Source organism: Pseudomonas sp. JAI120 (genome assembly GCF_014207255.1).
Taxonomy (GTDB): domain Bacteria; phylum Pseudomonadota; class Gammaproteobacteria; order Pseudomonadales; family Pseudomonadaceae; genus Aquipseudomonas.
This window is the reverse complement of the sequence record NZ_JACHCZ010000010.1, coordinates 56,128-105,215: the sequence shown is the minus strand read 5'-3', so window position 1 is coordinate 105,215 and position 49,088 is coordinate 56,128. Positions and strand designations below refer to the sequence as shown.

Annotated in this window: 49 protein-coding genes (1 of these 49 running past the window's edge); 24 read left to right on the top strand and 25 right to left on the bottom strand. The window is 60.5% G+C overall.

The genetic code is table 11. The features are described 5' to 3' along the window. Positions 1 to 424: 424 nt before the first annotated feature. Positions 425 to 754 carry a hypothetical protein gene (locus HDC32_RS31350; protein ID WP_131700292.1) on the top strand — a complete coding sequence of 110 codons (330 nt, stop codon included), beginning with the start codon at positions 425 to 427 and terminating at the stop codon, positions 752 to 754. A gap of 24 nt (positions 755 to 778) precedes the next feature. Then, complete coding sequence (locus tag HDC32_RS31345) at positions 779 to 1,150, top strand: PH domain-containing protein (protein WP_032885644.1); 372 nt, start codon at positions 779 to 781, stop codon at positions 1,148 to 1,150. Positions 1,151 to 1,717: 567 nt separating this feature from the next. On the opposite strand, the gene HDC32_RS31340 is transcribed toward HDC32_RS31345, so the two are convergent. From HDC32_RS31340 to HDC32_RS31330, 3 genes are all read right to left on the bottom strand, one after another. Beyond that, the gene (locus tag HDC32_RS31340; RefSeq protein WP_184746650.1) at positions 1,718 to 2,284 is read right to left on the bottom strand and encodes a hypothetical protein; all 567 of its coding nucleotides are present in this window, start codon (positions 2,282 to 2,284) and stop codon (positions 1,718 to 1,720) included. A 124-nt stretch (positions 2,285 to 2,408) separates the two neighbouring features. Continuing rightward, complete coding sequence (locus HDC32_RS31335; RefSeq protein WP_184746648.1) at positions 2,409 to 3,761, bottom strand: sensor histidine kinase; 1,353 nt, start codon at positions 3,759 to 3,761, stop codon at positions 2,409 to 2,411. Then, positions 3,758 to 4,420 carry a response regulator gene (locus HDC32_RS31330; RefSeq protein ID WP_131700289.1) on the bottom strand — a complete coding sequence of 221 codons (663 nt, stop codon included), beginning with the start codon at positions 4,418 to 4,420 and terminating at the stop codon, positions 3,758 to 3,760. Before HDC32_RS31330 ends, HDC32_RS31335 begins: the two co-directional genes overlap by 4 nt. Positions 4,421 to 4,567: 147 nt before the next feature. Between HDC32_RS31330 and HDC32_RS31325 the strand changes: the two genes are divergently transcribed. From HDC32_RS31325 to HDC32_RS31305, 5 genes are read left to right on the top strand one after another with little or no spacing between them, the layout of a single operon-like run. Then, on the top strand, positions 4,568 to 4,834 hold the full coding sequence (locus tag HDC32_RS31325) for a PepSY domain-containing protein (RefSeq protein WP_048722823.1): 267 nt from the start codon (positions 4,568 to 4,570) through the stop codon (positions 4,832 to 4,834). After that, entirely contained in the window at positions 4,834 to 5,379 is a 546-nt protein-coding gene (locus HDC32_RS31320; RefSeq protein WP_131700288.1) for a cytochrome b/b6 domain-containing protein, read from the top strand. The genes HDC32_RS31325 and HDC32_RS31320 overlap by 1 nt, the downstream gene beginning before the upstream one ends. A gap of 22 nt (positions 5,380 to 5,401) precedes the next feature. Next, a complete protein-coding gene (locus HDC32_RS31315) occupies positions 5,402 to 6,670 on the top strand; it encodes an exo-alpha-sialidase (RefSeq protein ID WP_145338491.1) in 1,269 nt (422 codons plus the stop codon). Further along, complete coding sequence (locus tag HDC32_RS31310) at positions 6,670 to 7,269, top strand: hypothetical protein (protein ID WP_131700286.1); 600 nt, start codon at positions 6,670 to 6,672, stop codon at positions 7,267 to 7,269. Before HDC32_RS31315 ends, HDC32_RS31310 begins: the two co-directional genes overlap by 1 nt. Next, a complete protein-coding gene (locus HDC32_RS31305) occupies positions 7,269 to 9,290 on the top strand; it encodes an LTA synthase family protein (protein WP_184746646.1) in 2,022 nt (673 codons plus the stop codon). The genes HDC32_RS31310 and HDC32_RS31305 overlap by 1 nt, the downstream gene beginning before the upstream one ends. On the opposite strand, the gene HDC32_RS31300 is transcribed toward HDC32_RS31305, so the two are convergent. After that, positions 9,291 to 9,665 (bottom strand): c-type cytochrome, encoded by a 375-nt coding sequence (locus tag HDC32_RS31300; protein WP_131700284.1) that lies wholly within the window; start codon positions 9,663 to 9,665, stop codon positions 9,291 to 9,293. It lies immediately after the preceding gene. A 43-nt stretch (positions 9,666 to 9,708) separates the two neighbouring features. Next, complete coding sequence (locus HDC32_RS31295) at positions 9,709 to 10,251, bottom strand: demethoxyubiquinone hydroxylase family protein (protein ID WP_311771995.1); 543 nt, start codon at positions 10,249 to 10,251, stop codon at positions 9,709 to 9,711. Between the two features lie 197 nt (positions 10,252 to 10,448). Between HDC32_RS31295 and HDC32_RS31290 the strand changes: the two genes are divergently transcribed. From HDC32_RS31290 to HDC32_RS31255, 8 genes are all read left to right on the top strand, one after another. Continuing rightward, a complete protein-coding gene (locus HDC32_RS31290) occupies positions 10,449 to 10,829 on the top strand; it encodes a response regulator (protein ID WP_131700283.1) in 381 nt (126 codons plus the stop codon). 196 nt (positions 10,830 to 11,025) lie between these two features. Then, entirely contained in the window at positions 11,026 to 11,640 is a 615-nt protein-coding gene (locus tag HDC32_RS31285; RefSeq protein ID WP_131700282.1) for a biliverdin-producing heme oxygenase, read from the top strand. Next, complete coding sequence (locus HDC32_RS31280; protein ID WP_184746644.1) at positions 11,637 to 13,880, top strand: ATP-binding protein; 2,244 nt, start codon at positions 11,637 to 11,639, stop codon at positions 13,878 to 13,880. The genes HDC32_RS31285 and HDC32_RS31280 overlap by 4 nt, the downstream gene beginning before the upstream one ends. 185 nt (positions 13,881 to 14,065) lie before the next feature. Beyond that, on the top strand, positions 14,066 to 14,266 hold the full coding sequence (locus HDC32_RS31275; protein ID WP_131700280.1) for a hypothetical protein: 201 nt from the start codon (positions 14,066 to 14,068) through the stop codon (positions 14,264 to 14,266). A gap of 120 nt (positions 14,267 to 14,386) precedes the next feature. Next, positions 14,387 to 16,285, top strand: coding sequence for an alkaline phosphatase D family protein (locus HDC32_RS31270; RefSeq protein ID WP_184746642.1), 1,899 nt, complete (start codon positions 14,387 to 14,389; stop codon positions 16,283 to 16,285). 136 nt (positions 16,286 to 16,421) lie between these two features. Beyond that, positions 16,422 to 17,435 carry a diguanylate cyclase domain-containing protein gene (locus HDC32_RS31265; RefSeq protein WP_184746641.1) on the top strand — a complete coding sequence of 338 codons (1,014 nt, stop codon included), beginning with the start codon at positions 16,422 to 16,424 and terminating at the stop codon, positions 17,433 to 17,435. A 149-nt stretch (positions 17,436 to 17,584) separates the two neighbouring features. Then, positions 17,585 to 18,835 carry an aspartate aminotransferase family protein gene (locus tag HDC32_RS31260; RefSeq protein WP_131700277.1) on the top strand — a complete coding sequence of 417 codons (1,251 nt, stop codon included), beginning with the start codon at positions 17,585 to 17,587 and terminating at the stop codon, positions 18,833 to 18,835. 130 nt (positions 18,836 to 18,965) lie between these two features. Next, on the top strand, positions 18,966 to 19,682 hold the full coding sequence (locus tag HDC32_RS31255) for a hypothetical protein (protein ID WP_131700276.1): 717 nt from the start codon (positions 18,966 to 18,968) through the stop codon (positions 19,680 to 19,682). A 48-nt stretch (positions 19,683 to 19,730) separates the two neighbouring features. On the opposite strand, the gene HDC32_RS31250 is transcribed toward HDC32_RS31255, so the two are convergent. The 9 genes from HDC32_RS31250 to hmpA all read right to left on the bottom strand — a co-directional run bounded on the left by HDC32_RS31250 (position 19,731) and on the right by hmpA (position 29,234). Beyond that, positions 19,731 to 20,813 carry a pyridoxal phosphate-dependent aminotransferase gene (locus HDC32_RS31250; RefSeq protein ID WP_184746640.1) on the bottom strand — a complete coding sequence of 361 codons (1,083 nt, stop codon included), beginning with the start codon at positions 20,811 to 20,813 and terminating at the stop codon, positions 19,731 to 19,733. A 155-nt stretch (positions 20,814 to 20,968) separates the two neighbouring features. Beyond that, complete coding sequence (gene queC / locus HDC32_RS31245) at positions 20,969 to 21,667, bottom strand: 7-cyano-7-deazaguanine synthase QueC (RefSeq protein WP_145338499.1); 699 nt, start codon at positions 21,665 to 21,667, stop codon at positions 20,969 to 20,971. Between the two features lie 103 nt (positions 21,668 to 21,770). Further along, a complete protein-coding gene (gene cyoE / locus HDC32_RS31240) occupies positions 21,771 to 22,658 on the bottom strand; it encodes a heme o synthase (RefSeq protein ID WP_027607620.1) in 888 nt (295 codons plus the stop codon). Positions 22,659 to 22,669: 11 nt separating this feature from the next. Beyond that, positions 22,670 to 23,011 (bottom strand): cytochrome o ubiquinol oxidase subunit IV, encoded by a 342-nt coding sequence (gene cyoD, locus HDC32_RS31235; RefSeq protein ID WP_065925996.1) that lies wholly within the window; start codon positions 23,009 to 23,011, stop codon positions 22,670 to 22,672. Continuing rightward, positions 23,011 to 23,637 (bottom strand): cytochrome o ubiquinol oxidase subunit III, encoded by a 627-nt coding sequence (locus HDC32_RS31230; RefSeq protein WP_010206435.1) that lies wholly within the window; start codon positions 23,635 to 23,637, stop codon positions 23,011 to 23,013. The genes cyoD and HDC32_RS31230 overlap by 1 nt, the downstream gene beginning before the upstream one ends. Positions 23,638 to 23,640: 3 nt before the next feature. Beyond that, positions 23,641 to 25,659 carry a cytochrome o ubiquinol oxidase subunit I gene (gene cyoB, locus HDC32_RS31225; RefSeq protein WP_167656676.1) on the bottom strand — a complete coding sequence of 673 codons (2,019 nt, stop codon included), beginning with the start codon at positions 25,657 to 25,659 and terminating at the stop codon, positions 23,641 to 23,643. A 3-nt stretch (positions 25,660 to 25,662) separates the two neighbouring features. Then, on the bottom strand, positions 25,663 to 26,604 hold the full coding sequence (gene cyoA / locus HDC32_RS31220; protein WP_027607622.1) for a ubiquinol oxidase subunit II: 942 nt from the start codon (positions 26,602 to 26,604) through the stop codon (positions 25,663 to 25,665). Positions 26,605 to 27,395: 791 nt separating this feature from the next. Further along, positions 27,396 to 27,902 carry a disulfide bond formation protein B gene (locus HDC32_RS31215; RefSeq protein ID WP_131700270.1) on the bottom strand — a complete coding sequence of 169 codons (507 nt, stop codon included), beginning with the start codon at positions 27,900 to 27,902 and terminating at the stop codon, positions 27,396 to 27,398. Positions 27,903 to 28,052: 150 nt separating this feature from the next. Then, positions 28,053 to 29,234 (bottom strand): NO-inducible flavohemoprotein, encoded by a 1,182-nt coding sequence (gene hmpA, locus HDC32_RS31210; RefSeq protein ID WP_131700269.1) that lies wholly within the window; start codon positions 29,232 to 29,234, stop codon positions 28,053 to 28,055. Positions 29,235 to 29,381: 147 nt separating this feature from the next. On the opposite strand from hmpA, the gene norR reads away from it, so the two are divergent. After that, positions 29,382 to 30,926 carry a nitric oxide reductase transcriptional regulator NorR gene (norR, locus tag HDC32_RS31205; protein WP_184746639.1) on the top strand — a complete coding sequence of 515 codons (1,545 nt, stop codon included), beginning with the start codon at positions 29,382 to 29,384 and terminating at the stop codon, positions 30,924 to 30,926. Positions 30,927 to 30,991: 65 nt separating this feature from the next. On the opposite strand, the gene HDC32_RS31200 is transcribed toward norR, so the two are convergent. Continuing rightward, positions 30,992 to 31,903, bottom strand: a complete 912-nt coding sequence (locus HDC32_RS31200; protein WP_184746638.1) for a DMT family transporter — start codon at positions 31,901 to 31,903, stop codon at positions 30,992 to 30,994. A gap of 136 nt (positions 31,904 to 32,039) precedes the next feature. On the opposite strand from HDC32_RS31200, the gene HDC32_RS31195 reads away from it, so the two are divergent. Beyond that, complete coding sequence (locus tag HDC32_RS31195; protein ID WP_145338503.1) at positions 32,040 to 32,912, top strand: helix-turn-helix domain-containing protein; 873 nt, start codon at positions 32,040 to 32,042, stop codon at positions 32,910 to 32,912. Here the strand turns inward: HDC32_RS31195 and HDC32_RS31190 are convergent. The 8 genes from HDC32_RS31190 to HDC32_RS31155 all read right to left on the bottom strand — a co-directional run bounded on the left by HDC32_RS31190 (position 32,909) and on the right by HDC32_RS31155 (position 43,290). Continuing rightward, positions 32,909 to 35,410 (bottom strand): LuxR C-terminal-related transcriptional regulator, encoded by a 2,502-nt coding sequence (locus HDC32_RS31190; RefSeq protein ID WP_184746637.1) that lies wholly within the window; start codon positions 35,408 to 35,410, stop codon positions 32,909 to 32,911. The genes HDC32_RS31195 and HDC32_RS31190 overlap by 4 nt on opposite strands. 181 nt (positions 35,411 to 35,591) lie before the next feature. Next, positions 35,592 to 36,950, bottom strand: coding sequence for a DUF1329 domain-containing protein (locus HDC32_RS31185; protein ID WP_131700264.1), 1,359 nt, complete (start codon positions 36,948 to 36,950; stop codon positions 35,592 to 35,594). A 26-nt stretch (positions 36,951 to 36,976) separates the two neighbouring features. Beyond that, entirely contained in the window at positions 36,977 to 38,758 is a 1,782-nt protein-coding gene (locus tag HDC32_RS31180) for a DUF1302 domain-containing protein (protein WP_145338504.1), read from the bottom strand. A 482-nt stretch (positions 38,759 to 39,240) separates the two neighbouring features. Further along, complete coding sequence (locus HDC32_RS31175) at positions 39,241 to 40,152, bottom strand: SDR family oxidoreductase (RefSeq protein WP_131700262.1); 912 nt, start codon at positions 40,150 to 40,152, stop codon at positions 39,241 to 39,243. A gap of 237 nt (positions 40,153 to 40,389) precedes the next feature. Next, the gene (locus HDC32_RS31170; RefSeq protein WP_184746636.1) at positions 40,390 to 41,292 is read right to left on the bottom strand and encodes an alpha/beta fold hydrolase; all 903 of its coding nucleotides are present in this window, start codon (positions 41,290 to 41,292) and stop codon (positions 40,390 to 40,392) included. Further along, a complete protein-coding gene (locus tag HDC32_RS31165; RefSeq protein WP_184746634.1) occupies positions 41,292 to 42,074 on the bottom strand; it encodes a class II aldolase/adducin family protein in 783 nt (260 codons plus the stop codon). The genes HDC32_RS31170 and HDC32_RS31165 overlap by 1 nt, the downstream gene beginning before the upstream one ends. Before the next feature lie 153 nt (positions 42,075 to 42,227). Next, positions 42,228 to 42,914 (bottom strand): LrgB family protein, encoded by a 687-nt coding sequence (locus HDC32_RS31160; protein ID WP_131700259.1) that lies wholly within the window; start codon positions 42,912 to 42,914, stop codon positions 42,228 to 42,230. Next, complete coding sequence (locus HDC32_RS31155; RefSeq protein ID WP_131700258.1) at positions 42,904 to 43,290, bottom strand: CidA/LrgA family protein; 387 nt, start codon at positions 43,288 to 43,290, stop codon at positions 42,904 to 42,906. The genes HDC32_RS31160 and HDC32_RS31155 overlap by 11 nt, the downstream gene beginning before the upstream one ends. A 98-nt stretch (positions 43,291 to 43,388) precedes the next feature. On the opposite strand from HDC32_RS31155, the gene HDC32_RS31150 reads away from it, so the two are divergent. Continuing rightward, positions 43,389 to 44,285: a LysR family transcriptional regulator gene (locus HDC32_RS31150; RefSeq protein WP_131700257.1), complete on the top strand. Its 897-nt coding sequence runs from the start codon at positions 43,389 to 43,391 to the stop codon at positions 44,283 to 44,285. Here HDC32_RS31150 and HDC32_RS31145 read toward each other — a convergent pair. Beyond that, entirely contained in the window at positions 44,266 to 44,721 is a 456-nt protein-coding gene (locus HDC32_RS31145; RefSeq protein ID WP_131700256.1) for a flavodoxin, read from the bottom strand. The two genes, HDC32_RS31150 and HDC32_RS31145, sit on opposite strands and share 20 nt — an antisense overlap. 129 nt (positions 44,722 to 44,850) lie before the next feature. On the opposite strand from HDC32_RS31145, the gene HDC32_RS31140 reads away from it, so the two are divergent. Next, positions 44,851 to 45,318 (top strand): PAS domain-containing protein, encoded by a 468-nt coding sequence (locus tag HDC32_RS31140; protein WP_131700255.1) that lies wholly within the window; start codon positions 44,851 to 44,853, stop codon positions 45,316 to 45,318. Between the two features lie 59 nt (positions 45,319 to 45,377). Then, positions 45,378 to 45,983 (top strand): hypothetical protein, encoded by a 606-nt coding sequence (locus tag HDC32_RS31135; protein ID WP_131700254.1) that lies wholly within the window; start codon positions 45,378 to 45,380, stop codon positions 45,981 to 45,983. 2 nt (positions 45,984 to 45,985) lie between these two features. Here HDC32_RS31135 and HDC32_RS31130 read toward each other — a convergent pair whose 3' ends face one another. Beyond that, a complete protein-coding gene (locus HDC32_RS31130) occupies positions 45,986 to 46,945 on the bottom strand; it encodes a MerR family transcriptional regulator (RefSeq protein ID WP_167656681.1) in 960 nt (319 codons plus the stop codon). Positions 46,946 to 47,160: 215 nt separating this feature from the next. On the opposite strand from HDC32_RS31130, the gene HDC32_RS31125 reads away from it, so the two are divergent. The 4 genes in view from HDC32_RS31125 to folX are tightly spaced (at most 57 nt apart) and all read left to right on the top strand, a layout consistent with a single transcriptional unit that may run on beyond the window. Then, on the top strand, positions 47,161 to 47,721 hold the full coding sequence (locus tag HDC32_RS31125) for an antibiotic biosynthesis monooxygenase (protein WP_065939011.1): 561 nt from the start codon (positions 47,161 to 47,163) through the stop codon (positions 47,719 to 47,721). 57 nt (positions 47,722 to 47,778) lie between these two features. Next, on the top strand, positions 47,779 to 48,489 hold the full coding sequence (gene folM, locus HDC32_RS31120; RefSeq protein ID WP_184746631.1) for a dihydromonapterin reductase: 711 nt from the start codon (positions 47,779 to 47,781) through the stop codon (positions 48,487 to 48,489). A gap of 20 nt (positions 48,490 to 48,509) precedes the next feature. Next, positions 48,510 to 49,070 carry a GTP cyclohydrolase I FolE gene (gene folE, locus HDC32_RS31115; protein ID WP_024077360.1) on the top strand — a complete coding sequence of 187 codons (561 nt, stop codon included), beginning with the start codon at positions 48,510 to 48,512 and terminating at the stop codon, positions 49,068 to 49,070. Positions 49,071 to 49,072: 2 nt separating this feature from the next. Then, positions 49,073 to 49,088, top strand: partial view of a dihydroneopterin triphosphate 2'-epimerase gene (gene folX, locus HDC32_RS31110; RefSeq protein WP_003194073.1) — the 5' end (the start) only. 356 nt of this gene lie beyond the right edge of the window; 16 of the gene's 372 nt are visible here — the first part of the coding sequence; it begins with the start codon at positions 49,073 to 49,075; the stop codon falls past the right edge of the window.

Genomic DNA, 49,088 nt, shown 5'->3' with positions numbered 1-49,088 from the left:
TCTACAGCAGCCTCATTTGCTGTCAAGTGATTATTTTCAGAAGCTTTCGAAGATTTCTTCAACAACTTCAACCACTTGCGCTTCCGATCTCTCGTCAGCGGGAGGCGAATAATACAGTATTGAATTGCGTGGTCAACCCCCTTCTGGAAAAACTTTCCTTAACAAAAGCCCCACACACCACGACGCAATAAAGGCCTTCTTATTAAAGGGGGCGTCATTGCTTCTATATAGAAGGTGTACTTGGCCAGCAGCCAAGAACCACGGCCGTGTTGTCAGTGACATCGAACCGTGAAGTCAGGCCGGCCGCATACGGGTTCTCATCAATACTGCAGAACATCCGAAACCCGGTACGCACCAGGTCTTTTTTTTCACGCCCAGAACAGTGATCATCGCCCTCCGCCCCGAACCCTGAGGAACCGACACCATGGAATTGACGCTGGAAGCTGTTGCGCTCTTTGCACTCAAGCTCGTGCATGAGGAGGACGGCGGCAGCCCGGTGTTGAGGGATGACCTGGTGATGGATGGGTATGAACGGGAGGTATTTGGGTTGCTGGTGCGGCAGGGGGATCTGTCGGGAATTCTGCTGAAGATAGATGAGTGTGTGGTGCAGGCGCTGACCACTTTGGGTGGCGCCGATACGGTGCTGGGGCGTGAGTTGCAGTGGTTGTCTAGCGACGTACAGCAAGTCAGCACGCTGGAGGAACTCAACCCACCGCTCGTGGCACTGAAGGACTACCTTAAAGCCATCCAATAACCGACTCACCACAAGGACCGTCACATGATCGACTTCAACAACAAAGGCTTCTTCAAACTCAAACAAAACAACGAATACGCCGAACGCGTCGCAGCCCTGCTGCTGGACGGCGAAGAAGTCGTCGACGCCTACAAAGCCATGCGCGACGGCGTGGTATTCACCACCAAACGCATCATCGCGGTGAACGTGCAAGGCATCACCGGCAGCAAGAAGGACTTCACTTCGCTGCCGTACAAAAACATCGTCGCGTACTCGGTGGAAACGTCCGGGACGTTTGACCTGGATTCGGAACTGGAGATTTACTTTTCGTCGCTGGGAAAAGTGAAATTTGAGTTCACCGGCAAGACCTCGATTGTCGAAATCTCCCGCCTGATCTCCAAGCACCTGCTGACTTGATCGGCGGGCTTGCTTCAGGAGATCACCGATGACGCTGACTGATCGTCATCCACGCTGTTGAACCGAGCCCGATTAATCTGCCACGGCAATGCCGGCTGCGAGCGGACTTTCTAGTGTTTGCCACGATTGAAGAAGTGCGGTTACGCCATCACGAACTGGTTAAAGTAAACCGCCGCTGACTACACACAACCTCGTCAAACAAGTTGAGAAAAACCATACTCAATAGCTGAAGTTTCCCACATCCACCATCGAACAAAGCCAACTCCCCCCCCCTTTGCCCCACCTCGTAGGCTCACTCCCCCCACACAAAGAAGCGAGCCAGGCTGCTTTTAAGAAGAGTCACCATCACAACCCGACTACGTAAACGAAAGAATCCAGTTATCGAAAATCTTGTGGAAGGTAATCAAACCACACCGAAAATTCTGGCGCATTGCGCTCAATAGTTGATCAAGTTCGCAGGCCACCTGGTTGAAGCACGATCAGACGAAGCCCCTGACGGAGAGCGCTGGAAGTATCAAACCTTCAGGCCCTTCCAGGCGCAGCATCCGCATTTGTTCGGCCGTCCACCTAGCCCTCTTTCGCCTCACTCCCCTCCCCCACAATCAGAACCCGATTCGCCGGATCCGTAATATCAAACACCTGCTGCGCACACGAGGAAGGTTTGAACTGGAACTCCACCAGATACACCTTGCCCTTTTCAGGCTGGAAGCTACTTAACAGAGGCCCGCAAATGGCGTAGATGCCAGGGCGTGAGTCGGTGGACGAACTGGCGACGGTCAGCTTCTTGCCAGGATCTGCCTGGATCTCCAACTGCGGGAAGCGCTTGAACCCCGCGCTGGCTACGGTCTGGTTGAGCTTTGCAATCCAGTTGAAGACGCGGCCTTCACCTGTATCCATCACCGTGCCCAGGGTTTCCATGCGTTCATCGGGGTCGCCTTCGCGGCGTATCGAGAACTCGACGGGAGCGGTGCCGCCGTAGGCTTTCATGATGACTTTGGCGTGCTCAGCATCGACGGCCACGGTTTTCTGGCGCAGTTGAATACCATCCTTGAGCAGGCTGGGGGATGAGTCGCGTTGGTTGGATTGGCAGGCGCACAGGGCCAGGGCGAGGGAGAGCAGTGCGATTCGCTTCACGGGAGGATGTCCTTATCAGGGTGACAGATCATGAAAACTGGACCAGTGATTAAACAAAATGTTCCGCAGTGGAGCGACCGCGATGCAGGGGCTCGACAGCTCCCACATTTGAGCCGTGATCGCTTCAGGCCTCGTTAAACACCAACCGCGCGCACAACCCGCCCTGCTCCCGGTTATGCAGCGCCAGCCGGCTGCCGATCTTGCCCACGATCATCTCCACAATTGCCAGCCCCAACCCTGCGCCATTGGCATTGCCACGGCTGTAGAACCGCTCGAACAAACGCCCCATTTCCGCCTCATCAATGCCCGGCCCCTGGTCCTCCACGCTGAGGCAATGGGCACCAATCACTACTTTCACTTCGCTGCCCGGCGGGGAGAAGTTGAGGGCGTTGGTCACCAGGTTTTGCAGGGCGATGGCCAGTGCTACCGGCTCGGTTTCGATCCAGCAGTCTTCATCCCCTTCCAACACCAACTCCACGCCTTTTTCCATGGCCAGCGGTGTCAGTTCGGCGAGTTCTTCGCGCACCAGCTCGGTGAGTTGTACGCGGCTGCGCTTAGGGTTGTTCAACTGCGGCTCGATGCGCGCCATGGTCAGCAGTTGGCTGCCAATGCGGGTGGCGCGGTCGACGCCGTTGACTAGGAAGTCCAACGCTTCGCGCCGCTGGGCCTCGGTGCCGGCACTTTGGGCGTTTTGCGCGTGGATGCGCAGGATTGCCAGAGGGGTGCGAAGTTCGTGGGCAGCGTCAGCGATGAAACGGCGTTCGCGTTCCAACAGGTCATCCACTTGCACCAACAGCCGGTTGAGCGCGGTTTGCATCGGCTCCAAGTCGCTGGGCAGCGGCTTGAGGTGCAGCGGTTGCAGGGTCCCGGCAGTGCGCCCGCGAATCTTGCGGGCCATGGCGCGCAAGGGCTTGAGACCCCAGCCGATCACCAGCCAGATCAATACAGTGAGCAGCGGCACGCCGATCAAGGTGGGCCAGAGGGTGTGGCGCATGATGCGCTGGATCACGTCCTGACGAATATCGTCGCGCTCGCCCACCCAGATCAGCAGGCCCTGTTGCGGGTCGGCAAGGAGAAAGGCGCACCAGTCGTTGCCGTTGTCCAGGATGTCGTGGGAGCCGAGGGTAGCCGGCGGTGCGGCCAACACTGGCGCTTCGGCGGAGCGTACGAGTAATTGGCCGTCGCTGCGCCACACCTGGAAGGTCAACCGCGTTTCATAAGGGTGGGCGACACCGTCCTCGCCGACACGGCTCATCGCTTGATCGAAGGCCTGGTACAGGCGGTCCCAGTCGGCTTCGCCAGGGTCGCGCTGGCGCAATACGCCTTGCAACAGGCGCGCGCTTTGGGCGAGTTGGGCGTCGTAGACTTCCTCGATTTCGTGGTGGCTGTCGCGCAATACCAGCCAGCTGATCAGGGCGTCGCCCAACAGGATCAGCACCAGGACAGGGATGAGGATGCGTGCACGCACGGAGGTCATGGTTTAAGCGCCAGTACATAGCCAACACCGCGCACGGTGCGGATCAGCTCGGTGGATAACTTTTTACGCAGGTTGTGGATCAACACTTCCAAGGTGTTGCTCTCGACCCGGTCCTGCCAGCCATACAACGCGCGGGACAGGCGCTCGCGGGTCACCACTTTGCCGGGGCGTACCATCAGTTGGTGCAGCAGTTGGTATTCCATGGGGGTGACGATGATGTCTTCATCCAAATACCGCACTTGCTGAGTGGCCGGATCGAGGCTGACGCCGGCATGTTCCAGCATCGGTTGCGCGCGGCCCTGACTGCGGCGCAACAAGGCGCGCACGCGGGCCTTGAGTTCTTCCACATCGAAGGGTTTGACCAGGTAGTCGTCGGCACCGGCGTCCAGACCGGCGATGCGCTCGGCGGTGCCGTCGCGGGCAGTGAGGATCAACACCGGCAGGTCGTGCTGCTCGGCGCGCAGTTGCTGCAACAAATCCAGGCCATCGAGGCGCGGCAGGCCGAGGTCGAGCAGCAACAGATCGAAGTTTTCCGTGCGCAGGGCATACAGGGCCGCAACGCCATCCTGCAGCCAATCCAGGGTGTAGCCTTCAACGCCCAATGCCACGCGAATCCCTTGGCCAAGGGCACGATCATCTTCGACAAGGAGTAGGCGCATAGCAAAGTCTCTGTGGGAATCGGCGGCATCATGCCGGGTTCTGGCCGAGGCTATTTCGGCAAAGATGTTACCGCGCGTTGCCAACTAAGGTTGCGCTAAGGTTGATTTTGCATTGTGAAATCTCCCACATCTGCTGAGAGCTTTTCCATGCGCAAAATTCTCCTGCTGTCCCTGATTATCGCCAGCCCCCTGGCCGTTGCCGGTCCGCAATGCACCACCGCCGAACGCTCGCAATGGCAAGACGAAAAAGCCTTCCAGGACAAGCTCAAGGCCGAAGGCTACGAGATCAGCAAGTTCAAGGTCACCGACGGCAACTGCTACGAGATCTACGGTTTCGACAAGGACAAGCGCAAGGTCGAGATCTACCACGATCCGGTGACCGGCAAGGCTGTGAAGACTGAGATCAAAGGCTGATGCCAGGCGAATCCCTGCGCCTGTGGGACCCGTTGGTAAGGCTGTTTCATCTGTCGATCGCCGGGGTCTTTGTCGCCAATTACTTCTTTAACGAAGCGGGCGATGACTGGCATGTCTGGCTGGGCTATTACGCCATGGCCTGGCTGCTGGTACGAACGGTGTGGGGATTCATCGGGCCGCGCAGCGCACGCTGGGCGGACTTCTGGCCGACCCCGAAACGCTTGAAAACCCATCTGCGCTCGCTGCTCAACCGCCGCCCGCAGCATCGCCTGGGCCATTCGCCCATCGGTGCGCTGGTGATGCTGTTGATGTTGCTGGCGTTGCTGACCATCGGCATCAGCGGCTTTTTGATGCAGGAAGTGGATGCCCTGTGGGGCGCCGATTGGCCCCTGCAAATCCATGAGACCGCCGCCAATGTGCTGCTGGGCCTGGTGTGCATCCATGTGCTGGCCGCGGTGTTTGAAAGTATCCAGGTGCGGGACAACCTGCCGCTATCCATGCTCACCGGTCGCAGGAAGCGCCTGCCGGATGAACGTGCGCAGTAATCCTTTTCTCGACAGGTCCTCTATGCGCTCCGCCTTACTGATCTGCAGCCTGCTCGCCGTCTTCGTGGCCGCGTGGCTAAGCCACCCGCCCCATGTGCTGGCCCCCTTTGCCCAAGTGGCGCCGAACACCATGAAGGTGGCGGCGGCACCACAGTACACCAGCCGTTTTGTATCCTCGCAGCTCACTGACTTTGTGCATTCATCCTCTGTTACCGCCCTGCCCGGTGGCGACCTGATCGCAGTGTGGTTTGCCGGTTCCCGTGAAGGCGCCGCCGATGTGCAGGTGCGCACCGCACGCTTCGATGCACGCAGCGGCGAATGGGGCACCGAGCAGGTGCTGGCCACGCGGGAAAGCACCCGCGACGGCACCCAGCGCTATATCCGCAAACTCGGCAACCCGGTGATCGCCCTGGGGCCGGATAAACGCCTGTGGATGTTTTATGTCTCGGTGTCGGTCGGCGGCTGGGCCACCAGTGCGATCAACCTGATGGTGTCGGATGACCTCGGCACCAACTGGTCGGCGCCCCGGCAATTGGTGACCTCTCCGTTTTTCAACATCAGTACGCTGGTGCGCGCAGCGCCGGTGTTCCACGCCGACGGCTCCATCGGCCTGCCGGTGTACCACGAGTTCATGGGCAAGTTTGCCGAGTACCTGTACTTGAGCGCCGACGGCGCGGTGATCGATAAATTCCGCATCAGCCGCGGCAAGAACTCCCTGCAACCGACCATCGTGCCGCTGGATGGCAAGCGCGCGGTGGCGATGTTGCGCTACGCCGGCGACACCCACCACCGCGTCCTGGCCAGCCGCACCGAAGACGCCGGGCAAACCTGGAGCGAGCCGTACCCGCTGGAACCGGCCAACCCCAATTCGTCGTTGGCGGCGGTGGGCACGGTAGATGACGGGTTACTCGTGGCCCTCAACGACCTGCAGGATGGCCGCTTCAAGCTCAGTCTCTACGGCACCGACGCCCAGCTCAGCCAATGGCGCACCGTGGCGCAACTGGATGAATCACCCGACCCGCTCGGCCAACCCTTCTCCCCCGAGGCCTATAAAGAAATCATCGGCGAAGGCTTCCGCGCCTCCAGCGGCGCCAAACGCCTGCCGCTGGAACAGCGCTTTCTCAGCAACCTCGACTACCGCGTGTGCAAACCCCGGGGCTGCGATTTCGAATACGAGTACCCGTACTTCAGCCGCAGCCCGGACGGCATGTACCACTTGGTGTACTCGTGGAATAACACCTTTATCAAACATGTCAGCTTCAACGAAGCCTGGCTGGCGGAACGTCTGTGATGGTTTCTCTGTGGCAGGCCCATTTGAGTTTTGTGCTGCTGGGGTTTGTGCTGTTAAGCACGCTCAGGTTTACCGCACCCTGGCGGCCATGGCTGCTGCCGGCGCTGGTGGCGGTCAGTTTTATACCGGTCAACGAGCTGCCGCTGGCGGCGTATGTGCGCAGTTTTACCGATGACCTGGCGATCAGCACATTGGTGTTGTTGGCCTGGGTCGTGCTCAGCCGTCTAGGCGTCGTGCAGCCGCTTGCTCGCCGGCATCAGGTACAGATGTTGCTGCTGTTTGGCCTGTTGAGCCTGGTGTTGTATCCGGCCACGTTGGGCCTGACCTACTTCGACCCGTACCGTTGGGGCTACAACCCGCGGCCGATGATCGTCCTGGCGGCGGCGGCCGCACTGTTGATGTTGTGGCGGCGTAATACGCTGGCGGTGTTGATGTTGGCGATGGGCACGTTGGCTTTTGCGTTACGGCTCAAGGCGTCGGAAAACTATTGGGATTATCTGGTCGACCCGTTGCTGACCGGTTACTGCCTGATCGCCGGCGCGGGGCTGCTGATCAGCGCCGCCTGGCGCCCTCTTTTGAAATGGCACAGGGGTCAATGATGAGTGCGTTGCAATCACGCCGCCTGCGCTACGGCGTGGGCGCGATCGGGTTGGTGTTTGTGTTGCTGGCTGCGTTGCGGCTGGTGTTTGTGCTGGGTTTTTCCGGCCTTGACTTGAACACTCCGGCGCTATTGGAAACCCTGGGTATCGGCCTGCGTTTCGACCTGCGCCTGGCGGTGTTGATCCTGCTGCCTCTGGCCGTGGTGGCATGGTTGCCGCGCTGGAATCTCACCACCCTGCCGGCCCTGCGTTGGCTGGCGCGCGGTTATCTGGTCATCGCACTGGCAGTGGTGGGGCTGGTGTACATCATCGACTTCGGCCACTACGCCTACCTCGGCGTGCGTATCAATGCGACGGTGCTGCGCTACCTGCAAGACGCGCAGATTTCCCAACAGATGGTGTGGGAAACCTACCCAGTGCTGTGGATAACCGCTAGCTGGCTCGCGGCGGTGGCGCTTTGGGTCTGGGCGTTGCTCTGCCTGGAGCGGTTGACCCTGGATCGAGCGCCCGCCGCTATCAGCAAGCCGACACTGACGGTGGTGAGTGTGATGGGCGTCGTCGCGGTGCTGCTGGCCCTGCTCGGCCGAGTCGCCCATCTCAACCTGGAGAACCCGGTGCCCCTGCGCTGGAGCGATGCGTTCTTTTCCGGCAACAGCCAACTGGCCGCCGTGGGCCTGAACCCGGTGCTGTTTTTGTATGACACGCTCAAGGTCGGCCAATCGCAGTTCGATGAAGCCCAGGTTCGCGAGTATTACCCGCACGTCGCCCAGTACCTGGGCGTGGCCCAGCCCGATGCCCAGTCCCTGAACTTCATTCGCGAACAAGGCGTACAGCCCTATCGACTGGCCGGCGAGCGCCCGCCCAACGTGATTTTCGTGATGCTCGAATCCCTCGGCACCAGCGCCGTGGGTGCCTATGGCAACCCGCTCAACCCCACGCCGAACCTGGATAAACTGGCGACGCAAAGCTGGTTCTTCAAACACTTCTACGTCCCCGTCACCGGCACAGCCAAAACCGTATGGGCCAGCATCACCGGTGTGCCCGACGTCACCCGCCAGGAGACCGCCACGCGCAATCCGCTGATCACGCGGCAACACACGTTGATCAATGCATTCGAGGGCTACCAGAAGTTCTACATGATCGGCGGCAACGCCGGCTGGGCGAATATCAATGCACTGATCCGCCAGAGCATCGACGATGTGCAACTGTTCGAGGAGAGCGACTGGCAATCGCCACGGGTGGACGTGTGGGGGATTTCCGACCTGGACCTGTTCAAGGAAGCTGACGGACTGTTAAGCGCGGTGCCCAAAGACCAGCCGTTCTTCGCCTATCTGCAAACCTCCGGCAACCATCGCCCCTTCACCATCCCCAAGCACAACGATGGCTTCCAGCTCAGCGACGTGACGCTGGAACAGGCCCAGGCCGCGGGTTCCCGCAGTGTCGAGCAGTACAACGCCGTGCGCCTGCTGGACTACAACATCGGCCGGCTGATGGACATCGCCAAGGCCGGCGGCTACTACGACAACAGCATTTTTGTGTTCTTCGGTGACCACAACACCCGCATCAGCCAGATCCCGCACATGGCGCCGGCCTTCGAACAGCTGGGCCTGGAAAGTAACAACGTGCCGCTGTTGATCCACGCCCCCGGCCTTGAGCCCCGGGTGATCGAAGAAGCGGTGGGGCTGGCCGACCTGCTGCCCACCGTCGCCGGCATGGCGGGCGTACCGTTTCGCAATGGCGCGATGGGCCGGGACATCCAGCAACCGGCGCCCGAGGGCGAACGCGTGGTGCCGCTGGTGTTGCGCGAGGGCACCTTCCCGATCATCGGCGGCGTGACCCAGGACTTCCTGCTGCAGATGCAATACGACGGCAGCTCTCCGACCTTGCATGACCTGGCATCACTCACCCCGCGTGACGATGTGGCCGCGCAGCACCCCGAGGAATTTCAGCGTTTGCAGGCGCTGACCCGTGGGCTGCATGAAAGTGCGCGGTTGATGCTGTTCAGGAATGTGCGTGAGTGATTACTTGGGCTGGAACGTCTCAAGGTACGCCAGGATGTTGTCGATTTTTTCCGGGTCGCTGATGCCCCAGAAAATCATGCGCGTACCACTCACCACCTTTTTTGGCGCTTCGATATAGGCCGCCAGCTTGTCGCGAGTCCAGACCACGCCGGAGTTTTTCATCGCGTCCGAATATTGATAGTCGGCGGTGGTACCGGCGGGTCGGCCGATGATGCCGTTGAGCTCCGGGCCAAAGCCACCGCGCGCGCCTTCGCCGACGCTGTGGCAGCCGCCGCAGGTCTTGCTGAAGAGCTTGGCGCCAGCCTCGGCATCGCCGGCCGCATTAGCCGTGCCGGTGTTGAGGATGAGCGCGAGGGTCAGTAGGACGTACTTCATGGGTGACTCCACATCGGGCGTTGCCGGCGATTATGCCTGTTTGTCAGGTGCGCATGCCCATCCAGATCACCGCTTCGGTCCACGCCGTAACCACCGGCGTCAGCGCACGAAACCAAGGGTCGCGAACATCAATCTGCGCTGCCGAGTGATCGTGGTGGTGTTGTTCTTCTTCGACGATGGAGGCAATGGCCGCCACGGCCAGCGGGTCTACGTCGCGTAAAGCGTGAAGTTGATGAGCCAGGTGCTTGAGCACCACGCTTTCCACCGCCACGGTGGTGGTGGCGATAGCCTTGCGCCCGCACACCCCGGTGAGCAGGCCCAGCACCAGCCCGCCAAGGCCACACAGCCAGTAGCTGCGGCAGCGTCGGTAGCCTCGCCGTTGCAACTCAGCCTGAAACACGGCGCGGTGGCGGCGCTCGTGGGCGAGGAACTCCTGGAGCTCCCCCACCATGCCGGGGGCGAACAACCGCGCCATAAACAGCTGGCCACTGTAGATACAGATCGCGCCATGTTCGCCGGCGTGGTCGACTTTGATCATGCGGTTACCCAGGTTCGGGTCGATCAAGGGGGCAGCGGAAGCGTTCACGGTTGACGACCTTGTGCGAAGGCCCGTGGGGTTCGGGCAGATCCTGATTGCAGAGCGCCGGTATCGTGCCGTACCACCGCGCAAATGCGCAACCTAGACCCTCGAATCGACCACCCATCGCCCCGTGCAGATCCAATAGAACCTATCCAACCCTATTCCACTCCACCCTACTGAACCCTGATGGTGGAGTAACGATCATGGCTCAGCCATCGATTTTGGTATTGGAAGACGACGAGATCATTCGGTCGTTGATGGTGGATGTACTGGAGGATTTCGGCGCGACGGTGACCTCTTTCCCTTCGGCCGATGAAGGGATGATTTACCTGGAGCGTGGCGATGACCCGGTGGATTTGATTGTCAGCGATGTGCAGATGCCGGGGTTGCTCAACGGTTATGACCTCAGCCGGGTAGTTGCACACCGCTGGCCGTCGGTGCCGGTATTGCTCACCTCGGGAAACGCCAGACTCGCAGAGCAATTGGGAGGCTCCGTGCGGTTCCTGCCCAAGCCGTGGAGCACCGAACATCTACTTGAGTGCGTGCAAACCGCGTTGACCCAGCAGGGGTCGTCCATGCATTGATAGCGTCGCGATATCATTTATGCCGAACTTCACAGCTGGCCTTATGGTCACTTAATTAAGCAGGGAGCGACTTTTCTGATCCACTGGTCAGCCTTTTCGCTTTGTGCGTTCAGCTGATGCTTACGTGTTGTGTAGAATCGTCGCCTTTTTTAACGCGTCATTCATGGCCGAAAGGCCCACAGTTCGAGCTCATTGAATGCATTCACAGGCCCATGATGGTGGTACGCCCTCATTGCTGGAAGCGTTGCGCGCAGGCACTGGCCTATTGCACGTAGCGCTGGAAAAACGCCTGCCGTTTTTTTCCGAGCACCTGGATGCCGGCTGGTACCAGCGCTTGATCCAGGCGTATTACGGGTTTTATGGGCCGATGGAAGCGGCGCTGTACGGCTGCGACTTCATCCCTGAAGGCTTCGACCCGGCGCTGCGTGTGAAAACACCGACCCTGTTGGACGATCTTCACGCCCTTGGCCTGGATGCCCCCGCGATCAATGCCTTGCCACACTGTGTGCAACTGCCCTCCTTCGACACCCCCGCAGCCTGCCTCGGCGCCCTGTATGTGCTGGAAGGCGCAACCTTGGGCGGCCAGGTATTGCGCCGGGAAATGGCCCTGCGCCTGGATCTGGACGCCGATAACGGCGGTGCGTTCCTCGATGTATACGGTGCCGAGACCGGTCGGCGCTGGAAGGATTTTCTCGACTATCTGGGCCGTCAGCCGCTGGACGCGCCAGCCAAACAGCGTGCGGTGAACGCGGCACGTTCGACATTCAGCTGCTTTGAGCAATGGCTCGACAGCCAGGAGGTACTGCTATGAAACCCGAAGACTTTGAAGAGCTGCTTGCCAACTGTGCCGACGAACCCATCCGCTTTCCGGGGGCGATCCAACCCCACGGCGTGCTGCTGACGCTGTCGGAACCCGACCTGAACATCATTCAAGTCAGTGCCAACATCGCCGCTTTGTTCAACCGCGACCCCGAGTCGTTGCTGGGTCAGCCGCTGCACACGCTGGTGGGTGCCGAGCATGCCCAGGCCGTGCAGGTCATGGCGGAACACAACAGTTTTGTCGATGCGCAGCCGCTGCATGTCACGTTCAACGGCGCCGAGTTCGAAGGCCTGTTGCACCGCCATCAGGATGTGCTGGTGCTGGAGTTCGAGCCGCGGCTCAAGGACTTCCGGCCACGGGCGCTGAAGGGGCGCAGCAGTGACCTGGGCAAGATGCTGCAACGGTTGCAGGCTGCGAAAACCCTGCAAGCGCTGTACGAAATCAGCGTGACTGAAATCCAGGCCATGACCGGTTACGACCGGGTGTTGATCTATCGCTTCGAAGAGGAAGGCCATGGTCAGGTGATCGCCGAAGCGTCGGCACCGTCCATGGAGTTGTTCAACGGCCTCTTCTTCCCTGCGTCCGACATCCCGGAACAGGCCCGCGAGCTGTATCGCACCAACTGGCTGCGCATCATCCCGAACGCCGCCTACGAGCCGGTGCCCCTGCTGCCCCGGTTGCGTCCCGACACCGGCGAGCCACTGGACTTGAGCTTCGCCACCCTGCGCAGCGTGTCGCCGATTCACTGCCAGTACATGCAGAACATGGGCGTGTTGTCGTCCATGAGCATTTCGCTGATGAAGGGCGACAAACTCTGGGGCCTGATCAGTTGCGGCAACCGTGAACCACTGTTGGTGCCCAATGACTTGCGCATCACCTGCCAGACCATCGGCCAGGTGTTGTCATTGCAGATCAGCGCCATGGAAGCCCTGGACCTGAGCCGTCAGCGTGAGGAAAAAGTTGAGGCCTTGGCGTTGCTGGATAAAGCCATGAAGGCGTCAGAAGAAAACGTGTTCGACGGCCTGGCCCAGCGCGGTCAGTTGCTGATGGACCTGACCTTGTCCAGCGGCGTGGCGATCATCGAAGACAAGCAACTGCACCGCTACGGCAACTGCCCGGAACCCGCTCAGATCCGTGCATTGCACAAGTGGTTGCAAGACAGCGGCGAGCCGGTGTTTTCCAGCCATAACCTTGTGTCGGTCTACCCGCCAGCTGCCGAATTTCAACAGGTGGCCAGTGGTGTCCTGGCAATGAGCCTGCCAAAGCCTGTGGATAACGGCGTGCTGTGGTTCCGCCCGGAAGTGAAAGAGAGCATCAACTGGAGCGGCGACCCGAACAAGCCGCTGGCCCTGGAAAACTCCAACGCCGGCCTGCGCCTTCGCCCACGCACCTCGTTTGAAATCTGGAAAGTGGAAATGGCCGGTATCTCCACCAAATGGAGCCACGGCGACCTCTTCGCAGCCAATGACCTGCGCCGCTCGGCCCTGGAAAACGATCTGGCCCGCCAGGTGCTGCGCGAGCAACAAGCCGTGCGTGCCCGCGATGACCTGGTGGCGGTGGTATCCCACGACCTGCGCAACCCGATGACGGTAATCTCCATGCTCTGCGGCATGATGCAAAAGGCTTTCAGCTCCGACGGCCCGCACACATCGCGCCGCATTTCCTCGGCCATCGACACCATGCAACAGGCCGCCGGGCGCATGAACGTATTGCTGGAGGATTTGCTCGACACCTCAAAAATCGAGGCCGGACGCTATGTGGTCAAACGGGTGGCCCTGGACGTCAGCCAAATGTTCGAAGAGGCCTATTCCCTGCTGGCGCCACTGGCGATGGAAAAAGGCATCGACCTGTCGTTCAACGCCGAGCCTGGCCTGCAGATCAACGGCGACCCGGAGCGACTGTTTCAGGTGCTGTCGAACCTGATTGGCAATGCCATCAAGTTCACCCCGCGCCAAGGCCATATCGGCATCAGCGCATTGAGCAATGGTGAAGAGATCGTGTTTTCGGTGCGCGACTCCGGTGAAGGCATTGCGCCTGAGCAATTGCCGCATGTGTTTGATCGCTACTGGACCCAGGCCGAAAACAACCCCACCGGTACGGGTCTGGGGCTGTATATCACCCAGGGGATAGTCCAAGCCCATGGCGGCAAAATCGTTGCCGAGAGTGAAGTCGGACGTGGCAGTGAGTTCCGCTTTACCGTGCCGAGGGTGATCGAGGACTCCCATACCTGACCGCTCCTGTGGCGAGCCTGCTCGCCACGCAAAAATGGCGGGAGACGTCTGAAGCCGGTTGCCAACCGCCGTCATATCTTGCAGCAGGGCGTTTATAGCCCACCTTCTCCAGGCTCTATAAGTTTGGCGCCACTTCGCGCCAAGGGGCGAAGTAACCCACGACTAATAGAGAGAAGGACACGTCCATGATCAGCTCCATCAACGCCGTACAACTCCCCCCTCAATACCCCACTGCGCCGCAGGATGATGCAACCCTCCAACGCAAGAAGCGCAGCATCGAAGCACCTCAGTCGCAACTGGAGCCTCAAGAAGCCGACGGTTCGGCGCGCAACCGCCGAACCGGAAGTGGCGGCCTGGACAGCCTGGGCAGAGGAAACCTGCTCTAAACCGTAGGAAGAAGGGCAGCACACTGCCCTTCTTCTTTACTGACCGCCCCGCCTTAACAAAACACTGACATCCGTTGCGCTAACCTTGCCGGTTCAACCCTGGCCGGAGCCTTTTACTGCATGCCACACCCAGACACCTTGCCTGCCGTACTCGCCGGACCTCTGCTGCGGCGCCTGGAACCCCGGCGCCTGGTGCTGTGGCTGGTGGGAAGCCGCGCATTGCCCCTGACCCTGAAGCTGCACTGTGCCGAACGGAGCCTGGAAATACCCCTGGGCCAGGACCAGTGCCAGATCGTGCCAGTGGGGCGCCAGGCGTTTATCCATCTGATTGATGTACGGTTGGACGAGGCGCTGCCACAGGACGTGGTCATCAACTATGACCTGCTGGTCGACGATGCCGGCATTGCCGAGTGGGCACCGCACCTGCTGTACGCCGACACGCGATGCCCAAGTTTCGTACTGCACAGCCATATCCATCAGTTGGTACACGGCTCGTGCCGTAAACCTCACCACAAGGCCGACGAAGGCCTGCTCTGCCTCGATCGCCTGCTGGCCGATGCACAGACCCCAGCCGACCGCCCAGCCTTGCTGATGATGAGCGGCGACCAGGTGTACGCCGACGATGTCGCCGGCCCGATGTTGCGGGCGATCCATGGGCTGATTGCGCGTCTGGACCTGTTCGATGAATACCTGGAAGGCGCCGTGGTAGACGACAGCGCCAGCCTCTACGGGCATCACGCCAGCTACTACAACCGCGCGGATCTGCTACCTGCGCTGGACAGCAATGAGACCCTGCGCGAACGTTTTTTTGGTGGCGTGAAAAAGCCGATTTTCACCAGCAGTACCGCCGACAATCACCTGGTGACCTTCGCCGAGGTCATGGCGATGTACCTGCTGGTGTGGTCACCTACCCCCTGGTCACTGATCACCCTACAGCCACCGCAACTGAACGCCGATGAAGCTGCGCGCTATGCCCGCGAACAGGTGCAGGTGGATAAATTTCGCGATGGCTTGCCGGGCGTAGCGCGGGTATTCGCCCATCTGTCCACGTTGATGATCTTCGACGATCACGACATTACCGACGACTGGAACCTCAGCGCGCAATGGGAAGAAACCGCCTACGGCCATCCGTTCTCCACACGCATCATCGGTAACGCCCTGCTTGCGTACCTGTTGTGCCAGGGTTGGGGTAATAACCCGGACGCCTTTGATGAGTTGGTGGGCCACACCCAGGCACTGGCCACCCAGGCGCAGAACAATCACCTGGACGCCCAGGCACAGGATGATTTACTCGCGGCGCTGCTGAAGTTCCAGCAGTGGCACTATGTGCTGCCCACCACCCCGGCCATGGTGGTGCTCGACACCCGCACCCGGCGCTGGCGCAGCGAATTCACCCTAAAGCAACCGTCCGGCCTGCTGGACTGGGAAGCCTTGAGCGAACTGCAACAGGAACTGCTCGACCACCCCTCGGCCATCATCGTCTCCCCCGCGCCGATCTTTGGCGTCAAGCTGATCGAGACCGTGCAGAAAATCTTCAGTTGGTGCGGCCACCCCTTGCTGGTGGACGCGGAAAACTGGATGGCCCATCGCGGCGCGGCCCAGGTGATCCTCAACATCTTCCGACACTCGCGTACACCTGGTAACTACGTGATCCTCTCGGGCGACGTGCACTACTCGTTCGTCTATGAAGTGCTGATCCGCCATCGCAACGCCGGCCCCAGGATCTGGCAGATCACCAGCAGCGGCATCAAGAATGAATTCCCAGCGCGATTGCTGGAATGGTTCGACCGCCTCAACCGCTGGCTGTACTCACCGCGGTCGCCGCTCAACTGGTTCACTCGCCGCCGCACCATGCAGGTAGTACCGCATATTCCGGAGCATGCCGAAGCGGGTGAGCGGCTATGGAATTCGGCGGGGATTGGCCAGGTGTTTTTCAATGAACACGGCCAGCCGGAAACGATTTACCAGCACAACGCGGATGGGAAAGCTCGGACGAGGATGATGGCGCCGAAACAATAGCCTATTGCCACCCCTCTATAACCGGCCATCCGCCCTATTCAAAGCGCACAAGCCCCGTTGTACAGTAGCCCCAGCCACGGAGTATCGGCATCAATATGGCTGGCCCTGGACGCCAGCCCATGCAAGGAGCGCGCAGATGGACGATACCTCCGACGACGGCAACCTGAAGAGTGATTTCTCTCACCTCAACGCCGACATGCTGCATACCGTGCTGGAGCTGGTCAGCGACGGAATCTGGGACTGGAACGCCAATACCGGGTTCGTCTACCGCAACCCAGGCTGGTACGAAATGCTGGGCTACCCCCGCCACTCCCTGGAAAACAGCGTGTTCACCTGGGAGAACGTCATCCACCCGGAAGATTATCCCCAGGTGATGACGCTGTTCGATGACTACATCAACCGTCGCGCCCCCCATTATCAAATCGAATACCGTTGCCGCAAAAAAGATGGCAGTTACCTGTGGATCGAAGACCGGGGCTACGTGATTGCGCGCAACCCCGACGGCTCGGTGGCGCGGATGGTGGGCGCCCATCGCGATATTCATACACGCAAGTGCTCCGTCGAACAGTTGGAGCGGCGCAACCAATCCCTTGAGGCGCTGGTGGCCGAGCGCACGCGCGAGTTGTCACGGGTCAATCAGCAGTTGCAATTGCAGTTGGACGAAAACCGCTCCCTGGCCGAACGGGATGCATTGACCCTCGTTGCCAACCGCTACCGCCTGGAAAAAGTCCTGTTGGAAGAGTGCGACCGCGCCCAGCGTTTTCGCCTGCCACTGGCATTGATCGCGATGGATATCGATGACTTCAAGCCGATCAATGACCAGCATGGTCACGGCGTGGGCGACCAAACCCTTTTGCAGGTAGTGGAATGCCTGGAAAGCTGCCTTCGCCAAGGCGACCTGCTGGCCCGCTGGGGAGGCGATGAGTTCATGGTGGTGCTGCCCAAAAGCTCGCTGGAAACCGCCACGGCACTGGCCGAAAACATCTGCCAGACGATGCGCAAGATTCCGACGCGCAGCAACCTCCACGTCACCCTGAGCCTGGGTGTGGCCGAGCGCCGTATGAATGAGTCCCCCGCCGCCCTTATGGCACGTGCCGATCAGGCGCTGTATCGCGCGAAGGCGGCGGGCAAGGATGGGGTGTCGACGTAGCATCGACGGGGCTACGACGTTGCCAAAAACGAGCTTTTGGCAACAGCTCCTTCCGATTTGGAATGACCCGGCGACTTTATTTCGTTTGCGGCAGGGCCTGGTCCACGGCTTAGATAAAAACACGCCCGCCACTGCCGAGTCCGAGATTCATGAGCCGCGAAACCATCAGCCAGTCGATTTCCATCGTTCATCCCATCAGCCTCAGCCATGGCAGGAACGCCGAGGTATGGGACACCACGGGCAAACGCTATATCGATTTTGTCGGCGGGATCGGCGTGCTCAACCTTGGCCATTGCCACCCGGGTGTGGTGGCGGCGATTAGTGAGCAGGCGACGAAGTTGACCCACTATGCATTCAACGCGGCGCCCCACACACCCTACATCGAACTGATGGATCGCCTGACCAGGTTTATCCCGGTGGACTACCCCGTCAGCGGCATGCTTACCAACAGCGGCGCAGAAGCTGCAGAAAATGCCTTGAAGATCGTCCGCGGCGCCACCGGCCGCACGGCAGTGATCGCCTTTGACGGTGCCTTCCACGGCCGCACCCTGGCCACCCTCAACCTCAATGGCAAGGTGGCGCCCTACAAACAAAAGGTTGGCGTACTGCCCGGCCCGGTGTATCACCTGCCCTACCCCAGCGCCGATAACGGCGTGAGCTGCGCTGAAGCGCTGAAAGCCATGGACCGCCTGTTCAGCGTGGAAATCGACGTCAATGACGTCGCCTGTTTCATCATCGAGCCGGTGCAGGGCGAAGCCGGTTTCCTCGCCTTGGATATCGAGTTCGCCCAGGCGTTGCGGCGCTTGTGCGATGAGAAAAACATTCTGCTGATTGCCGATGAAATCCAATCCGGCTTCGGTCGCACCGGCCAGCGTTTCGCCTTCTCACGCCTGGGCATCGAACCGGATTTGATCCTGCTGGGCAAAAGCATCGCCGGCGGCGTACCGCTGGGTGCGGTGGTCGGGCGCAAGGCATTGATGGATAACCTGCCCAAAGGCGGGTTGGGCGGGACGTACTCCGGCAACCCCATCGCCTGCGCAGCGGCGCTGGCCACCCTCGATGCAATGACCGATGAACATTTGCAGGCCTGGGGCTCGCGGCAGGAAGCAGCGATCGTCGGCCGCTATGAAGCCTGGCGTTCGCAGCACCTGTCGCCGTACCTGGGCCGCCTGACCGGCGTCGGTGCCATGCGCGGCATCGAACTGACCAACGCCGACGGCACGCCCGCGCCCCGGCAACTGACCCAATTGCTGAGCCTGGCGCGAGACGCCGGGTTGCTGTTGATGCCCAGCGGCAAGTCGCGGCACATCATCCGCCTGTTGGCACCGCTGACCATTGAGGCTGCGGTAATGGAAGAAGGACTGGATATTCTCCAGGCGTGCCTCAAGCAGTTGGTTTAACCACCCGCCTCCGCCGGTCGGCAGCCTTGCTCCGCGATAAGGGCATTGTGCTGCCTTGACCTGACCTCCCTCCCCGCTGAAAATGCGCGACGCTTTTTTGTCTCCCGTTTACTGAAGTAGTGAAATTTCAATGTCCGATTCTTACACCGAACAATCCGCCGAAGAATCCGTAGTCGCCTTGCACGCCAAAGCTGAATACGAAAACGCCATCAATCTTTCACAGCATGTGCCAGCCGCCAAGATCATCAGCGAGATGGTGCTGGACGCCTTTCACACCTCCAAGGAAAGCGACCAGATCCGCGAACTGCGCGTCGCCATCCGCCAGGCCCACGACGCCTTCGACGACGACAAGGCCTACGACCTGATGGGCCAGCTCAAGCAGCTCAAGGACGCCGAAGCCGCTGACAACATCGCCCTTGAAGACCTGAGCAGCAAGTTCTCCATCAGCCGCATCCTGTCGAGCTTCAAGGATGATCCGCAGTTTCAGGAGCTGGTCTACGGGCTGGCCCTCAAAGTGCTGAACCAGTCTCACCAGGCCATCAGCAACCCAAGCGCCGGCAAAGGCAAGGCTGCTCGCCCCAAGAAAGAAGCCGAAGTGTTTGTGATCAGCAAGGACGGCATCAGCGTCACCCTGCCGCTGCGCACGCCACGCTCGCGGTTAAACGTCGACCGTGAGGCGTTCGAATTCCTGGGTTTCAGCTTTGTAGGCGAAGGCGATGAAGCCGAGCTGGAGGTTGAAAGCTTTGTGGATAACGCCGGCGTTGAGCAGCCGCTGAGCCGCAAGAGCGTGATTACTGCGCTGCAACAGCAGACGGCGTTTGAGGGTTACAGCATCGCGCAACAGTGATACCACTGAACTGAATGCGGGAGGGAGCAATCCCCTCCCACATCGGCGCTAGACCGTCGCCGCAAACACCTCGCGAAACCGCTCCATCTCCCGCTTGCTACCCACCGTCACGCGCACCCACTGCGGCCAGCTTTTCCACACCCGCCCGATCAGTACGCCTTGCGTGGCAAGTTTCTCGATGACCTGCTCGGCCGGTTGCTTCACGTCGATCATGAAGCAGTTGGCCTGGGAGGCCGTGCAGGTGAAGCCACGGCCCTTGAGCCAGGTGATTGTTTCATCGCGCAACTGGGCATTGAGCGCCTTGCGTTGTGGCAGCAGCTTCACATCTTCCAGGCTGGCGAGTCCGCCGAGCAAGGATGAACCTGCCGGCACATTGTCACCGCCGAACACCGCCAGCCGTACCAGCAGCGCCGGGTGGCCGATCGCCAGGCCCAGACGGGCGCCGGCCATGCCGTAGATTTTCGAGAAGGTGCGCAATACCAACAGGTCGTCATGCTCCTTGACCCAGCTCACCACGCTTGGGGTGTCGGCAAAGTCGATGTAGGCCTCGTCCACCACCAATACGCTGCCCTTGGGTTTGTTCGTCAGCGCCTGGCGAATAGCCTCAGTGGAGGTGATGGTGCCAGTCGGATTGTTGGGATTGCATACATAGAGCATCCCCGCCTGGGGATCGGCGGCGAGCATGGCGGGGACGTCATGGGCGTGGTCGGCATTAAGGCCCACTTCGCGCACCGGCGCCTTACCGGACTCGGCGGCCTGGCGCGGTACTTCGTAGGACGGCGTGGCCATCACCAGGCCGCGAGTTTCGCTGGTGAACGCCAGCACCGCGTAGCGCAGTGCGGCCATGGAGCCGGCGAACACCGCCACCTGCTCTTCGGCAATCCCGTGCTGCTGGGCAAACAAGCCGGCCAAGGCGTACATGTGTTTGTACGGATACCGCCCGGCTGTCGCGATGCCGCGCTGCATCGCTTCGCGGGCCGCCGTCGAAGGCCCGTAGGGGCTTTCGTTGTAGTTGAGCAGTACCTTGTCAGCGTTGGCCGGCGCGGGCGCGGCGACCGCCCAATCCAGGCGCCCGAGCAAAGGCAGGGCGGCGCCCAGGGCGAGAAGGGACCGACGACTAACGCTGACCATGGTGACTACTCCTTGTAGGCGGGTGATGGATTCGCACAGCTCGTATAGAAGGGTATGACGAGACAAGGAACGAATGATTTAACCGAGCCGCCATGAAAAAGCCCCGTACGACTTGCGAAGACGGGGCTTTTTCTGGTGCCTGCTACGTATTGGGGTTAGTTCAGCTGTAACTTCCGCTTCAGGCCCTGCATGACCGCTGCTTTGTTCTGCAGGTAGTCATTCAAGCCACGTGCACGCAGGTTGCAGGCATCACATTCGCCACAGCCGGTGCCGATAACGCCGTTGTAGCAGGTCAGGGTCTGCTCGCGGACCAGGTCCAGTTGCTGGTGGTAATCCGCCAGTGCCCAGGTCTCAGCCTTGTTCAGCCACATCAACGGGGTTTCCAGGCGCACGTCGTACTCCATGCCCAGCTTGAGGGCCTGGTTCAAGGCTTTGACGAACTCATCACGGCAATCGGGGTAGCCGGAGAAGTCGGTTTCACACACGCCGGTGATCACCGTCTCGGCCTTAACCTGATACGCGTAGATAGCCGCCAGGGTTAAAAACAGAATATTGCGGCCCGGCACGAAGGTGCTCGGCAGGCTTTCGCCGGAGCTGTTCACGGTCGGCACCGGGATGTTGTCGCGGGTGAGGCTGCTGATCGCCAGTTCGTTGAGCAGGGACACGTCCATCACTTTGTGAACGGTGGCCCCCAGTTGCTTGGCCAGTTGCTGGGCGACTTCGATTTCCGCCACATGACGCTGACCGTAATCGAAGGTGATGCAGTGCACTTCGTCATACAGCGGCAGCGCCTGGATCAGACAGGTCGTCGAATCCTGACCGCCACTGAACACCATAACGGCTTTTTTACTCATCACTTGCTTCCTGCCGGGGTAGGGTTGGGTCGTAGTTTAAAGCTCACTCAATAAAAAACCCCGCGCTTCTTTCGAAGGCGGGGCCTTTTTACTACTCGAACACTCAGTGTGCGTAGGTCAGCAACAGCTCTTTCGGTACTTGGAAATCCAGGGACATCATCACGCTGAGCGCGGTGATGGTGAAGATCGAGAACACGAACAGCTTGCGCGCCCAGACGGTGTCGTCCACCGCCTTGTAGCCGGTCCAGGCCATGTACAACCAGTACATGCCCATGGCCGCGGCGACGGCAAGGTAGCTCATGCCGGCGTAGCCACTGAAGGTCAACATCAAGGTCGCCACGAGGAAGGCCAGGATGTAGAGCAGGATGTGTTTCTTGGCGACCTGGATGCCACGCTTGACCGGCAGGACCGGAATCGAAGCAGCCAGGTAGTCGTTGAAGCGGAAGATCGCGATGGCGTAGGAATGCGGCATCTGCCACAGGCTGAACATCACCAGCAGCACCAGCGCAGCCATGTCGAAGCTATTGGTCACAGCCACATAACCAATCACCGGCGGCATCGCCCCCGACAGACTGCCCACCAGCGTGCCGTGAACCGACTTGCGCTTGAGGTACAGGCTGTAGAGGCCGACGTAGATGACAAAACCGATCACGGCAAACAACGCCGCCAGCGGGTTGGCCACCTGGTACAACAGCGCCACACCGGCAACACCCAGGACGGTCGCGAAAATCAGCGCCAGTTTCAGGGAGATAAGGCCCTGGACCAGCACGCGATTCTTGGTGCGCTCCATCTTGATGTCGATGTCACGGTCGATGCAGTTGTTGAAGACACAGCCGGAAGCCACCACCAGGGACGTACCGATCATCGCAGCCAGGAAGATGGCCAGATCGACATGTCCCTTGGAGGCCAGGAAGAAACCGCCCGCCACAGAAAGCACGTTACCGAAAATGATCCCCGGTTTGGTGATTTGGATAAAGTGCTTAAGCGACATCGGGTCTTACCTCACTTCGCCATCATGAACGTATGGATGCTGAACATGATCCATATCGACAGGCCAACCAGCAGCAGGATTACTATGCCTGCGAACACGAACGCAACCACGTTATCGCGCTGCTCTTTAGAGCGATCCAGGTGCAGGAAGTACACCAGGTGAACCAGAACCTGAATCACCGCGAACGCCAGCACGATCATCAAAGTGATCGACTTCGGCAGGGTCGGGTACATCACCAGACCGAACGGGATGAGCGTCAGGATTACCGACAGGATGAAGCCGATGGCGTACGACTTAACGCTGCCGTGGCTCGCATCATGGCTGTCATGGTCATGGGAGTGTGCATTAGCCATTACAGAGTCCCCATCAGGTAAACAACGGTGAAGACGCAGATCCAGACCACGTCCAGGAAGTGCCAGAACAGGCTCAGGCAGCTCAGGCGAGTCTTGTTGGTGTTGGTCAGGCCGTGTTTATTGACCTGATACATCATCACCGCCATCCACAGCAGGCCGGCAGTTACGTGCAGACCGTGGGTGCCTACCAGCGTGAAGAACGCCGACAGGAAGCCGGAACGGTGCGGGCCGTAGCCTTCGGAGATCAGCAGGTGGAACTCGTTGATCTCCATGCCGATGAAGCCCAGGCCGAACAGGAAGGTCAGTGCCAACCAGCTCAGGACGCCTTTCTTGTTGCCCTTATAGAAGGCCAACATGGCGAAGCCGTAGGTGATCGAACTGAACAACAGCAAGGCGGTTTCGCCGAGCACGTAAGGCAGTTCGAAGATGTCGTGGCCCGACGGGCCACCCGCTACGTTGTTTACCAGTACCGCGTACACCGCGAAGATCGACGCAAACAAGATGCAGTCGGTCATCAGGTAGAGCCAGAAACCGAAAACGGTCATCGGCCCCGAGTCGTGGTGATGGTCATCGTGCCCATGGTCATCGACATGGGCGTGTCCAGCATTGGTCACTAAGTTCGACATGGTTTAAGCCTGTTCCAACGAGGTTTCTACACGGTTGGCCGGGATTTTCTTCTCGGCGACCAGGCGAGCGTGCTGCTCGGCTTCGATGCGCTCGATCGTTTCGACCGGCACCATGTAGCCTTGATCATCACGTGCTGCGTGGACAATGAAGTAGCCGATGGTGCCCACCAGGCTCACGATTGCCAGCCACCAGATGTGCCAGATCATCGCGAAACCGAACACGGTCAACAGCGCCCCCATCACCACGCCAGTGGCGGTGTTGCTTGGCATGTGGATCGGTTCGTAGTGCTTAGGTTGCTGGTACGCAGTACCGTCTTCCTTGGCTTCGGTGAACGCATCGATGGTGTTCGCAGTCGGGATCACCGCGAAGTTGTAGAACGGTGGTGGCGACGAGGTCGACCATTCCAGGGTGTGGCCATTCCATGGGTCGCCGGATTCGCAAGCGTTCTGCTTACGGTCACGGATGCTCACGTACAGCTGGATCAACTGGCAGGCGATGCCCACAGCGATCATGATTGCACCGAACATGGCGACGTACAGGTACGGTACCCACTCAGGGTTGGTGGTGGCGTTCAGACGACGGGTCATGCCCATGAAGCCCAGTGCATAGAGCGGCATGAACGCGACGAAGAAGCCCGAGATCCAGAACCAGAATGCAGCCTTGCCCCAGCCTTCGTGCAGCTTGAAGCCGAACGCTTTCGGGAAGTAGAAGCTGAAACCAGCGATGTAGCCGAATACAGCACCACCGATGATCACGTTGTGGAAGTGAGCGATCACGAACAGGCTGTTGTGCAGCACGAAGTCAGCGCCCGGGATGGCCAGCAGTACACCGGTCATGCCGCCGATAGCGAAGGTCACCATGAAGCCCAGGGTCCACAGGACCTGGCTGGTCATGCGCAGACGACCGTGGTAGATGGTGAACAGCCAGTTGAATAGCTTCACCCCCGTCGGGATGGAAATCAGCATCGTCGCCAGGCCGAAGAAGGCGTTGACGCTGGCCCCCGAACCCATGGTGAAGAAGTGGTGCAGCCACACCATGAAGCCCAGTACAGAGATTGCGCCCGATGCGTAAACCATCGAGTGGTGACCGAACAGGCGCTTGCCGGTAAAGGTCGAGATCACTTCGGAGAAGATACCGAACGCCGGCAGGATCAGGATGTACACCTCAGGGTGCCCCCATGCCCAGAACAGGTTCACGTACATCATTGGATTGCCACCAAGTTCATTGGTGAAAATGTGGAAATCCAGGTAACGGTCAAGCGACAGCAGCGCCATGGTAGCGGCCAGGATCGGGAACGAAGCCACGATCAGCACGTTTGCCCAGGTGCAGGTCCAGGTGAAGATCGGCATGTCCATCAGTTTCATGCCAGGGGCGCGCATTTTCAGGACGGTGGCCAGGAAGTTGACCCCCGTCAGCGTCGTCCCGAGTCCTGATAACTGTAGCGCCCAGATGTAGTAGTCCACACCCACGCCAGGGCTGTATTGCAAGCCAGACAATGGCGGATACGCAACCCAACCGGTCTTGGCGAATTCGCCGACGCCCAGGGACACGTTGATCAGCACCACGCCGGAAACCAGCAGCCAGAAGCTCAGGGAGTTCAGGAACGGGTAGGCAACGTCGCGCGCACCGATCTGCAGCGGCACCGCAAGGTTCATCAGGCCGGTGAAGAAAGGCATCGCCATGAAGATGATCATGATCACACCGTGGGCGGTGAAGATCTGGTCATAGTGTTCAGGCGGCAGGTAGCCAGGCGAACCTTCGGTGGCCATAGCCAACTGGGTACGCATCATGATGGCGTCGGCAAAACCGCGCAGCAGCATGACCATGGCAACGATGATGTACATCACGCCGATTTTCTTGTGGTCGACCGACGTCAACCACTCGGTCCACAGGTAGGTCCACTTCTTGAAATAAGTGATTGCTGCAAACAGTGCCAGACCACCCAGCGCGATCATGGCGATGGTAATCATCACAATCGGCTCGTGGAACGGGACCGCATCCCAACTTAATTTACCAAACATCGTTTACTCCTCTGCCCCAGCAGTTGAATGCGAGCCCGTGTCAGAACCTTCAACCGCGGCCACTTCTTTCTTCTCGTGCTTGACCGGCTTGCCTGGTTTCATACCTTCGTACTTGTCGACGATTTTCTGAAACAGGTTCGGCTCATACGCGGAGTACAGGGCGACTGGGTTGTTCTGGCTTGGTTTGGTCAGGGCATCGTATTCAGCTTGATCAAGCTGTTTAGGTGCGGCCTTGACTTCGGCTACCCAGGCGTTGAAATCTTCCTGGCTCGTCGAGATCGCTTTGAATTTCATGCCGGTGAAGCCAGCGCCGCTGTAGTTCGCGGAGATGCCTTCCATTTCAGCTTTTTCGTTGGCGATCAGGTGCAGGCGTGTCTGCATGCCGGCCATCGCGTAGATCTGACCGCCCAGGGCTGGGATGAAGAACGAGTTCATCACGGCGTCGGAGGTGATCCGGAAGTTAAGCGGGGTGTTTTCCGGGAAACGGATCTGGTTAACCGTGGCGATACCCAGGTCCGGGTAGATGAACAGCCACTTCCAGTCCAGCGCGACCACTTCGATGTTGATCGGCTTGACGTCGGACTCCAGCGGACGGTACGGGTCCAGCTCGTGGGTCGACTTATAGGTGATGTAACCCAGGGCGATGATGATGAGGATCGGAACCAGCCACACCGCGATTTCAATCTTGGTGGAGTGCGACCACTTCGGCGCGTAGGTCGCGCTGGTGTTCGACGCGCGGTATTTCCAGGCGAAGGCGAAGGTCATGATGATCACAGGCACCACGACCAACAGCATCAGCAGGGTGGCAGTGATGATCAGGTTTCGTTGATCCAGACCGATCTGTCCTTTCGGGTCCATCAAGGTCCACTTGCAGCCTCCCAGCATTAACATCATGCCAAGCAGCGGCAAAAAGCCTAGTAATCGGGGGTACCTGTTTTTACTCATCTCACGACCTCTAAAGCAGCTTGCGCAATGCAGTTGGGTTTTGATCGCCAACACTTCACCCTGCCAAGGGTTGGCATTTCTCTTCGATTGAATAAGAGCCTGCCCGTCACGTCATATAGGTACGCTTCACGAGCCTGCGGTGAGTTCTTATTCGATTTCGTGGTTAAAGGCCTTGTTACAGACCAATTCCCTTTGGTGCGGATAGTTGAAAGGCTGCCGGAACCTTGGGGTCGCACAGAGCCGTCCATCTGCCCCTCGACCGCTCCAGTGCTCAAAGATTGAGCAGCACCGGACATTCAGTGCGGGCGATTGTAGTTAGCTGGCGATGTATAAACCATGTCTTATAAAGAAATAATTTTTATCGATTACAGCAATAATCCTTCACCAATATTGCAAAGGTTCGCGATCTTATCGCGTTCGATTCCCAACAAAAACCACAAAAATTGCCGTGTTATAGGGCAATCCGTCACGGCCCTTACACCCCGTAAGGGCCTGCAAAACCTAACCAACCCCCCAGAAAACAAGGCATTCGGACATCACTCAAAGCCTTGTACGGCGTGAGGTACGCGCTGTCACCCAAACCACGAACTGACAGCACATCTTGGAGGTTTCTTGCAAATTTAAGCGCTGGTTTGGCAGGTCAGAAACGTCCTGCGGCGGCTTCCGTGTGACAACATGTCGCACATTGCGCGCACCCAAAATTGTCCGGCGTCACGTTCTGTTCACAAAACCCTACATGCAAAACGCCCCGGCCTTCCTTGAAGAAGGGCCGGGGCGTTTTGCTGATGGATTCACGCCTTGCGCTGGCGATTACGATAGATACCCAGGGGCACCAGGATGACCGTCAGCACGAACGCCACCAGCGCCCATTGCGCCAGGGACAAGCCGAGTACCGGCGGGTATGGGGTGCTGCAGAAACCGTCGACCTGGAAGCCCAGCGGGAAGACCTTGGCCAGGGGCAGGTCGTCGACGATAGGTTGCAGCACATCGATGCCGCAGCTGACCTGCGGGAAGAACTGGGTGTACACATGGTGGCCGGCTGCGGCCACCCCACCGAGGGCGCTGAGTACCACCAGGCCTTCGAACAGCGTGATAGCACCTTTGCTGCGCATGGCCGCGCCAATGAACGCAAAGATCGCAATCAGCAGCAAGGCGTAGCGCTGCAGGATGCACAACGGGCACGGCGCCTCGCCCAACACCACCTGCATGTACAACGCACCACCGATCAGTGCCAGGCAGATAATGCCCAGCAACACCAGAAAGCGCCGCTCCCTGCCTAAACGCAATTCGTCACTCATCCCCGTATCCCTTTGTTTGGTTGTGCCAATGGCCGCAAGTTTACACACAGAGAGTGGTTTAAACAGAGAGGGGTTAACAGGGGATTAATCGGGAAGAACAGAGATCCAAATGTGGGAGGGGGCAAGCCCACTCCCACATTTTTGACCGTGTTACTCCAACGCCGCAGCCGGGCCGAAGAATTCGTAGCGGCTTTGTTTTTCCGGTACACCGAGGGCCTTGAGGTGGCGCTTGATCACCGCCATGAAACCTTTAGGGCCGAGGAAGTACGCGTCCAGGTCACGTTGCTCCGGCAACCACGCCGCCAGTTGCTCCTGGCTCAGCAGGCCGACTGTATCCGCCGCCGGGCTCACGCCGTCATCCTCGGCATAGCAATAGAAGCGCTTGAGCTGCGGGTGCTTGGCCGCCAGTGCATCCACCCAATCACGGAACGCATGCACCCCGCCATTGCGCGCGCAGTGGATAAAGTGCACCGGACGCTCGGTGGCCAGTGCCGCTTCCAGCATCGGCAAGGTTGGGGTGATCCCTACCCCGCCGCTGATCAGCACCAACGGTTTATCGCTGGCCGCCAGAGTGAACTCGCCCGACGGCGGAAACAGGTCAATCGTCGCACCGACCTGCAACTGGTCATGCAGGTAGTTGGAAACCCGCCCGCCGGCCTCGCGCTTGACGCTGATGCGGTACTGACCCGCATCACTCAACGCCGACAATGAATAGTTGCGGCGCACTTCCTCACCGTCGAGCACCAGCTTCATGCCGATGTATTGGCCCGGCGCGGCAGCGAGGATCGCCCCGTTGTCCACCGGTGCGAAATAGAAGGAGGTAATCTCGGCGCTCTCTTCCACACGCTTGACCACGGTAAACGCCCGCGCACCGCGCCAGCCGCCGGGGGCCTGGGCTTTCTCTGCGTAGATGGCTGCTTCGGCGCCGATCAGAATGTCTGCCAGTTGGCCGTACGCGGCGCCCCAGGCACTCATCACCTCAGGGGTGGCGATCTCGCTGCCCAGCACCTCGGAAATCGCCCGCAGCAGGCAAGCGCCCACAATCGGGTAATGCTCCGGCAGGATCTGCAGGGCCACGTGCTTGTTGATGATCTTCGCCACCAAGTCGCCCAGTTGGTCGAGCTGGTCGATATGCCGTGCGTACATCAATACGCCATTGGCCAGGGCGCGGGGCTGATCACCGCTGGCCTGGTGGGCCTGGTTGAACAGCGGGCGGACCTCAGGGTACTCGGAGAGCATCATGCGGTAGAAATGGGTGATCAGCGCTTCGCCGCCGCTTTCCAGCAGGGGCACGGTGGATTTGACGATGGCACGGTCTTGGGCACTAAGCATGGGAGCCTCCTGGGCTTCTTTACTGATTACCCTTAGCTACTCAGTATTCATGCCAACTAATAAATCCTTCCATTTCAACGATTTGAATAATATGTAGTCAGTATGACCTCCTACACTTTATAGTCATAAGGACTACAAGGAGTCATTATGACTGCACACTCGCTGCTCACCACCCTGCTGCCGCTGGTCGCCGACCTGTCACGGGAACTGCCCGAAGGCGAACGCTATCGACGCCTGCTGCAAGCCATGCGCGCCCTATTGCCGTGTGATGCGGCCGCACTGTTGCGCCTGGACGGCGAATCGCTGGTACCGCTGGCGGTGGATGGCCTGAGTGCAGACACTCTGGGCCGCCGCTTCAAGGTCAGCGAACACCCGCGCTTCGCCGTGCTGCTCAGCAGCCCCGGGCCCACACGCTTTGACAGTGACAGCGAATTGCCCGATCCCTACGACGGCCTGGTCGATGGCTTGCACGGTCATCTGCAAGTGCACGACTGCATGGGCTGCCCACTGTTCGTCGAAGACCAGCCCTGGGGCCTGCTGACCCTGGATGCCCTCGATACCGAGCGCTTCGAACGCGTGGAACTGGAAGCCTTGCAAGCCTTCGCCAGCCTCGCCGCCGCCACCGTCAACGTGGCCGAACGTATCGAACGCTTGGCGTTGCGGGCCGAAGACGAACACCAGCGCGCCGAGATCTACCGCCAGGCCAGCGGCCAGCAGCACAAGGAAATGATCGGCCAGAGTAAAACCCACAAGCGCCTGGTGGATGAAATCAAGCTGGTGGGTGGCAGCGACCTCACGGTGCTGATCACCGGCGAAACCGGGGTGGGCAAGGAACTGGTGGCCCAGGCCATTCACGCGGCGTCGTCCCGGGCAGATAAACCCTTGATCAGCCTCAACTGTGCGGCCCTGCCGGAAACCCTGGTGGAAAGCGAGTTGTTCGGCCATGTACGCGGCGCCTTTACGGGCGCGCTGAATGAACGGCGCGGCAAGTTCGAGCTGGCGAATGGCGGCACGTTGTTTCTGGATGAAGTGGGCGAGCTGTCGCTGAGCGTGCAGGCCAAGCTGCTGCGGGTGCTGCAAAGTGGCCAATTGCAGCGCCTGGGCTCGGATAAGGAACATCAGGTGGACGTGCGCCTGATCGCCGCCACCAACCGCGACCTCGCCGACGAGGTGCGCAACGGCCGCTACCGCGCCGACTTCTACCATCGCCTGAGCGTGTACCCGCTGCAAGTGCCGGCCCTGCGCGAGCGCGGGCGTGATGTGTTGCTGCTGGCCGGCTTCTTCCTGGAGCAGAACCGCTCACGCATGGGCCTGGGCAGCCTGCGCCTGACCAGCGATGCCCAAGCGGCGCTGCTGGCCTATAACTGGCCGGGCAATGTGCGGGAGCTGGAACATTTGATCGGGCGCAGTGCGCTGAAGGCACTGGGTAACTGTCGCGAGCGTCCAAAGATTCTGAGCCTGAGTGCCCAGGACCTGGACTTGCCCGATGTCAGCGCGCCGGTGATCGAAGCACCGACAGAAGCCGCCCTTGCCGTCACCGGTGACCTGCGCCAGGCCACCGAGCACTACCAGCGCCAAGTGATCAACGCCTGCCTGGAGCGCCACCAGCACAACTGGGCCGGCGCCGCCCGCGAACTGGGCCTGGACCGCGCCAACCTGGGCCGAATGGCCAAGCGCCTCGGTATGAGATAGCAAGGCCAACTCAGTCAAATGTGAGAAATGCAGGAAATATGGGAGGGGGCTTGCCCCCTCCCACACTAGACCTGCTTTGCCTGAAGGATCGGATTCACCGGCTGAGCCACCTTAGGCTTACGAAACACCAACACATTCCCCAGCATCACCAGCACCAACCCCGCCAACGCCGGCGCGGTCCACTGGTAGCCTTCGGCAAACGCCGACACATTCAGCGCCACCACCGGGAACAGCACCGTGCAATACGCCGCACGCTCCGGCCCCATGCGCCCTACCAACGTCAGGTAAGCGGTAAACCCAATCACCGACCCCGGAATAACCAGGTACCACAGCGCACCGATGTACCGTGCGCTCCAGTCCATCTCAAACGGAATGCCCCGCACCACGCAGTAGGTCGCCAGCATCAAGGATCCATACAACATGCCCCAGGCATTGGTGGTCAGCGGCCTCAGGCCAGCCTTCTGCTGCAGACTCGACAGCATATTGCCCGCCGAGAAACACATCGTCCCCAGCAACGCCAACCCCAACCCCAGCAAGGTCTGCGGGCTGGCGGTGTGCCCCACCAGTTCCGGCCAGAACAGCAAGCCCAAGCCCGCCAACCCGAGGCCGCCGCCCATCAACACCGTGCGCGCCACCCGCTGGCCGAAAAACACCCGGGCGTTCAGCGCGTTCCACAGCGTGGCCGTGGAAAAGACCACCGCCACCAGGCCGCTGGGGATCCACTGGCTGGCCGTGAGAAAGCACATGAAGTTGACGCAAAACAGGCACAGCCCCTGGGCTAGGCAGATGAGGTGCCCGCGCCGGTTCATCACCTGCAACTTGCGACTGATCAGCAGCAACGCAAACAACACCAGGGCCGCCAGGCCGAAGCGGTAGACGATGGACACGGGAATCGCCACCACGCCCAGCTGCCATTTGAGGGCGATCCAGGTGGTGCCCCAGATCAGCACGGTGAGTAAATACAGGGAAAGGTTCATAGCGGGCTCCATCGATTGAGCCACAGTGTCGCCTTCACCCCGGGCAAGGCTCTTGCACAATCTTGCGCTTTTGTCGGGCGATGGGATCACAGCGTCCGTATCGCGGAGTAGGATGCAAGGCGTCGGAGAACACACCATGTCAGACCTGGAATCCCTGCAAGTCTTCCAAGCCCTTAACCGCTCGCCCAACGCACGCCTGGAAGCCTGCGCCGAGCTCGGTGACGGCTTGTCCGCGGCCTTGTGGAGCAACCATCATGATTCCCAGGACTACCAGGCGCCCAGCCATCACACCTTGTCCTGCTATGTCGGGGGCGGCACCGGCACGTTTCGGCGGGGCCAACCGGGCACCAAGGGTGGCCCGGACAAGCTGTGCATCCTGCCTGCCGAGCACCAATCGGCCTGGGTGATCAACGGTGAAATCCGCCTGGCCCACGTGTATTTCAGCCCGCAACAATTTGCCCTGGGCTGCGTTACCCTGCTTGACCGCGAACCGCGCACGCTGGAACTGCGGGAAAGTACCTTCCTGGAAGACCAGCGCCTGGCCCGACGCTTCCACCAGTTGATCGCCCTCAACTGGCACGAGCCCGCCGAACGCCTGCTCACCAGCAGCCTCGCCCATGAAATGCTCAGCCACACCCTGCTCAGCCAGGTGGGCGCCCGCGAAGGCCTGCGTTTAAAAGGCGGGCTCGCCGCCTACCAACGACGGTTGCTGGTGGACTACATCGACCAGCACCTGGAAGACCCCATCAGCCTTGGGCAACTGGCTGGGTTATGTACGTTGTCGGAGTACCACTTCGCACGGATGTTTCGCCAGAGTTTCGGCCTGCCGCCCCATCAGTACCTGCTGGCGCGCCGGCTGACCCGCGCGCAAAACCTGCTGCGTGGCGGCGCCCTGCCGTTGGGCGAGATTGCCTTGCTGTGCGGTTTTTCCAGCGCCAGCCACTTTACCCATCGCTTCCGCCAGGCCACGGGCGCCACGCCCGGCGAATACCGTCAGGCGTTCATCTAAACCATCAAGCCCAAGGTCTTGGCCTTGGCCACCGCCTGGGTGCGCCGCTCTACACCGAGTTTGCTGTGAATGCGCCGCGCGTGGGTCTTGACGGTGTGCAGGGAGATAAACAGGCGGTCGGCGATCTCGAGGTTGGAACTGCCTAGGGCGATCAGTTGCAGCACTTCCAGTTCGCGCTGGCTCAAGGGGTTTTCCACCGTGCCGGGGGTTGATGCCTGAGGTTCCAGGCCCAGCTCACTCAGCAATCCCGGCGCACGCAAACGCAGTTCGCGAATCGCTTGTTGCACCTGGCAACGCCCGGCCAGTTCCAGGCCGGCTTGCAGCGAGCGGCGCGCCGAGGCCGGATCCCCCAGCTGCCAGGCGACTTCGCCCAGCACCAGGTGCAGTTCGATTTCCAGGCAAAGCATGCCGCGCTGATGGGTGGCTTGCAGCAAGGCGTTGAGCCGTTCCACCGGTTGATCGGCGCAGCCCAGTTTCACCTCCGCCAGCACCAACAGGTATTCAAGACGCGGGATCAGTTCCAGGGTGGCCGGCGGTGCTTGCTTGGCCTGCGGCCCACGAAAGTGACGCAGCACGCGGCGCACCGCTTCCACGGTCAATTCGGCGCGCCCCTGCTGCAACCAGAAGTGCCCGCTGACCAACAGCAGCACCGCGCGGTACACCGTGTCCGGAACCTGGCGTTGCTGCATCAGCCGCTCGGCCTCACGCAACTGGATAAAGGCCTGGGCGTAATCGCCACGGTTGGCAGCCAACAGCGCCAGGCCGAGAAAGCCGTAGAGCACGCGCTTGTCCTGGCTGTGCAGGCACATCTTCAAGCCCGTGTCGAAACACTCGGCCGCCAGGCTGTCCTGGCCTTGGCGCAAGGCCAGGTGCCCGCGTCGCAAGGCAATACGCCCCACCAAGGGACCGGCCTTGAGCCGCTGTTCAAGCAATATGGCTTGTACATTTTCCAGCAGGCTCTGAGCCCTGTACGGTGCACCGCGCTGTTCCAGCAATTGAGCGTGATCCAGCTCAAGCAGCGCCTCCAACAGTAACGAACCATGGGCGCGCGCCAGGCACAGCGCTTCACGGTTCAGGCCTTGGGCCACGTCCAGTTCGCCGCGCAACAAGGCTTGCTGGGTCAGGCCCGACAGGCACATCAGCCGCGAGGTCCACGCGCTGTCGGGCAAGGCTTGCAGCGCCTCAAGAAAATGCAGGCGCGAGCCCTCGGCATCGCCGCCCAGGTGCAGCAACCAGCCCCATTGCGCCTGCCAGCGCGCCAATAAATACCGCTGTTGCGCCGCCGTCGGTTGCGGGGCAAACCGGGCCAGTTGATCGATGCACACCGCCGCCTGTTCGAAGCGCCCGGCAAACAGCAACGCCGCCGTCACCAGCCCCACCAGTTGCGCCGAGCCGAGCATCAATTCATCGCCATGCTGCTCATGCAGGTGCAACAGCAAGACGGCATTCTGCTGGCGGAACAGGTCCTCGAAGCTGAAGTGCTGCAACAGGCTCACCGCCATTTCATATTCTTCGGCCAGCAGCGCCTGTTCGAAGGCGGCCTGCCAGTCCTGTTCGGCGCAGAACCATTGGCAGGCGCGCCGATGCCAGGAGCGTTTGGCCGGCCAGGGCTCGTCCTGCATCAGGCGCGCCAGGGGCGGAAAAACCTGCAGCCAGCCGGTGTCTTCCCACGGTTGGATAAAGGCGCCGAGCACCTGCAAATCCCTCAGGTACTGGTCACCGTCACCCGCGCCGAACAAGTGCTCGCACAGGCCGGTGTTGAAGCGCGGCAGATGCGCCAGTACGCGCCAGGCCTCCGCCAGTTCCGGCGGCAGTGTGCTGAACAGCTCGTGTTGCAGGTAGTCGAGCAAGGTCTTGTCGGGGTGCCCATCGCCCAGCAGCGCGATGCGCACACCCGCGCACCAGCCGGCGCTGAACTGCAGCACGCTGTCGACCGAATGCGCGGGCGCATGGCTGAGCAGTTGCTGGATTTCCGCAGGGTTGAAGGCCAGTTCTGCGCCACATTCGAGCAACTCATCGTCGAGCAGCAGGCGCGGCCAGTTGCACGCCGGTCGCCGCCGCGCGCCCAGCCACCAAGTCAGGGCCGGGCTACTGGCGGTGAGCAGACGGTCGAGCAAGGCGTCGGTGTCGGGCGTTGGCAAGCGGCAAAAATCATCGAGGAACAGCCATGCCGAGGCCTGCCAGCGGCTGAGGTCGAGCAGCAAGGTGGTTTCATCGGTAAACGTCAGGCCCAGGTTTTGCGCGAGCCGCAGGCACAGGTCGAGGGGGCTGAGGGTCGCGCCATTAAGCGGCAACCAGTACACCTGGCAACCCGCAGGCGCCTGCAACGCACATTCGGCGAGCAGCGCGCTCTTGCCACTGCCGCCGGGGGCGCAGAGTAATTTGACCCTGGCCGGGGCCGTCAGCAAGGGCTCGGCCAGGCGGGGGCGCAGCAGATGGTGAGCGGACAGCCGGGGAATGAATCCAGGACGGTCCAGGCAGCGTGTCATGGCAGTCATTGCTGCATCCTGCTTTTTTATTGTTATGCAACCTGGTGCTTACCCTAGTCCTGTGGCGGGTGGTTGTTGAAGAAGTATTCAGCAGGGTGATTGAAGGCCATGCACAAAACCCCATGTGTACAAAACCCACTGTGGGAGGGGGCAAGCCCCCTCCCACATTTGACTGCATTTCATATTGGGATCAGCGTACGCCTTCAGCCCTCAACGCCGCCGGGGTGTAGTCCGCTGCCTTGGCCGCAAAGCCGAACACGAAGCTGCTCTTCTCCTCGTTCTTCATGCCCAGTGCGATATAGCGCCCGGCAATAATGTCGTACAAGGTCTCGACGGTGTAGGCCGGCACCTGGTGGTCGTAGTAGAACTGCGAATGACCTTCGGCGACGCGCCACAGTTGGCCACGACCGTCGTAGTGATCCACCAGCGCGACTTGCCAGCTGTCTTCGTCGATGTACATATGGCGCTTGGCGTAGATGTGCCGCTCGCTTGGCTTGACCGTGCCGATCACTTCCCACACGCGGTGCAGTTCGTAACGGGTCAGGTCCTGGTTGATGTGACCGGCCTTGATGATGTCGTCGTATTTGAGCGACGGCGAATCGAGCTTGTAGCTGTTGTAGGGGATGTACATCTCTTTCTTGCCCACCAGCTTCCAGTCATAGCGGTCGGGGGCGCCGGAGAACATGTCGAAGTTGTCGGTGGTGCGCAGGCCGTCGGACGCGGTGCCCGGGCCGTCATAGGACACTTGCGGCGCGCGGCGCACGCGGCGCTGGCCGGCGTTGTAGATCCAGGCCAGGCGCGGTTCCTTCACCTGGTCGAGGGTCTCGTGCACCAGCAGCACGTTACCCGCCAGGCGCGCCGGGGCGGTCACCGATTGCTTGAAATAGCTCAGCACGTTGGCCGCCTTGGCCTGGTCGATATCGGGAATCGCCTGAGGCACCGCCACTTCCTCCTCGAAGCGGATCGGCGTGTAGCTGCCATTGGTCTGCGGGGTGGCCTGGGTAATGATGCGGCGCAGGTTGCCGCCGTGATAACGGGTGATGTGGTTCCACAGCACCTCCACGCCATTCTTCGGAATCGGGAAGGCGTAGTAACGGTTACCGGTGAAGTTTTCCAGGCCGTTACCGTCGTTGATCGCCTTGACGTTCAGCGCGCTGCGCTTGATCGACTCGTAGATATCCGGTGGCAGGTTGACCGTACGGTGGCTCGGGTAGACCGGGATCTTGTAGGTCTCGGGGTAACGCTTGAACATCGCCACCTGGCCGTCGGAGAGTTTGTCTTTGTACTTGTCGACGGTGGCCGCGGTGATCACGAACAGCGGTTTTTCACTGGCGAACGGGTCGGCGAGGAAGCCCTTGCTGTCCACCGCGCCGGCGTTTTTCGGGATGCCACCGGTCCACGCCGGGATCGAGCCATCGGCGTTGCCAGCCTTTTCAGCGCCGACCGGGGTCAGAGTAGTGCCCAGCTTGGCCGCCTCTTCCGGCGACACCGCCGCCATCACGTGGGAGGCCAACAGGCTGAGGGCCAACACTGCAATTGTCTTACGCATGGATTCTTGTCCTTCTTTAAGCCAAATCAGAAGTTCACGCCGAAGCTGAGGGCGAGGAAGTCGCGGTCGGTCAGGGTGTTGTAGTCGCCACCAAAGAAGTCGGTGTAACTGAGGCTGGCGGTGTAGGTGCTGCGGTAGTCCGCATCCACGCCGACGCTGATAGCCTTGGCGCCTTTGTTGAAGATCCCGTTGGGCCCGTAGCCGGCCACGTCATGGGACCAGGACAGGTTGGGCTTGAGGTTCACCCCGAAAATGGCGTTGTTGTAGTCAAGGATCGCCCGAGCGCGGTAGCCCCAGGAGGTGGAGGTGACGAAACCGTCGGTGTCACCCTCGAAACCGTAAGCGCCGTAGACCGAGTCGCGGCCGTAACGCAGTTTGGATTTGTCTTCCAGGCCGGCGACGTGGACCACCGCCGCTTCGCCTACCAGGGTCAGGCGTTCAGCGCCCAGCACCTGGTCGAAGAACTGGGTCATGGTGCTCTGGATCTGGGTGATTTCCTTGCGGCGGTAGCCTTTGTTGTCGGCGCCGAAAGAAGAACGAATCGGCGATGCCGCATTACCCGCAATCGGGTTGATCAGGGCCAGGGTCAAGTCAGTGGTATTGAGCTGCACCGGTGCATTCGGGCGGTAGCTGATCTCACCGGTCCACGCCGTGCCGGTGGGCAAGGTGGTGGAGAAGCTGGCGCCGAACAGGCGGATGTCTTCCGGGTAGTCGAGGTAGTACTGGCCACGGCCGAGCATGGTGCTCTGGGCCAGGGCCGAACCGAAGCCGGCCGGGGCAGCCGCCGCGATACCACCGATGGTCGCCAGATTGGTGTTGGCAGTAATCGTGCCCACGGTCGGCGTGCGGCTGTGGTAGTTCATGAAGTACAGGCCGTACTCCGTGTCATCGCCCAGCCAGCGCAAGGCTGCACCGAATTGGCCGGAGTCCCGTGCATCGCGGTCACCGGCACGCTGCACCACCACACCTTCGCGGGTCACCACAAAGCCTTGGCCGCGAGCCGCTGCAATCGGTTGCAACGGCGCAATCGCCGGGCTACCCACCGTGTAGTTGCCGGTGCAGCCATCTGCCGCCACGTCACCGCCAAAGAAAGTGCCGCAGTTATCCAGCACCGTCTGGTCCCACTCCAGCTGGTAGAAGCCTTCCACGGTCAGTTGGTTGGTCAGGCTCTGGGACGCGAACAGCATGTTGACCGGAATCAGCCCTTCCTTGATCTCGGCACCGGGTCGACGGAACGCCGACACGTCAATCGGGTTGATGCTGTTGATGGAGTTGCCGATGAAGGTACTTTCGCCCCAACTGACCACCTGCTTACCGGCGCGCACGGTGCCCGGCAGGTCGCCCAGGGAATAGTTGTGATAGACAAACGCATCGAGGATCTGCGCACCGCTGGATTTGGCGCCTTCCTTGCGGTTGTGGTCGCTGATCTGCTTGAACTCGCGGTCTTCGTCCTTGAGTTCGAAGTCGTACCAATACTTGCCACGCACGAACACACCGGTGTCGCCGTACTTGAGTTCAAGGTCGTGCAGGCCCTTGAAGATCTTGGAAAAGGTCTCGCCCTTCTTGAAGTTGAGGCGCCCGTCATCTCCCGTGGAAGCCTGGCCTGTGCCGCCATTGACGGTGCCCACGAGTTTTTTATCGGCATCGCGCATGCCCCAGCTCGAGCCGACCGACAGCGAGGAGTCGAATTGCCCTTCGATCTCGCCAATGTTGAAAGAAACAGCCTGTGCCTGGGCACAGCAACCCAACGCAACCGCAGCGGCCAGCGCCTGTGGCGTGAAGATGGCGCGCATTATTGTTTTTGTCATGCGTCTTCCCCGGTGAGTGACAGAAGGCCCCACCCTACTGCCGCGCATCAGGAGCGATAAGCGCACCAAGGAGGGATTCGTGTTGTCGCTCGAAAGGATTACAGGCCGCTCTGGCCTGGGTCTGGGCGAGGGCATGGACCGGGTGGATGGTGGGTTATCAAGAGAATGGATGGCGACGTGGGCGACTGTTGCCATATCGGTAACAGTCCTTGTCCTGAACAGCTATTACTCATTTTGTTACAAGCGACTATTCTTGCCTGGCTTTCAGGGCAAACCGCCCGCTTCCGCTCTCGGGAGAAAAGCCGATCTTGAATAGATTGAAGTGTTTTTTCAGTCTGTTACCCGTGTTCACTGACGTTGATTTGTCGCTCCTTGATCCAACGTCTTACTTCAGCCGCTGCGTTTGCCGCGGCTTTTTTTTGCCTGAAATAAAACGGGGCGCCATCAGCGCCCCGTGGGATTCAATCTTCTTCAAGCAACGATCACAGGCTGTACTTCTGCAAGTTCGCCATCATTTCCTTTAACGCTTCGATATTGTCCTTGGGATGGGCTGCGCCTTCGAAGTCGCAGATCTGCGCCCAATGTGCCGCCACATCGTCTGGCGAGAACCCGGCCTCTGGGTCAAAGCCTACGCCCAGGCTGCGCTCCCAGCGGGTCTTGCCGATCCAGCCGCCACCCACCTCGAACAGCCCTGAAGTTTCCTGGCACGCGTCGCTGCCCAGGTACACCACCAGCGGGCTGACCAATTCCGGCTTGAGGCGCTCGAACACTTGCGGCGGGATCAGGCCTTCGGTCATGCGTGTGGCGCCGGTGGGGGCGATGGCATTGACCAGGATGTTGTTCTTGCGCCCTTCCAGGGCGAGGGTGCGGGTCAGGCCGTACAGCCCAAGCTTGGCCATGCCGTAGTTGGACTGGCCGAAGTTGCCGTAGATGCCCGAGGTGGACGCGGTGAAGATCACCCGGCCGTAGCCTTGCTCACGCAGGTGGGGCCATGCGGCGCGGGTGACTTTGTAGGCACCTTCGACATGCACCCGGTAAACCAGGTCCCAGTCGGCGTCGTCCATTTTGTGGAAGGTTTTGTCGCGCAGGATGCCGGCGTTGTTGACCACCACGTCGATGCGGCCGAAGACGTCGAGGGCGTTCTGGACGATCTTGTCACCGTCGGTGACAGAGTCATGGTTGGCCTCGGCGATACCGCCCGCCTCGCGAATCTCCGCCACGACCCGGTCGGCAGCGGACGCATTGGCGCCCTCGCCCTGGGTGGAACCGCCGAGATCGTTGACCAGTACCTTGGCCCCGTGTCTGGCGAACAGCAGCGCATGGGCCCGGCCCAATCCGCCGCCGGCACCGGTGACGATCACGACCTTATCCTGGAACTGCACTGACTCACTCATACCGAACTCCGATGGCGACAATGGGAATGGCTCGAGTGTCCGGCAACGCGCCTGCGGTCACAATAAATACGGCTGAGGCTGAATGGTGCTCGATAAGGCTGGGGGATGATGACTCGTCTCTCTGTAGGAATGAGCTTGCTCGCGAAAAACCCCAAAGCGCCGCGTGGTGTCAGGATTCCCACGTTATCGTTGACGATTTTCGCGAGCAAGCTCGCGCCTACAGAAAAGGATTCGGGATCAGGAATAGGCCACTCGCGAGGCCGGCCGCGCGACCCGATCACGAAACGCCTGGTAGTGCTTGAGCACCTGCACCGGTGCCTCGATCTGCGGGTAGTGGCCGATATTGGCCAGCAACACCGTGTCGGCGTGGGGCACTAATTGCTGGTAACGCTCGACCATATGCGCGCCGGAGATCGGGTCAACTTCGCCGTCGATCACCCGCAACGGCACTTCGCCGCGCTGCATCGCGCCGACCCAGCGATCACGCAGGCGACGGCGCTGGGGGACGTAAGCGATCAGTTTGTGCAGGATGCGCGTGCCGTCGTTGCCGTTGATCAGGCTCCAGAAGTCATCCAGGGCACTTTCACTGGGGCGGGTGTCGGGGCCGAATATCTGGCCGAAGCTGTCAGACAAAGCGCTGCGCCCGAAGGCACGGCCGATCATCCAGCCCAGGGGGCTGAGCAAGAGTTTTTGCACCAGGGCCAGGCGATGGGTTTCGGGGAATAACCCGCCATTGAGGAACACACAACTGGCCATCTCAAACCGGCCCTCGTAGTGCCGGGCCAGGAGTTCCTGGGCAACGCTGTCACCGTAGTCATGGGCCAACACATGCACCGGCTGCTCCACCCGCAAGTGTTCGAGCAAGGCCTGTTGCAAGTCCGCCTGTTCCAGCAGGCAATAATCGTGGTCCAGCGGCTTGGCCGAGTCACCGAAGCCGAGCATGTCGCAGGCGATCACCAGATTGCGCTGGACCAGGGGTTGCCACAGGTAATGCCAGTCCCAACTGGCCGTGGGGAAGCCATGGATCAGCAGCAGCGGTTCACCCTGCCCGGCCACCCAATAGCGAATGGTACGGCCGCGAAAGACGAAATCCTGACCACGCTTGCGCCAGGCTCTGAGCGGGATCTCGGCGAGTGGCATCAGCTGTTATACCCCGGGGCTTGCAGGTCCAATTTGCGCAGCAAGGCCGGCCAGGCCAGCGCGCCACCCATGCCTTGGGCGCTCTTGGTAACAGTCGCCACCATCGTCTTGGCACCGGCAAGAATCTGCGGCCCGATGGGGATCAATTCGGCGCCGCCGTTTTGCGCCAGCACCTGGATTTCGCAGGCGCGCTGGAAGATGAACATCATCAGGAAGGTGTCGGCGATGGTACTGCCGCAGGTCAGCAGGCCATGGTTGTGCAGCATCAGGAAATTGTTATCACCGAGGTCGGCCTGCAAGCGGGCTTTTTCTTCGTGGTTCAAGGCCACGCCTTCGTAGGCGTGATAGGCCAGGCTCGACAGCACGAATAGCGATTGCTGGCTGATGGGCAACACGCCCTGCTTCTGCGCAGCGACGGCGACACCCGCGGCGGTATGGGTGTGCAGCACGCACGTCACATCGTGGCGAACTTCATGGATGGCACTGTGGATGGTGTAGCCCGCCGGATTGATTTCGTAGGGGCTGTCCATCAGTTTGTTGCCGGCCTGATCGACCTTGACCAGGCTGGACGCGGTGATCTCGTGGAACATCAGCCCATAGGGGTTGATCAGGAAATCATCGGTGCCCGGCACCTTGGCCGAGATATGGGTGAAGATCAGATCATCCCAGCCATGCAGCGCCACCAGGCGATAGCAGGCCGCGAGGTCGACGCGGATCTGCCATTCGGCAGCGCTGACCTGGTCTTTGACATTCTGCGGCGATAGAACGGGGGCTAGGCTCACGGCAACGACCTCCTTGGCGCACTGTCTTATTGTTATTTTTTTGTGTGATGGGCCAGTCTAGTCAGACCTCATGCCTGCCGTAGTTGCCTTGGCAGCCAGCTTGATGACCGAGCGAGTCAGCTCAGAGAATAGTTGAATTTTGTTTAAAGCGCGTCAGAGAAGCGCCGCCAGAAAAGGCACGGCGAACAGGTTGAGCAACCCCGTCAACACCATCACCAGGCCGGCGACCGAGCCCTCTTCGCCGCCCACTTCATGAGCTCGGCTGACACCCGCACCGTGGGCCCCCACGCCAAACAACGCGCCACGAGCCAGGGGCGTACGCAGCGGCAGCCATTTGAGCAATACACCACCGAGCATGGCGCCGAACACACCGGTGAACATCACAAACACCGCCGTCAACTCCGGCACGCCACCAAGGTCGGAAGACACCGGCATGGCGAACGGTGTGGTGATCGAGCGCGGCACCAGCGACATCGTCACCGAACTGTCCAGCGCCAGTGCCTTCGCCAGGCCGAACGAGGTCGCGATCGATGCCACGCTGCCCGCCACCATGCCCAGCAGCAACGCCGGCCAGTGCCGCGCCAGCAAGCGGCGCTGCTGCCAGATCGGCACGGCAAACGCCACAGTGACCGGGCCCAACACCAGCATCAGCCAGTGGGTGTCGGTGGCGTATTCGGCATAGGCGGTGTGCATCGGCACGGCCACCGCCAACAACAGCGCAGGTACCAGGATCAGCGGCGACAGCAGGTAGCGCCCGGTGCGCCGGTAGAGCCAGCGGCTGAACACGTAGGCGCCCAGGGTCAAGGCGAGCCAGAACACCGGCATCAGTTCAAGCTTCATGGCGCAATCTCCAGCGGCACACGGCTTCCACCGTAAACGCCGTGACCAGCATCACCGCCAGCGTGCTGAAGCCGATCACCAACAGGATGCGCCAGCCGTCGTTGCGCAGCAGGCCGCCGTAATCGAGCAGGCTCATCAGGGCCGGGATGAAGAACAGCAGCATCTCGGCCATCAACACCCCGGCGCCCAATTGCAGCGCCGCCGGCTTGACCAGGCCACTGGCGAACGTTGCCAGCAGCAGGCCCAGGCCCACGACGCCACCGGGGATGGGCAAGGCCAGCCAAACCGCCAACTGGGTGCCTAGCAGATAAATCGCGAGCAGCACGACCAGTTCAGTCAGCAAACGGGCAAGGTGTTTGAAGGGAAAACGTTTCATGGGCTTTGGGTCCTCGCAGGCCTACATTTTAGAGAGCGACCTTCCATCCCCATAGCGAATTGTTAGACTGCCAACTATTCCAAACTGGAATCAAGGCAATGGAATTCAAACAGCTGCGCAGCTTTGTCGAAGTGATCCACCGAGGCGGGTTTACCCAGGCGGGGAAAACCCTGCATATCAGCCAGTCCGCCGTCAGCAAGCAGGTCGCACAATTGGAACAAAGCCTGGGCACGCCGCTGCTCGACCGTATCGGCTCGCAGATCCGCCTGACCGCTGCTGGTCAAGTCGTGCTGCAACGCGCCGAAGCCATGCTGCGCTTGCAGTCCGAATTGCTCAGCGAACTGGACGATATGCACCACCTCACCCGCGGTGAACTGCGCCTGGGCCTGCCATTGCTGGCGGGCGACACGCTGTTCGCCGGGTTGTTTGCCGAGTACCGCCGACGCTACCCGAACGTCACCATCCAGTTGCTGGAGGGCGGCAGCCGCAATATCGAGCAGGCGATTCTGAACGGTGAACTGGAAGTGGGAGGCAGCTTGAAGCCCAATGACCCGGCGTTTGCCTGGCAAGCCTTTTGCGATGAACCACTGGATGCACTGCTGCCGATTGACCACCCTCTCGCAGACAACGCCCAGGTACGCCTTGAAGAATTGGCTGACACGCCGTTCCTGATGTACCAGCGCAGTTTTGTGCTCAATGATCGTCTGATGCAGGCGTGTCAGCAGTTGGGCTTTACCCCGAAGGAAATCGGCCGCAGTGGCCAGGCAGATTTCCTCGCCGCGTTGGTGGCCGCCGGCCAAGGGGTGGTGCTGTTGCCCAGCGTGGTCGCCCGTGGGCTGGTGCGACCTGGCGTGGTGCGCCTGACGTTGAAGGCGCCCGACTACCTGCGCTGGGACATTGCCTTTATCTGGCGTGAGGGCGCCTATCTATCGAAAGCCGCCCAGGCCTGGCTGGCGTTGTTACGCGAATTCCCGGTCAAGCGCGCAGTGCAGTGACCAGCTCGGCCAGCCACGGCTCTGCGTCGGTTTCCGGAGTGACACTCTCGCTGGCGTCCAGGCGCAGCATCGGCAGCACTTCACGCACACCCAACTCGCCGAACAGCTCGCGCATTTGCTCGCCGCCGCCGCAGAAGGTATCGCCGTAGCTGGCGTCGCCCAGGCCGATCACCGCGCCGGGCAGGCCACGCCAGGCGGCGGGCAGTTGGTCGCGAAGGGTTGAATACAGGGGTTGCAGGTTGTCGGGCAATTCACCCATACCGGTGGTGGAGGTCACCGCCAGAAAGGCTTGCGGACTGAAGGCTTGTACATCCGCCAAGGTCGCACGGGGGTTGTGCCAGGCCTCGAAGCCGGCCTTGTTGAGGATGTCGGCGGCGTGGCGGGCGACTTCTTCAGCCGTGCCGTACACCGAGCCGGAAAGGATGGCGACTTTCATCAATCTGATCCTGTAGTTGAGCGAAAGCCTGGGATATTAGCAGCTGGCGCAAATATTTCAGCGCCCGCCGTGCAAGATTCAAGGCATGTCTTAAACTGGCAACTCCAACCCAAAGCCATGGACCGCGCAATGATTAACGCCAAGCTGATGCACATGGTGATCAACGCTTCCAACGACGGCATCGTCATCGCTGAAAGAGAAGGCAAGGACAAGCCGCTGATCTACGTAAACCCCGCATTCGAACGGCTGACCGGCTACACCCTCGACGAAATCCTCTATCAGGATTGCCGCTTCCTGCAGTCAGGCGACCGCGACCAGCCGGCCCTGATAGCCATCCGCGAAGCGTTGGAGAACGACGGTGCCTGCCGGGAAATCCTGCGTAATTACCGCAAGGACGGCAGCCACTTCTGGAACGAACTGTCGCTTTCAACGGTTTATAACGCGGCGGACAAACAGACGTATTTCGTCGGTGTACAAAAGGACGTCACGCTCCAGGTCAAGGCCCAGCAGCGTGTCGCGCAGTTGGAAGGCGAACTGGCGCAGGTCAAGGCCGAACTGGCAGCGCTCAAAGCGACAAATGGATTAAACAAAATTTAGAAAGTGCAGGCATAAGAGCGGATAATGGCACTTTAATACCCCTCTATTGAGCAAGCACGATGCGACGCAATGCGCTTCTGACCCAGGATGAGCTGGATTTCATTCAGAATATGCAACACAACCCGCAACTCAACCTGCGGGATGCTTCGTCGAGCCTGACCGTCAACGGCGGTGCACAGATTCGCGACTTGCTCACCCGCCTGGCCGCCCACGACCATCTCACCATCCAGGCGCAGTTCAACAACCAGCAACTGACCTTCCCTCTGCATCTGGTGGAGGATGAGTTCAATGCAATGCATCTGCGTTTGGGCGTGCCAAGTATTTTCGAAGACGGCCCGATGATACGCCCGTGGCGCCTGGCGCTTGAAACGCCGGTGGCCCTCGAGAACATCCGGGGCAATGCCGGCGCCCTGTGGGTGCATGAGGTGTCATTCAAGGGTGTACTGGTGGAAATTCGCGGCCGGATCAAGCCGCCAAAAACCTTTTCCCTGTGGTTCAGCCCATCGGGCTACGAACGCATCGCGCTGCGCGGCGCGTTCGAGCGGGAAACGGCACGGGGCTTGTTTGCTTATCGCTTGAGCCAAAGCGACGTGGATGAAACCGAGCGCCTGCGTCAGTTCATCCTGCACCAGCACCGCCTGGCCCATCCGCACATGCATGCCTGAAATCAGGTATCCAGCCCGCCGCTGAGAAACTGTTGCAAGCGCCGCCGCATCAGGCGACCTTCATTGCCCAGGCAGCCAATGGACGTGCCGGCCAGGTCGTCCTGGGCAAGATCCGAAGCCGCACCCGCAAGAAGCAGCGGGCAATCCAGGGTCAACGCCAAGCGGTTCAAGCGCCCGGCAAGATCATGGTTATGCGAGTAATTGGAGAAGAGGATCAGGGCCTGTGGGTGAGTTTTCTCGCAGACCAGCGTCAACTCGTCAACCGGCTGCCCCATGCCCAGCACTTTCACGGCCAGGTCATCTCTGCTCATCAGGAGCGCCGCCACCAGCAACTCCAACTTACGGCACTCACCCGCCATGGCCGCCAGCAATACCCGCGGCACGGGTGAAGCGCACGCCAATTGCAGGCGCTCCAAGGCACGTACTCGCAGGAAGTTGTCGAAGAACAACCATTCGCTGGCCTGGCCGAAACGCCCCTGATGACGCAACAGCTCATTCCACAGGGGCATCAGAATGTCCTGGAACACCACGTCGAGTGGGTAGGTAGCCAGAACCTGCCCATACAAACGTTCCAGTTGACGGTCGTCGAAGTCGCTGATGACCTGCATCAACCGCGCCTGCCACTGCGGCCATTCACTTTCCTCGACGGCATCGCGCTGTGCACGAACGGCTTCGGCCTGCTGATCGTCACGAGCGAGAATCTTGCCCACTTTGCTCACGGCCACGCCGCGCTCGATCCAATCGAGAACACGATGGACTGTCTGTATATCGACCTTGGAATAGAGGCGATGCCCACTTTCAGTGCGCGTGGGCTGTATCAGCCCATAACGGCGCTCCCAGGCACGCAAGGTGACCGGGTTGACGCCTGTCAATCTCGAGACTTCACGAATCGGAAACAGCTCATCGGAAGCGGTGGAATCCAGATGCGAAACACTATCAAGCGGAGCAGTAATCACGGGCATTTTAGACCAAAAAACCAACGTTAACTGGGCGCTCATTTAACGCCTTTACACCTGTCTTTTTCAAGTTTCCCGCTTTTCGGACCAATGTCGCTGGTGTATTCGGGTAAAACAGGAATAATCCTTGCCTGCTTTTTACACGTCGCTGCAACACCCCCGCAGCGTCGTCTGTGCGCCACCTACCCGGTTCAGCGCACCCGTACATTTGGAGATACACAATGTCTACCTCTCCCGTCACCTTGATGGTTGCGCGCCGCGTGGCCAAAGGGCGCTATGAAGAACTGATGGCCTGGCTGCGCGAAGGCGAGCAATTGGCCACCGATTTCCCCGGCTATCTGGGCTCCGGCGTGCTGGCCCCACCGCCCAATGACGATGAATTCCAGATCATTTTCCGCTTCGCCGATGAGAAAACCCTGCACGCCTGGGAGTTTTCCGCCTCACGCAGTGCGTGGTTGAGCCGTGGGAGCGATTTATTCGCCGACCCGTCCGAGCACCGTGTACGGGGCATCGATGGCTGGTTTGGCGCAGCGGGCGCCCGTCCGCCACGCTGGAAGCAGGCGGTGGCGATCTGGCTGGCGTTTTTTCCGGTGTCGCTGCTGTTCAACTTCGTCCTGGGGCCGCTGCTCAGTGAACTCGAGCTGGGGCCACGTGTGCTGGTCAGCACAATGGCACTCACGCCCTTGATGGTGTACTGGTTCATTCCGCTGTCGACCCACCTGCTGGCGAACTGGCTGCACCCAGCGCCTGCCCCCCGCAAGGCCTCCGAAGCGGCGGCGTGAGTACAGGGGCGGCCCGTCGCTGGTATGATTTGCGCCTGCCAGCGACGCGAGCCTCCCATGACTGCAACGAACGCCCCGATCCTGATCACCGGCGCCGGCCAGCGCGTCGGCCTGCATTGCGCCGAACGCCTGCTGGACGAGGGCCAACCGGTGATTTTCAGCTACCGCAGCGAACGCCCTGGCGTGCAGGCCCTGCGCGAGCGTGGCGCGGTCGGTGTGTTTGCCGACTTTTCCACTGAAGCCGGGATTCTCGCGTTTATCGCTGAACTGAACACACACACACAAAGCCTGCGTGCAATCATCCACAATGCTTCGGCGTGGGTCGCAGAGGCGCCGGGCGACGAAAGCCGCGCCTTTCGCGATATGTTCAGCGTGCACATGCTTGCGCCCTACCTGATCAACCTGCATTGTTCACCCTTGCTGCAACGCTCGACACCTGCCGACATCGTGCATATCAGCGATGACGTGGTGCGCAAGGGCAGCCGCCAGCACATCGCCTACTGTGCCACCAAGGCCGGGCTCGAGAGCCTCACGCTGTCGTTTTCCGCGCAGTTCGCGCCGCTGATCAAGGTCAACGGCATCGCCCCGGCGATGGTGATGTTCAACGAAGGCGACGACGCGGCCTACCGCGTCAAGGTCTTGGCCAAATCGGCACTGGGCATCGAACCCGGGCCGGAGGTGATTTACCAGAGCGTGCGTTACCTGCTGGACAACCCCTATGTCACCGGGACCACCCTGACCGTCAACGGCGGGCGGCATATCAAGTAAGCCGCTTGTGAGGATGTTGTATGACCTTATCCCTGCCCCACCATTACCGCGAGATCCTCAAGGGCCTGGGCGAAGACCCGGAACGCGAAGGCCTGCTCGACACCCCCAAGCGCGCCGCCAAGGCCATGCAGTACCTGTGTCATGGCTATGAGCAGAACCTCGAGGAAATCGTCAACGGCGCACTGTTCGCCTCCGACAATGACGAGATGGTGATCCTCAAGGACATCGAGCTGTATTCGCTGTGCGAGCATCACCTGCTGCCCTTTATCGGCAAGGCCCACGTGGCCTATATTCCGACGGGCAAGGTGCTGGGCCTGTCGAAGCTGGCGCGCATCGTCGACATGTTCGCCCGGCGCCTGCAGATCCAGGAAAACCTCACCCGGCAAATCGCCGATGCCATCCAGGAAGTGACCCAGGCCGCTGGTGTGGCCGTGGTCATCGAAGCCAAGCACATGTGCATGATGATGCGCGGCGTGGAAAAACAGAATTCAACCATGAACACCTCGGTGATGCTCGGCGCGTTCCGCGAGTCGAACACCACGCGCATGGAGTTCCTGCAACTGATTGGACGGAGCAAGTAGCAATGCCACAACTTCAAC

What these genes read in the sequence shown, in the direction of transcription:
- HDC32_RS31350 (WP_131700292.1), top strand. Translation starts at nt 425, where the DNA reads ATGGAATTGACGCTGGAAGCTGTTGCGCTCTTTGCACTCAAGCTCGTG.
- HDC32_RS31345 (WP_032885644.1), top strand. Translation starts at nt 779, where the DNA reads ATGATCGACTTCAACAACAAAGGCTTCTTCAAACTCAAACAAAACAAC.
- HDC32_RS31335 (WP_184746648.1), bottom strand. Translation starts at nt 3,761, where the DNA reads ATGACCTCCGTGCGTGCACGCATCCTCATCCCTGTCCTGGTGCTGATC.
- HDC32_RS31330 (WP_131700289.1), bottom strand. Translation starts at nt 4,420, where the DNA reads ATGCGCCTACTCCTTGTCGAAGATGATCGTGCCCTTGGCCAAGGGATT.
- HDC32_RS31325 (WP_048722823.1), top strand. Translation starts at nt 4,568, where the DNA reads ATGCGCAAAATTCTCCTGCTGTCCCTGATTATCGCCAGCCCCCTGGCC.
- HDC32_RS31320 (WP_131700288.1), top strand. Translation starts at nt 4,834, where the DNA reads ATGCCAGGCGAATCCCTGCGCCTGTGGGACCCGTTGGTAAGGCTGTTT.
- HDC32_RS31315 (WP_145338491.1), top strand. Translation starts at nt 5,402, where the DNA reads ATGCGCTCCGCCTTACTGATCTGCAGCCTGCTCGCCGTCTTCGTGGCC.
- HDC32_RS31310 (WP_131700286.1), top strand. Translation starts at nt 6,670, where the DNA reads ATGGTTTCTCTGTGGCAGGCCCATTTGAGTTTTGTGCTGCTGGGGTTT.
- HDC32_RS31305 (WP_184746646.1), top strand. Translation starts at nt 7,269, where the DNA reads ATGAGTGCGTTGCAATCACGCCGCCTGCGCTACGGCGTGGGCGCGATC.
- HDC32_RS31300 (WP_131700284.1), bottom strand. Translation starts at nt 9,665, where the DNA reads ATGAAGTACGTCCTACTGACCCTCGCGCTCATCCTCAACACCGGCACG.
- HDC32_RS31290 (WP_131700283.1), top strand. Translation starts at nt 10,449, where the DNA reads ATGGCTCAGCCATCGATTTTGGTATTGGAAGACGACGAGATCATTCGG.
- HDC32_RS31285 (WP_131700282.1), top strand. Translation starts at nt 11,026, where the DNA reads ATGCATTCACAGGCCCATGATGGTGGTACGCCCTCATTGCTGGAAGCG.
- HDC32_RS31280 (WP_184746644.1), top strand. Translation starts at nt 11,637, where the DNA reads ATGAAACCCGAAGACTTTGAAGAGCTGCTTGCCAACTGTGCCGACGAA.
- HDC32_RS31275 (WP_131700280.1), top strand. Translation starts at nt 14,066, where the DNA reads ATGATCAGCTCCATCAACGCCGTACAACTCCCCCCTCAATACCCCACT.
- HDC32_RS31270 (WP_184746642.1), top strand. Translation starts at nt 14,387, where the DNA reads ATGCCACACCCAGACACCTTGCCTGCCGTACTCGCCGGACCTCTGCTG.
- HDC32_RS31265 (WP_184746641.1), top strand. Translation starts at nt 16,422, where the DNA reads ATGGACGATACCTCCGACGACGGCAACCTGAAGAGTGATTTCTCTCAC.
- HDC32_RS31260 (WP_131700277.1), top strand. Translation starts at nt 17,585, where the DNA reads ATGAGCCGCGAAACCATCAGCCAGTCGATTTCCATCGTTCATCCCATC.
- HDC32_RS31255 (WP_131700276.1), top strand. Translation starts at nt 18,966, where the DNA reads ATGTCCGATTCTTACACCGAACAATCCGCCGAAGAATCCGTAGTCGCC.
- HDC32_RS31250 (WP_184746640.1), bottom strand. Translation starts at nt 20,813, where the DNA reads ATGGTCAGCGTTAGTCGTCGGTCCCTTCTCGCCCTGGGCGCCGCCCTG.
- queC (WP_145338499.1), bottom strand. Translation starts at nt 21,667, where the DNA reads ATGAGTAAAAAAGCCGTTATGGTGTTCAGTGGCGGTCAGGATTCGACG.
- cyoE (WP_027607620.1), bottom strand. Translation starts at nt 22,658, where the DNA reads ATGTCGCTTAAGCACTTTATCCAAATCACCAAACCGGGGATCATTTTC.
- cyoD (WP_065925996.1), bottom strand. Translation starts at nt 23,011, where the DNA reads ATGGCTAATGCACACTCCCATGACCATGACAGCCATGATGCGAGCCAC.
- HDC32_RS31230 (WP_010206435.1), bottom strand. Translation starts at nt 23,637, where the DNA reads ATGTCGAACTTAGTGACCAATGCTGGACACGCCCATGTCGATGACCAT.
- cyoB (WP_167656676.1), bottom strand. Translation starts at nt 25,659, where the DNA reads ATGTTTGGTAAATTAAGTTGGGATGCGGTCCCGTTCCACGAGCCGATT.
- cyoA (WP_027607622.1), bottom strand. Translation starts at nt 26,604, where the DNA reads ATGAGTAAAAACAGGTACCCCCGATTACTAGGCTTTTTGCCGCTGCTT.
- HDC32_RS31215 (WP_131700270.1), bottom strand. Translation starts at nt 27,902, where the DNA reads ATGAGTGACGAATTGCGTTTAGGCAGGGAGCGGCGCTTTCTGGTGTTG.
- hmpA (WP_131700269.1), bottom strand. Translation starts at nt 29,234, where the DNA reads ATGCTTAGTGCCCAAGACCGTGCCATCGTCAAATCCACCGTGCCCCTG.
- norR (WP_184746639.1), top strand. Translation starts at nt 29,382, where the DNA reads ATGACTGCACACTCGCTGCTCACCACCCTGCTGCCGCTGGTCGCCGAC.
- HDC32_RS31200 (WP_184746638.1), bottom strand. Translation starts at nt 31,903, where the DNA reads ATGAACCTTTCCCTGTATTTACTCACCGTGCTGATCTGGGGCACCACC.
- HDC32_RS31195 (WP_145338503.1), top strand. Translation starts at nt 32,040, where the DNA reads ATGTCAGACCTGGAATCCCTGCAAGTCTTCCAAGCCCTTAACCGCTCG.
- HDC32_RS31190 (WP_184746637.1), bottom strand. Translation starts at nt 35,410, where the DNA reads ATGACTGCCATGACACGCTGCCTGGACCGTCCTGGATTCATTCCCCGG.
- HDC32_RS31185 (WP_131700264.1), bottom strand. Translation starts at nt 36,950, where the DNA reads ATGCGTAAGACAATTGCAGTGTTGGCCCTCAGCCTGTTGGCCTCCCAC.
- HDC32_RS31180 (WP_145338504.1), bottom strand. Translation starts at nt 38,758, where the DNA reads ATGACAAAAACAATAATGCGCGCCATCTTCACGCCACAGGCGCTGGCC.
- HDC32_RS31175 (WP_131700262.1), bottom strand. Translation starts at nt 40,152, where the DNA reads ATGAGTGAGTCAGTGCAGTTCCAGGATAAGGTCGTGATCGTCACCGGT.
- HDC32_RS31170 (WP_184746636.1), bottom strand. Translation starts at nt 41,292, where the DNA reads ATGCCACTCGCCGAGATCCCGCTCAGAGCCTGGCGCAAGCGTGGTCAG.
- HDC32_RS31160 (WP_131700259.1), bottom strand. Translation starts at nt 42,914, where the DNA reads ATGAAGCTTGAACTGATGCCGGTGTTCTGGCTCGCCTTGACCCTGGGC.
- HDC32_RS31155 (WP_131700258.1), bottom strand. Translation starts at nt 43,290, where the DNA reads ATGAAACGTTTTCCCTTCAAACACCTTGCCCGTTTGCTGACTGAACTG.
- HDC32_RS31150 (WP_131700257.1), top strand. Translation starts at nt 43,389, where the DNA reads ATGGAATTCAAACAGCTGCGCAGCTTTGTCGAAGTGATCCACCGAGGC.
- HDC32_RS31145 (WP_131700256.1), bottom strand. Translation starts at nt 44,721, where the DNA reads ATGAAAGTCGCCATCCTTTCCGGCTCGGTGTACGGCACGGCTGAAGAA.
- HDC32_RS31140 (WP_131700255.1), top strand. Translation starts at nt 44,851, where the DNA reads ATGATTAACGCCAAGCTGATGCACATGGTGATCAACGCTTCCAACGAC.
- HDC32_RS31135 (WP_131700254.1), top strand. Translation starts at nt 45,378, where the DNA reads ATGCGACGCAATGCGCTTCTGACCCAGGATGAGCTGGATTTCATTCAG.
- HDC32_RS31130 (WP_167656681.1), bottom strand. Translation starts at nt 46,945, where the DNA reads ATGCCCGTGATTACTGCTCCGCTTGATAGTGTTTCGCATCTGGATTCC.
- HDC32_RS31125 (WP_065939011.1), top strand. Translation starts at nt 47,161, where the DNA reads ATGTCTACCTCTCCCGTCACCTTGATGGTTGCGCGCCGCGTGGCCAAA.
- folM (WP_184746631.1), top strand. Translation starts at nt 47,779, where the DNA reads ATGACTGCAACGAACGCCCCGATCCTGATCACCGGCGCCGGCCAGCGC.
- folE (WP_024077360.1), top strand. Translation starts at nt 48,510, where the DNA reads ATGACCTTATCCCTGCCCCACCATTACCGCGAGATCCTCAAGGGCCTG.